Genomic DNA, 54,997 nt, shown 5'->3' with positions numbered 1-54,997 from the left:
AAGTTCGGCACCGAATTCATCGTGCTGCCCAACCCGATGTACGGCGATTGGGAAAGCGGGCTGGCCCGCGATTACAACAAGCTGACGCCGCAGCAGAAGCTGCAGGTGCGCCAACAGGCGATCAAAGCCTGGCGCGGGCGCTAAGCCTCACAGCAGTTTGTACATATAGCAGGTGGCTTCCAACGCCCCGCCGTCGCTGGCGCGGGCGTATTGTGGGATGTCACCTGCCGCTTCGAACCCCAATTGGCAGTACAACCCCTGCGCCGCGCTGCCGCTCAGGGTATCCAGCACCAACAGGCTGCGGCGATGACGCGCCGCCAGCGCCTGCACTTCCTGCATCAACAGCCGCGCGACGCCCTGCCGCCGCGCCTGCGGGTGTACCATCAGCTTGACCACTTCCGCCCGGTGGCGGCCATTGTCCGGCATCGCCAACAGCAGCTGCACGGTGCCGACCGGCCGCCCGTTCGCGAGCGCCACCAGCATCGCGCGCTCGCCCCGCGCCAGGGCCGGCAGCAACCCCTGCCAAAACGCCCGCGCCTGTTCCAGCGTAAAAGGCATGACAAAACCGATGCTGGCGCCGTGCGCCACGCTGGCGTGCAGCATTTCGGCCAGGTCGGCTATGGCGTTGTGCGCTGCGTCGGCGTCCCACTGTTGTAATTCAATCATGGCTATGGCCTGCAGATAACGAGCGTGTAATGGGCCGGCTCATCGCCGGGGACATGGAAACGGGAAGCGCCGAACAGGCGGTAGCGCAGACAATCGCCGGGCGACAGCCGGAAAACGCGCCCTTCCAGCGTCAGCTCCAGCTGCCCGGACAGCAGCCAGAGGTGATGCTCCAGCGCCGGAATCGACGGCAGGTCGTAATCGATCTGCGCGCCGGCATCGAGCCGGGCTTCGATAAATTCGGCCTTATACAGCGCGGCAGGCGGGGAAACGGAGCGACGGTGAAAACCGCTGGCGCGATCGACCCATACCGGCTGTTGCGGCGGCCGCAGCAGCTCCGGCGGTTCGTCTTCGATTTCGCTCAGCAGGCGCGACATGGTCAACCCGTAGGCGGCGCACAGCCGGTTCAGCAGCGACGCCGTCGGGCTGGTTTCGGTGCGCTCCACCCGCGAGAGCGTCGCCCGGCTAAGGCCGGTGCGTTGCGCCAGCTCCTCCAGCGACCACCCCTGCTGCTGGCGCAAATCCGCCAACCGCTGCGCCAACTTCAGGTCGGCCGTCTCCAAACCGTTATCCATCGCTCACACTCCGCCGCAAAATCCCATATAAGAGAAATAATCTCAAATTAGAGATATGGCAAGCGAATTTTAAAAAATGCCGCGCAGCGCGATAAATATCAGCAGGCTCAGCAACACCACCGCCAGCATGTTGCGCAGAAAGAACGCCAATATCACCGCAAACACCGCCCCCCACAGGTAAGGGTTATCCGGCGCGGCGCGCAGCTGGTCGCCGCTGAAGGCGATAATCGGCCCGCAAATGGCCGTCAGCACCGCCGGCACGGAAAAGCTCAGCAGGGTTTTGACGCGCGGCGATAACCGCAGCGGCAATCCCGGCGCCAAAAAGCAGTAACGGTTGAAGAACACCACCAGCCCCATCAAGACTATCGTCAGCCAGATCATCGGCGCCCCCCGCTGCACAGCAGCCCGACCAGCATCGCCGCCACGGTGGCGATAACCAATGCGCCCGGCGTCTGGAAATGGTGCAACACGATGGAAAGCAGCAGCGCGGTCAGCACGCAGGCCAACACCGGCAGGCTGCGCACCAGCGGCACCACGATGGCGATAAAGGTGGCGGCGATGGAAAAATCCAGCCCATAACCGTCCAGATCCCCGGCGCTGCCGGCGGCTACGATGCCGAGCAGCGTGGAGAGAAACCAGCACAGGTAAAAGGTCAGCCCGGCGCCCAGCGCATACCAGCGGTCGAAACGCGCCGGCGCCTGTTCGCCGGTCAGCGCAAACAGTTCATCGGTGAGCAAGAATCCCAGGGCCAGCCGCCAGCGTAACGGCAGCGGCGCAATGCGCTCCCGCAGCCGCAGCGCATAGAGAAAATGCTGGGCGGTGACGAAAAAGGTCGACAGCAGGATCGCCAGCAGCCCGGCGCCGCCCTTGATCATGCCCATCGCCACCAGCTGCGCCGCCCCGGCGAACACGATGGCCGACATGCCCAGCCCCTGCGCCGGCGTCAGGCCGTTTTGCAGGGCCATCGAGCCCGCCAGTATGCCCCACGGCACCACCGCCAGGCACAGCGGCAAGATCGCCACCCCACCCTGCAGCGCAGGGCGCAGGCGAGCAGACGGCGGCGTGATGAGGGGGATTGAATCAGTCATGGGCTTCTCCTTCGGTTGAAGAAGCCAGCTTACGGCGCAGGCGCACACGGGTATTGCACCCGATTGCCCGACTATTTCAGCGATTTGACGTAGTCGCCCGGCGTGATGCCCATCGACTTGCGAAAATGGCGGTGGAAATGGCTTTGATCGTGAAAACCGCAGCTCAGCGCGCTGTCCAGCACGCTGCTGCCGGCCTTCAGCATGCCGCGCGCTTTACGCAGCCGCGCCTGAATTTGATAGGCGTGCGGCGGCAGACCGGTGGCCTGCTGAAACTGCCGCAGCAGGTAATAAGGGCTGAGCGCCACTCGCTCCGCCAGCTCCAGCAGCGAAATGTCCGCCTCGGGGAAATCGTCGAGAAAGGCTTTCACCCGCGCCACCTGGCTTTGCGCCCGGCTCTGCGGCGTGGGATCGATGCGGCTTTTACCGTGCCGCAGCATCAGCCAGGTCAGCGCCGAGAACACCATGGTCTCTTTCATCAGCCGGTTCTCATCGCTGCGCAGCAGGCTGAACGCCATCCGCAGCTGGCCGGCCAGGCCGACGTCGTGCACCACCGGGTTGGGGAAATAAGGCGTCGCGCCAGCGCCGGTTTTCAGATCGCGCGACAAAAACGCCAGCAGCTCCGGCGTCGGGTACATCGCCTGATACGACCATCCCTCTTCGGTGGCGGAGCTGCCGGTGTGGATGTCGTCGGCGTTGACCAGAATGATGCTGCCCAGCGGCGCCACGTGTTCGCCACCGGTGCGGTAGAAACGCTGGGCGCCGTCGTCGATGACGCCCACGCAGAAGCCTTCATGGCTGTGGCGCGAGAAGGTTTGGCGGCGGTAGGTGGCCTGCAGCACTTCCAGCCCGCCGAGATCGTCGACGTGCATGAAATGGGCCTGTTCCCGGGATGCTTTGCGCGCTGCGCCTTCCACCTTCATCTTGCCTACCTCCGCTGAATGAGCGCCATTCTAGCACTCACGCGAGGGCGGGGTTTGTACAAAATTGCCCGTCTCGGCGCCCGGCGGCGCGATCGCCGCGCAGCGCCAGGCGCTGAACACCGCCAGCAGCGGCGCCAGCGCGAACGCCAGGAACAGCCAACGCGCCGCCGACGCCGCGCCCACCGCCCCGCCCGGATCGTTCAGCCCCGCCAGATTGGCCGTCATCCCGGCCAGCGCCGCCCCGAACGCGGTGGCGAACAGCTGCACCGTGGTAATGGAAGCGCCGGCGATGTCTTTGTCCGCCTCAGGCGCCACCTGCAAAATGCGCGTCAGCAGGTGCGGCCAGCCGAAACCGATGCCGAATCCCACCAGCAACAGCGCAATGACGATCGGCGCCAGCGCCTGCCAGTGGCCACCGGACGGCACCGGCATCAGGATCGCCAGCGCCAGCAGCCCCACCAGCACAAACAGCGGCCCGCTGACGATCGCCCGGCGAATACCCGCCCCGCGCCAGCCGGAGCTGAGGATCTCGGACAGCGTCCAGCCGGCGGCCATGGCAGCGGCGATATAGCCGGAGATCAGCGGCGACTGGCCGTGCAGCAGCTGCAGGAAATACGGCACGAAGATCTCGCTGGTCATGCCGATCACCAGCAACGCGGTCGTGATGTAGAGCGCCGCTAACGATGAACCGCGCCGCAGTGCGCCGTGCGGTAACAGACGGGCCCTCGAGTGCGCTTCACGCTTCAGCAGCCAAGCCATCAGCAGCAGCGAGAGCGCGATGCCCGCCAGGTTGATCCAGGCGCTGTGTGCCAGGCTGCCGGCGGACACCACCAGCACCGCCACGGTCAGCAGCAGCATCTGGGCGGCCGGCAACGGCGCGGCCGCCTGCTGCGCTTTGCCCTTGGGCAGGATCAGGAAGGTAAACGCGGCGTACAGCGCCATGATCGGCAGCAGAATGCCGAAGGCCCAACGCCAGGCGTGCAGCTCGGCGAAAATGCCGCCCACCGCCGGCCCCACCAGGGTGGCGATGCCCCACATCGCCGAGATGAGCGCCATGGCGCGCGGCCACAATCGCTGCTCGAACACCAGGTTGATCATCGCGTAGGAGAGCGCAAAGATCAGCCCGCCGCCGAAGCCCTGCACCGTGCGGCCGATCAGCATCACCGGCATGCTCGGCGCCAGCGCACACAGCGCCGCCCCGGCGATGAAGAACAGCGAAGCCACCAGATAGGCGCTGCGCGCGCCGTAGCCGCTGAGCAAGCGGGCCGACAGCGCGGAGCCGAGGATCGACGCCACCACGAACAGCGTGGTGTTCCAGGCGTAGAGATCCAGCCCGCCGATATCCTGCACTACCGAGGGCAGAATGGTGGTGGCGACCAGAATATTGATGGCATGCAGCGCTACGCCGAGCGAAAGCGCGATCGCACTGGCCGCATTTTTGCCGGAGAAGAGGTCGCTCCAGCGGCTATCGTCATGGGTTATCACGGTTGTCGTCCTGTTTTCAGAGGAATGGCATTGAGTTGGTCATGAGATTGCGTTAAATTTAACAAGAGTTATCTTGGAATAAGTTAGGGCGAGGCGGAGAAATATGTCAAGAATAAACTTGGAAAATAGCGGCAGCACCGCACAATCGGTCAGTGACCGCTTGCTGACGCTATTGAAAACCCGCGGCCCGCAGCAAGCTTCTGACGCAGGAAAGGTGCTCGGCACCACCGGTGAGGCGGCCCGCCAGCAGTTCGTCAAGCTGGCGAAAGAGGGGCTGGTCGAAGCGGTGGCGGAAACGCGCGGCGTGGGCCGCCCGGTGCAGCTGTGGCATTTGACCTCGGCCGGCAACGCACGCTTTCCCGACACCCATGCGGATCTGACGGTGCAGCTGCTGCGCACCGTGCGCGACAAGCTGGGCGAACAGGCGCTCGACGTGCTGATCGAGACCCGCGAGCAGGAAAACCGCATCAACTACAAGCAGGCGATGATCGGCGCCGCCGATCTGCAGGAGCGCGTGGCGCGCCTGACCGAGATCCGCTGCCGCGAAGGCTATATGGCCGAATGGCGCCAGGAAGAGGACGGTACCTATCTGCTGGTGGAAAATCACTGCCCGATCTGCGCCGCCGCCACCGTCTGCCAGGGCTTCTGCCGGGCGGAGTTGAGTATCTTCACCGAAGTGCTGCAGGCGCAGGTAGAGCGCGCCGAACACATTCTGGCCGGCTCGCGGCGCTGCGCCTACCGCATTTCGCTCCTGTAACACCGGTTTTTGCCCACGTTTTCAACCGGTACAGATTATTCTGCTTGTGCACCCCGCACCTTCCCTTCTAAGGTTGAATTAACGAACATTCAGGCAAACAGCGGGCTTCACGCCCGCCCTGAGAAATCCGTCGGCGCCTGGCGCGCTAGCGGCAGAGTAACCCCACGGGAGTTGAACGATGAAGAAGCCGCATGCCGGATTCTGGCTGGCGACGCTGGGACTGGGCGTCTGCTGGCTGCTGGCGCTGCTGACTCGCGATCGGCTCAACGGCATACTGCTGGCCGGCGCGGCGCTGGCGCTGATTTTTACCCCCGCCGCCCGCCGTAAAGGCGCGGCCCTGGCCGCCTTGGGCGGTATCGGCATGGATGGGCTTTGGAGCTACAGCGGCGTGCTGCACTACAGCGGGCAACACGGCCTGCCGCTCTGGGCCATCGCTCTTTGGATCGGTTTCGGCTGCTGGTGGTATTGGCTGCTGGACGTGGTCAGAGCGGCCCCCTGGCCGCTGGCGGTGCTGGGCGCCGCCGTCGGCCCCTTCGCCTACGCCGTATCCTGGAAGCTGGATGCCTTGCTGCCCGGCGTGCCGCCGGAGTTCATGCTGCTGCTGCTGGCCGTCGGCTGGTCGATTTATCTGCCGGCCGTCAGCTGGCTGCAGTGGAAACGACGGGACAGCTGAACGGCGGGCAGCGGCCGGGAAAAATAATGCCGAAGGCCATTGCTTATCGGTTGCCCGATCGGGTTTACTGAGCGTTCTAATAATAATCATCCCTGCAAAATACAATCCTATGCTTAGCCAACCAAGCCGTAGCGTCCTGCCGTTGATCGGGGCGTTGTTCACGTTATATATCGTTTGGGGTTCCACCTATTTCGTCATTCGCCTCGGCGTCGCGCAGTGGCCGCCGCTGATGATGGCCGGCATTCGCTTTCTGACCGCCGGCATCGTGCTGTTCAGCTTCCTGGCCTGGCGCGGCCACGCGCTGCCGACGCCGAAGCAGTGGCTGGCCGCCGGCGTCATCGGCATTCTGCTGCTGGCGGTGGGCAACGGCCTGGTGACGGTAGCGGAGCACCAACACGTACCGTCCGGCATCGCCGCGGTGATGGTGGCGACGGTGCCGCTGTTCACCCTCTGCTTCAGCCTGCTGTGGGGCATGCGCAACACCAAACTGGAATGGGCCGGCATCGCGCTCGGGCTGGTGGGCATCGTGCTGCTCAACACCGGCAACAACCTGGTGGGCAACCCGACCGGCGCGCTGCTCATTTTGCTGGCGTCGGCCAGCTGGGCCTTCGGCTCGGTATTGGGATCGCGCATCTCGCTGCCGGCCGGGCCGATGGCCGGCGCGGCGGAGATGCTGGTCGCCGGCGTGGTGTTATTGGTCGCCAGCCAGCTGAGCGGCGAACACCTGACTCAGATGCCGAGCACCAGCGGCTTTCTGGCGCTGGGGTACCTGATCGTCTTCGGTTCGATGCTGGCGATCAGCGCCTATATGTTTTTGTTGAAGAACGTGCGCCCGGCGGTCGCCACCAGCTACGCCTACGTCAACCCGGTGGTGGCGGTGCTGCTCGGCATCGGCTTTGCCGGCGAATCGCTGGCGCCGCGCGAGTGGCTGGCGCTGGCGATCATCGTGGCGGCGGTGGTGCTGGTGACGCTGGGGAAATACCTGTTCGCCCGCCCGGCCCGCGTGCAGGCCATCGACAGCGAACGGTAGCGATCGCAAAAGGCGGTCTGTGGGCCGCCGTTAAAAACGATTCTTGTTTCACCCGGTGAAGGGGCTATAATTCCCGCTGTTCCAAGCAACCTGCGAAATTATTCCTATGCTGAAAAAAGCGTTCGTCATCGTCATCGCCCTGTGCGCCTTCGGTTCTTTGGGCGGCGTATTTCTCGCCGGGCTGAACATCTACACCCGTTCTACTACCCCGCACGAAGAAAGCGCGCCTGCCGGGGATGCCGCCGCCACGCCGGCGCAAACCGAAACCCTTCAGGCCAAGTGATCGTCCATCCAACGCTGGCAGCGCTGCTGTAAAAAGCGCTGCAGCTGCCTGACGCGTTCCGACACCTGCGAGCGATGCGGGCAGACCAGATTGATCGGCACCGCGTCGCTGCGCCATTCCGGCAGCAGTTGCACCAGCCGCCCGGCGCGAATATCCGCCGCCACGTCGATCGCCGACTTGCGCACCACCCCGTGGCCGGCCAGCGCCCAGCGCCGCGCTACCTCGCCGTCATCGGTAAAATAGCTGCCGTTCAGCGGCACTTCGACCAGCTCCTCACCGCGCCATAGCCGCCATTCCACCTGCCGTTTGCCGCTGGGCTGATACACCAGAATGCTGTGCCGGGCCAGATCGGCCGGCGTTTGCGGCACGCCATGCCGCCGCAGATAATCCGGGCTGGCGCAAATCAGCCGCCGGTGCTGCGGCAAAATAGGCAGCGCCACCAGCGAAGAGTCGGCCAGCGCCCCGAAACGCAACGCCACGTCCACCGGTTCGCGGAACAGATCGGCCTGCCGATCGTTGATCAGGAGCTGCAGCTGAATATGCGGATGCTGTTGCCGGAACTCGTCCAGCCAGCCTAACAGCAGATTACGGCCGAAATCCGACGGCGCTGAAATCTGCAGCACCCCAGACAGCCCCTGATGCTTTTCGCGGATCGCCTGCTCCCCTTCAGCCAACGCGCCCAGCGCCAGGCGCGCGCTGTCGAGATAGCGGGCGCCCTCCTCCGTCAACCGCAGGCTGCGGGTGGAACGCACCAGCAGCCGCGCGCCCAGCTGCTGCTCCAGCCTTTTCACCGCGATGCTGGCCGCCGCCGGCGTTATATCCAGCGCGCGCGCCGCGGCGGAAAAACTGCCGCCGTCCACCGTGCGGACAAACACCTCGAGATCGACAAATGAGGTCATGCGTTTCCCTTCTTGGAGAGCCGGTTTCACGGCGTAACGGGTTGACGATAAAACGCTCAATTGTTATGATTAGATCATAATAAATGGAGCTTTGATCAATGGATGAACACAATGGACTGGACTACATCCTTAGCCTGCACGGCACGCGGGTCAATCGTGAGGATGGCTATTGGTGGAAAATCGAGGCTTGGACGGTGACCCAAACGGCCTTTATCCCTCACGGCATCCATTACAATTTGACCTTGCATGATAATCACAATACCCGGGTTTTTGGCATAGATAACGCGCATGCCATTAAAACCCCTCGCAAAGGTAAATTTTCAGGCCGCGTCGTTTACGATCACCAACATGACATCCCCGACGGACAAAGGCTCACCCTACGAGTTTCATTCCGCCTATCAGTTGGTGGAAGATTTTTTTACCCGGATAGACGAAGTCATACGCAAGAGAGAAAACCGAGGTTGATGATGAAAGCACTGATTGGCGTGATGCCCGAAGAACTGATTCGCAAGCGCATACTGGCGATCGCGAAAGGGGAATACCAGCCGCAGGAACGTGAACCCAAAGTCTGGTTCACGTCGATGATCGCGCTGGCCCAGGTGCTCAGCAACGAGAATATCGCCCTGCTGCGTCTTATCGACACCGCCCGCCCCGAGACCATCAGCCAGCTGGCCGAATTGTCCGGTCGGCAGGTCAGCAACCTGTCAACCACGCTGAAAACGCTGAGCGGGCACGGCCTGGTGGCACTGGAAAAACAGGGGCGCTCGGTAAAGCCCCGAGCGCTGTTTACCGATTTCGAAATTATCGTGGATCAGAAGTTAAATGCCCGCTTTAGCGCTGCGTGATCTTTAAAAGATATTAATAAGTGTTTGTCAGCAAGGCCAATTGTTAGGTCATTTTCAATCAGGAAAGATAGATCCCGTTGAAACTTACCCTAAAAGAGGCCTTAACATGACGATTCCCGATTCCCCACTGAAACGACAAAAACTGGTGATCCTGGGCGGCACCAGCGGCATTGGCGCCGCGGTGGCCTACGCGGCGGCGGCGCGCGGCGCTGAAGTGGTGCTGGCTTCGCGCCGCCTGCCCCACGCCAGGGAGAAGAACGACGCGCTGCGCCTGATGCAGGCCGATCTGACCGATGAAGCGTCGCTGCACGCGCTGTTTGCCGCCGTCGGCGCTTTCGACCATTTGGTGATCACCGCCGGGCCGCTGGTGGAGGCCAAGCCGCTGGCGGAGACCACCCTGGAACGGGCGCAGGCCGACTTCAACGTCAAATTTTGGGGCAGTTTGCGCGCGGTGCAGGCGGCGCTGCCGACGCTGGCGCCACAGGGCTCCATCACCCTGACTTCCGGCCAGCTGTCGCGTAAATACCTCGGCGGTCAGCTGATCAAAACCGCCATCAACGCCGCGCTGGAAGCGGCCGGCAAGCAGCTGGCGAAGGAGCTGGCGCCGCGGCGGGTGAACGTGGTCAGCCCCGGCATCACCGCCACCGAAGCCTACGACGGCATGAGCGCCGCGCAGCGTCAGGCGCTGTTCGAACGGGTTGGCGGCAGCCTGCCGGTCGGCAGGGTCGGCCAGGCGGCCGACGTCGCGGCGGGTTACCTGCTGGCGATGGAGAACGGCTTCGTGACCGGCAGCGTGATCGACATCGACGGCGGCGGCCTGTTGTAACGGCGGCTAGAGCGCCGTCACGCCCTGCGCGGCGGCCTGCTGTTCCAGCACGGTGATAATCTGGTAGGCCGAACGCGGCACCAGGCTGAAATCGCCGATCAGCAGGCGGTCGCTGACCGCCTCATCCAGCATCGCCCGGGCGCCGGCACGCAGGGTTTCCACCTGTTCCGGCGGCGTACCCGCCGCGGTGATCAGCGGCAGGCCGGGCACCGCCGCCGTGCGGCCGATGATTTTCAGCCCCTCCAACGCCTGCGGCTGCGCGCGACGCAGCAGTTCCATGCTGATCGAATCGATGGCGGCGATATCCGCCTGCCCGCTGCGGATCAGCTTCAGCGACTGATAATGCGCGCCGGAGGCCATCGCCGCACCGAAGAATTTCCCATCCTGCGCCAACGGCGCGATCAGCGCGCGCAGGCCGTTGTAGCCGGACTGGGAATCGGTGCTGTTATAAGCCACCGTCCGGCCGCGAAAATCCGCCAGCCGTTCGCCGGGATCGCCCGCACGCACCACCAGCCAACTGCGGTAATTCGGCCCGTCGCACCCTTCAACCCGGTAATGGTAGGTGCCGATCAGCTGCACCTGCGACAGGGTGCTGACCAACGGATAACCGCAGGTTTGGCTGAGCAGCAGATCGTCGCGCCGCCAGTGCTGCGCCAGATCGTCCGGCCAGCTGAGCCGCTCCGGCGCCGCCGGCAGCCCCAGCCGCAGCAGCTTGTCGCGCAATACCTGCCAGAAAGATTCGGCCTGCTCCCGGCCAACGCCGTACATCGGTAGAGACACCTGCATCATTTCCCCCTTACCCCGCCGGAGTGGACGCCAGCGTCTGCTGACGCCAGGCGGTGAGATAACGCACCCAACGTTCGAACAGCATATCGGTGATAATAGCCAACAACGCCACCACCGCCGCGCCCTGGATCACATAGGCGGTGTTAAACCCGCTCAGACCGATGATGATCGGCGAGCCGAGGGTTTTGGTGCCGACGGTGGAAGCGATGGCCGCCGTGCCGATGTTGATGATCACCGACGTGCGGATCCCGGCGACGATCACCGGCGCCGCCAGCGGCAATTCGACCCGCCACAGAATTTGCCAGGCGCTCATCCCCACGCCGCGGGCAATCTCGCGCGTGGCGGGCGGCACCGATTCGATGCCCGCCAGCGTGCCCTGCAGGATCGGCAGCAGGCCGTACAGCACCAGCGCAATGATCGCCGGCTGTTCGCTGAAGCCCATCACCGGCACCGCTACCGCCAGCACCGCCACCGGCGGGAAGGTCTGCCCCACCGCCACCACCGTTTCCACCAGCGAACGAAACTCCCGACCGCTGCGCCGGGTGACGGCCACGCCGGCCACCACGCCGAGAGCCACCGCGATCAGACTGGAGATCGCCACCAGCGACAGGTGCGCCCCCACCAGCGCGATAAAGCTGTCCTGCTGATAAATGGGCCGCTCCAGATCGGGGAACCAGGCGGCGAACAGGCCGCGCAGATGATCCATGCCGAACACCAGCGCCAACAGCAGCGCCAGCGTCCAGGGCAGCGGATCGCGCAACAGGCGCCAGACGCGCCCGCTCATGACAGCGCCTGCCCGGCGATCAGATCGTTAAAGTGCAACACCCCCAACGCTTCGCCCCGTTCATCCACCACCGGCAGGCAGTCGCTGCCGCGCGCCACAAACACCGACAGCGCCTCGCGCAGGCTCATGGCGGCGGCGATCGGTTCGCCCTCGGCGGCGCCGGGCCGCACCCGCTCCGCCACCGTTCCCAGCGACAGCAGCTTGATGCCGCGATCGCTGCGCCCGAAGAAATCCCGCACGAAGTCGTTGGCCGGCGCGGTCAGCAGCGCCAGCGGCGTGCCCTGTTGCACCACCCGCCCCTGATCGAGCAGCACCAGGCGATCCGCCAAGCCCAGCGCTTCATCGATGTCGTGCGTCACCAGCACGATGGTGCGGCCGGAGAGCTGATGGATGCGCGCGATCTCCGCCTGCAGCGCCGCACGGGTGACCGGATCCAGCGCGCCGAACGGTTCGTCCATCAGCAACACCTCGGGATCGGCGGCCAGCGCGCGCGCTACCCCCACCCGCTGCTGCTGCCCGCCGGACAGCTGATGCGGGTAGCGGCGGCGAAACAGATCCGGCTCCAGATGCAACAGCTCCAGCAGTTCGGTCACCCGATCGCGAATGCGCGCGCGCGGCCATTTCAGCAGCTGCGGCACGGTGGCGATGTTCTCCTCCACCGTCCAGTGCGGGAACAGGCCGATCGACTGGATCGCATAGCCCATGCGCCGCCGCAGATCCTGCGGTTTGAACGACTGGATCTCTTCGCCGGCAAAGAGAATCTTGCCCCGATCGTGTTCGATCAGGCGATTGATCATTTTTAACGTCGTGGACTTGCCGGAACCCGAGGTGCCGATCAACACGGTGAATTCGCCCTCGGCGATGTGCAGCGTGAGATCGTCCACCGCCGGCTTGCCCTGAAAAATTTTGCTGACTTGCTCAAAGTGAATCATCGGCGCGATACGTCCAGGATTGAAACCCAAAATTTAAACAGCGAATCGACGATGACCGCCATCATGACCACCGGGATCACCCCCAGCAAAACCAGATCCAGCGCGCTGCTGAGCAGCCCCTGGAACACGATGGCGCCAAAGCCGCCGGCACCGATCAACGCCGCCACCACCGCCATGCCGACGGTTTGCACCGCCAGGATGCGCACGCCGGTCAGGAACAGCGGCAGCGCCAACGGCAGCTGCACGCGCAGGAAGATCTGCCCGCGCGTCAGCCCCATGCCGGTGGCGGATTCGATCACCCCGGCCGGCACGCTTTGCAGCCCCGCCACCACGCTGCGCACCAGCGGCAACAGCGCGTACAGCACCAGCGCCACGATCGCCGGCGCCATGCCGATGCCGCTGACGCCGTGCTCCGCCAGCCAGGGCACCGCCGTCGCCAGCCCCGCCAATGGCGCGATCAGCAGGCCGAACAGCGCGATGGACGGCACGGTCTGGATAATGTTCAGCGCGGAGAAAATCGGCCGCTGCCAGCGTTCGGAGCGAAAACACAGCACCCCGAGCGGCACGCCGATCGCCAGCGCCGGCGCCATCGTCGCCAGCAGAATCGTCAGGTGCTGCAGCAGCGCGGCGTCAAACACCTCCTGGCGATTGTGGTACTCCTTCAGCAGCGACAGCTGATCGAGCTGATGCCCGAACAGCAGCAGCGCCGGCGGCACCAGCACCAGCGCGTTGCCCAGCATGCGCCACAGGTGCGACGCGGTGAGGCGCGCCAGGGCGTCGGCGGCGATCAGCAGGCTCAGCGCCATCGTCAGCCAGCATCCGCTGCCCCAGGAGGTGCGCGCCAGGCGCGATCCCTCCTGCGCCAGGCGTTCGGCGGCCTGTCCGCTGATCCAGAAGGCCAGCGTCAGCACCCCGCAGGCGGCCAGCGCCGCCAGCAGCACCCGCCCCCGCGTCGGCGGCAACAGGCTGAGGATCGCCAATGCCGCCAGCGGCAACAGCAGCCACAGCGCCGGGCCGTGCAGCAGGGAGAACAAGGAGAGGCTTTTGCCCGACAACAGACGATTGGGGGCATAACTGAGGAACGGCAGACCGAAAGCGGCCAGCAGCAACAGCATGAACAGCGTCAACAAGACGCGATGTTTTACGGCAATAGTCAAAGAAACGCTCCGGCTCCCTCGGTTTACCCCCTCTCCCGACGGCAGAGGGGGCACCTCGGCATTATCCCTTAACAAACCCTTTCTCTTTCAGGTAAGCGGCCGCCACCTGTTTGGCGTCTTGGCCTTCCACGGCGATCTGCGCGTTGAGTTTTTGCAGCGTCGGCCCGTCCAGAGAGGCGAACACCGGCTTGAGCAGCTCAGGCAGATTGGCGTGCGCCTTCAGCGCCGCTTCGCGCACGATCGGCGCCGGTGCGTAGATCGGCTGTACGCCTTTCGGGTCCGCCAGCGTCTGCAGCCCCAGCGCCGCCACCGGGCCATCGGTGCCGTAGGCCATCGCCGCGTTGACGCCGGAGGTCTGCTCCGCCGCCGCCTTGATGGTCACCGCCGTGTCACCGCCGGCCAGGGACAGCAGCTGATCCTGATTCAGTTTGAAACCGTAGGCGTTCTGGAACGCCGGCAGCGCATCCGGCCGCTCGATAAATTCCGCCGAGGCCGCCAGCTTGAACTTGCCGCCGCCGTTGATCCACTTGCCGAGATCCGACAGCGTCTTCAGATGGTTGGCCTCCGCCACGTCCTGACGAATGGCGATGGTCCAGGTGTTGTTGGCCGGCGCCGCGTCCAGCCAGACGATTTTGTTTTTGTCGTAGTCGAGCTGCTTCACCTTCTCGAAGCCGGCCTGGGCGTTCTTCCACGCCGGATCTTTCTCATCGGAGAAGAAAAACGCGCCGTTGCCGGTGTATTCCGGATAGATGTCGATCTCGCCGGAGGTGATGGCGCCGCGCAGCACCTTGGTGGTGCCGAGCTGCAGCTTGTTGGTGGTCTTGATGCCGTTGGCTTCCAGCACCTGCACGATGAGGTTGCCGAGCAGCGAACCTTCGGTATCGATCTTGGAGCCGACGCGCACCGAGTCGGCCGCCTGCGCCAGACCGCCGGTGGCCAGCAGGGCCAGCGCGACGGCAAAGGAACGTCCGCGTGATAAGGTGATTGCCATACTTTTCCTCTGGTTATATGTTTTCCGGCTCATGGGCCGGTTAGGTTGGAAAATCCTGAGAAACACGCTTCCAGCGCGCAATAAATTTTTCCGTCGGCAGGGCATCGCCTTCTCCCTGCGGTTCATCGGCGCGCAACGGATGCACGCCAACGTCGATCGGCGTCAGGGCGTAATCGCGCAGCCACTCGCCGTAGCCTTGCGCGACAAATCCCTGGCTGCGCCGCTGATACGCCTCACGCTCCGCCAGATAGACTTCGCGCAAACCGTACCAGGGCAGGCCGGGCAGATCGTGATGCACTAAATGGTAGTTCAGATTGAGAAACAGCAGCCGCCACGGCCAGCCCGCCTCATTAATAATAGAACGTGCCTGCGGTGCGTCCACGGCGCGATGCTCAAAAAACGATCTTACCTTGGTCAGCGCCAGCGCCGGGTAGCTGATGGCCAGCAGGTAAAACGCCGCACCGATACCCTGCGCCTGCAGCCAGTTCAGCAATATCACCAACAGCGACAGGTGCACTCCCCACATCATCCAGGTACGCCACTCCCCAGAGGCAAGCGCTTTCACCGCCCCGGCCAGGGTCGCGGCGATATCCAACGCCGGGCCGAGGAGCACCCGGCCGATCAGCGTATTGCGCACGGCGGTCAGCAGCGGCAACAGGCGGGGATAGCGCCGCCACTGCGCGGCGCTGAAGTAATAGCTTTCGGGATCTTCGTGCGGATCGGTCAGGTGGTCGTTGCGGTGGTGGCGCAGATGCGAATCGCGATACAGCCCATAGGGATACCACACCGCCAGCGGCAACAGGCCGAACAGCTGATTGACGCGCGGCCAGCGCGTCGGATGGCCGTGGATCAGCTCGTGTTGCAACGACAGGTACCAGGTGGTCAGGAGAATCAACAGCGGCGCGCCAAGCCACGGGCCCAGCGTTTGCCATCCCAGCGCCACGCCGAACCAGCCGCCGTACACCGCCGCCATGATCCCCCAGGTGGGCAATTCCATTCGCCAATAGCGGCGCCGATAAAGCTGCCTGATTCGTTCGCGCTGTTCGGGGTGCAAATAGTGGGCATGGGACATGCTGCGGCTCGCGGTGAGAGATTTTCTCCCAGTATCCGCGAGCCGTAGCGGCGTTCAAAATAACGAAAATGGCAAAGCTAAGTGAAAATTCAGCGGGTTGCGTACGCGGCCTGCGGTTCGCAGGCCACCGGGAAATTCACCGAGTTGGCGATAAAGCACAGGTGATGCGCCTTCTCGTGCAGCTGTTGCGCCAGTTGCAGATCGTCGCCGTCGCGCACCGTGACCTGCGGCCGCAGCGTCACCGAGGTGAAAAAGCCGCCGCGCGCCGCGTCTTCACGCATCACCCCGACGGCGTTGTCCTGATAGGCCAGTACGGAAATGTCCGAGGTGGCGCACAGATGCAGATACCATAATTTGTGACAGGCGCTGAGCGAAGCCACCAGCAAATCTTCCGGGTTCCAGCGCGTTGCGTCGCCGCGGAAGGCCGGATCGGCGGAGCCGGCGATGTCTGCCTTGCCCGCGGCGCCGATCAGGTGATCGCGCCCGTAGGCGCGGTAATCCTCGGTACCTGCGCCCAAATTCCCCTGCCAGGTGACCGCCACCTGATAATGATGTTCGCCTTTCATGCCTTTTTCTCCCGTTGGCCAGCCAATGCAACCTCGTCTTGAGACGTGCCCGGAAAACACTATTGGTGGAAAAGCGTGAATACGCAAACGGCGAAACGAGAAAAAACGGGCCGCGCAGGCGGCCCGTCGGTCACATCCCTTCAGGGAACGAAATCGAGCACCACGGCGTTGAACAGCGCGTACTCGGTGGCGGTGGCCATCGGCGGAAACTGCGCGTGCTGCACCGCCGCACTCGCCGCTGAGCACAGAGGCGCGTCGCCTCTTACGATCTTGCTGCTCGCCAGCTTGCCGTCCGGCCGCAGCCGAATGCTGATGGTGCAGCGTTGGCCGCGCGCGCGTTCAGGCAAACGCAGCTCGCGGCTCACCGCGTTATGCACCCGCACCGGATAGCTGAGCGGCACCGTGGCCTGCGCCTCGGCCTGCGGCTCCGGCAACGGGATGCCGGCCTGACGCCCGGCGCCGCAGCCGCTCAGCAGCAACAGCGCCAACAGGCTTAGTGTCTTTTTCATTCCCTATGTCCTTATTGGGGGGATTTATCCTTATCGCGTGGCCCTCACTGCGCCGCCGGGTAAGCCTCGCCGTCATCCGCGTAACGCTGCAGCCGTTCGCGCCACCACTTGGCCGCCAGACCGCTGGCGCTTTCCCGCCAGCCGAAATAGGCAACGTCGCTGCAGCGCTCAGATTCTACGCGTTTCGCCACCAGTTCGCCGCTGTTCAGGTAAGGTTCCGCCAGAGAACGCGGCAGATAGCCGCAGCCCAACCCGGCCAACTGCGCCTGCAGCTTGGCGTCGAAGCCGAAGACCGTCAGCGTATCCTGCTCTTCGAGCAGGTTCAGGCTCTGCGGCGCATTGACCCGCGAGGTATCGCGCACCACCACCGCCCGGTGCTGACGGATTTCGTCCTTCGGCAACGGTTCCGGCAGCGTCGCCAGCGGATGCTGCGGCGCGACGGCGAACACGTAATCCAGCTGCCCCAGCCGGCTGAACGCATAGCCCACCCGCGACGGCGGCTCGCAGATGGCGCCGATGATAATGTCGGCGCAGCCATAAACCAGCGATTCCCAGGAGCCGGCCAGCACCTCGTGGCTGAAACGCAGCCGGGTATGATGATGTTGCCGATAGAACTCGTCGATCAGTGGCAACAGGCGGGCGAACGGGAATGAGGCGTCGATCCCGAGCGTGATCTCGCTTTCCCAGCCGTTCTCCACGTAGCGCGCCTGCTGCTCCAGATCCTGCGCCGCCCGCAGCAACACCCGGCCTTTTTCCAGCATCAGCTTGCCGGTATCGGTGAACTTCGCCCGATGGCCGGAGCGGTCCAGCAGGGTGATGTCGAGATCGTTCTCCAGCTTTTGCACCATATAGCTAAGTGCCGAAGGGGTTTTAAACAGTGCGGCGGCCGCGGCGGCGAAAGATCCGTGCCGGTCCAGCGCGTCCAAAATCAGCAGCGCTTCCAGGTTTAATCTCATGCTTTCTCCCGTGTATAAAAAAACTCAACAAGTCGGCAAAAATTCTGCGGTATCTTTGAAATCGCCCTCTGCCTACCATGCGTTTTATCGGCGTTACACTCATCAGATGTTCAACCGAAATATCACTGGGAAGGTAAATTATGTCCAAGTTTCAACTGCTTGATAAAGACAACTCCGCACTGATTTTTATCGATCATCAACCGCAAATGGCCTTCGGCGTGGCTAATATTGATCGTCAGCAACTGAAAAACAACGTTGTTGGCTTGGCGAAGGCGGGCAAGATTTTCAACGTGCCAACCCTTTTCACCTCGGTAGAAACCGAAAGCTTCAGCGGCTATATCTGGCCGGAACTGCTGGCGGTACACCCTGAAATCACCCCGATTGAACGCACCTCGATGAACTCCTGGGAAGACGCGGCCTTCGTTAAAGCCGTGGAAGCCACCGGCCGCAAAAAGCTGGTGATCTCCGCGCTGTGGACCGAAGTGTGTCTGACCTTCCCGGCACTGATGGCGCTGGAAGCCGGCTATGAAGTGTATGTGGTGACCGACACCTCCGGCGGCACCTCCGTCGATGCGCACGAGCGTTCGATCGACCGCATGGTGCAGGCCGGCGCCGTGCCGGTGACCTGGCAGCAGGTGCTGCTGGAGTACCAGCGCGACTGGGCGCGCAAAGATACCTACGACGCGGTGATGGCGCTGGTGCGCGAACACAGCGGCGCGTACGGCATGGGCGTCGACTACGCTTACACCATGGTGCACCACGCACCGGCTCGCACGGTGAAATAATCCCCTTGCCCCGGCCCTGCGCCGGGGTATTTTCAGGAGTCGGTTTTATGGCCCATCCGCAGCATGTCACGCTGGTGATCACCCACCGTTTGGCGCCGGGGAACGAGCAGGCCTATGAGGCCTGGCTGAACCGCATCATGCCCGACGCCGCGGGCTTCCCCGGCCATTTGGGCGTCAACGTGATTCGCCCTTCCGGCGACGAACAGGCCTATACGGTGTTGGTCCGCTTCGACAACCTCGACAACCTGTACCGCTGGATCCACTCGCCGCTGCGCAAGCAATACATCGAAGAAGTCACCCCGCTGCTGCTGGAGAGCGACCATATCGAGATCCGCCCCGGCGCGGAGTTCTGGTTTACCCCGCCCAACCCCGGCGTGCGCCAGCCGCCCCAGTGGAAGCAGTTCATCATCACCCTGCTGGTGATTTTCCCTTCCACCAATCTGGTGCCCTGGTTTTGGGGGTTGGTGCTGCCGCAGCTGGACGGCTCGCTGCTCGGCCATTTTCTCAATGACGCCACCGTGGTCGCCCTGGTGGTGTACCTGTGGATGCCTATCGTGACTCGCGTTTTTCATCAATGGCTGACCCGCCGCTAGGCGGTTCGCCGGGAGAATGTTATGAACCACCACGCTTCATTGATCATCACCAACGGCAAGTTTCACACCGTCGATCGCCAAAATCCCACCGCACAGGCGGTCGCCATCCGCGACGGCAAGTTTCTGGCGGTCGGTAGCGAAAGCGAAGTCATGCAGCACGCCGGGCCGGAAACCCAGGTGATCGACCTGCATGGCCATACCGCTATTCCAGGCCTGAACGACTCGCACCTGCACCTGATCCGCGGCGGCCTGAACTATAACCTGGAGCTGCGCTGGGAAGGCGTGCCTTCGCTGGCCGACGCCCTGCGCATGTTGAAAGAACAGGCGCTGCGCACGCCGAACCCGCAGTGGGTACGGGTGGTCGGCGGCTGGACCGAATTCCAGTTCGCCGAGCGCCGCATGCCGACGCTGGACGAGATCAACCAGGCGGCGCCGGACACGCCGGTGTTCATACTGCACCTCTACGATCGCGCGCTGCTCAACCGCGCGGCGCTGAAGGTGGTCGGCTACACCAAAGACACGCCGAACCCGCCGGGCGGCGAGATCCAGCGCGACGCCAACGGCAACCCGACCGGCATGCTGATCGCCAAGCCCAACGCCATGATCCTGTACGCCACGCTGGCGAAAGGGCCGAAGCTGCCACTGGAACAGCAGGTTAATTCCACCCGCCAGTTTATGCGCGAGCTGAACCGTCTGGGCCTCACCAGCGCCATCGACGCCGGCGGCGGCTTCCAGAACTACCCGGAGGATTATCAGGTGATCGCCGAGCTGCACGAGAAAAAGCAGCTGACCATCCGCATCGCCTATAACCTGTTCACCCAGCGGCCGAAGCAGGAGCTGGAAGACTTCGAGCTGTGGACCGACATGCTCAAGCCGGGTCAGGGTACCGACTTCTATCGCCACAACGGCGCCGGCGAGATGCTGGTGTTCTCCGCCGCCGACTTCGAAGACTTCCTGCAGCCGCGCCCGGATCTGCCGCCGGGCACCGAAGACGAGCTGGAGCGGGTGGTGCGTCATCTGGTCGAGCACCGCTGGCCGTTCCGCCTGCACGCCACCTATGACGAGTCCATCAGCCGCATGCTGGACGTGTTCGAGAAGGTGAACCGCGACATTCCGTTCAACGGGCTGCACTGGCTGTTCGACCACGCCGAAACCATTACCGAGCGCAATATCGAGCGGGTCAAGGCATTGGGCGGCGGCATTGCGGTGCAGCACCGCATGGCGTTCCAGGGCGAGTATTTCGCTGACCGCTACGGCATCGAAGCCACCAAACATACGCCGCCGGTGGCGAAAATGCTGACGGCCGAGCTGCCGGTCGGACTGGGCACCGACGCCACCCGCGTCGCCAGCTACAACCCGTGGACGGCGCTGTACTGGCTGGTTTCCGGCCGCACCGTCGGCGGCATGGCGATGTACGACGACAGCGCCCGGCTGGATCGCGAAACGGCGCTGATGCTGTGGACGCAAGGCAGCGCCTGGTTCTCCACCGAACAGGGCAAGAAAGGCCAGATCAAGGTCGGCCAGCTGGCGGATGTGGCGGTGCTGTCGCAGGACTATTTCAGCGTGCCGGAAGAGCAGATCAAAGGCATAGAGTCGGTGATGACGGTGGTGGATGGCAAGGTGGTCTACGCCGCCGGCAGCTTCTCGCCGCTGGCGCCGCCGCCGCTGCCGGTGCTGCCGGAGTGGTCGCCGGTTACCCAGGTGCCGGGTCATTACCGCTCCGCGCCGCCGTCGGCGGTAGCCAAAGTCGGCGTGCTGAGCCAGGCGCACCAATGCTGTGGCCCGTGCGGCGTACACGCACATCAGCATGACATTGCGCGCCGCTCCAGCATCCCGGTGTCGGATGAAAATGCCTTCTGGGGCGCGTTCGGCTGTTCGTGCTTCTCGTTCTAAGTTGCCAGGTCAGCAACTTATTATGTAACTAGCTTAATAAGATATTAAGTTAGCAACATAACAAATTAATGGCGCTGTCCACGAGAGAGCGCCATTTCATTTTCAATCGCGGTTGATCTCCAGCCAGCGCCGCTGCTCGGCGGAGGCGGCTATCGCATCCAGCACGCAAGACACCTTCCAGCCTTCTTCAAAGTCCGGCCACATGCGATCGCCCGCGGCGATGCCGTTGACCAGATCGCGGATCTCCACCGTCTTCTGATCGTTAAAGCCGATGCCGTGCCCGGCGCTGATGCAGAACGCCGCGTAGTCCGGGTGCTTCGGCCCTACCAACAGCGTTTTGAACCCCTGCCGCTCCGCCGGCTCATCGTGCCGATACAGTTTCAGCTCCGCCATCCGTTCCTGGGTATAGCTCAGCGTGCCTTTAGTGCCGGTGACCACATAGGTCAGCCCCATCTTGCGCCCGCAGGCGATGCGCGAGGTTTCGAGAGTGCCCATCGCCCCGCCGGCGAAGCGCAGCAGCGCGCTGGCCTGATCTTCGTTTTCCACCGGCAGCAGGCGCGCCGGGTCTTGCGGATCCGGGCGCTGTTTGATCACGGTCTGCATATCGCCGGAGACCGCCACGATATCGCCCACCAGGTAGTGCGCCATGTTGACGATATGCGCCGCCAGATCCCCCAACGCACCCAGCCCAGCGCTGGCGCGGCGGCAGTGCCAGTCAATCGGCGTGCGCGGGTCGGCCAGATAATCCTCATTGTGGGTGCCGTAAAAATGCACCACCTCACCGATTTCGCCGTTGGCGATGATCTCGCGCGCCAGCTGGCTGGTCGGGTTCTTCATGTAGTTGAAACCGACCAGCGTTTTCACGCCTTTGGCGCGGGCGGCCTGCACCATCTCCGCCGCGTCGGCGGCGTCCAGCGCCAGCGGCTTTTCCGAATACACGTGCTTGCCGTGGCGGATCGCCTCCAGCGCCATCTCTTTGTGCAAGAAGTTGGGCGCGCAGATGTCCACCACGTCGATCGCCGGATCGGCCACCAGCTGCCGCCAATCGCCGGTCGAACGCGCAAAACCGAACTCGCCGGCACGCTGCGCCGCCAGCTCGGGCGTCACTTCCGCCAGCATCTCCAGCACCAGCTCCCCTTTCAGAGGAAAGACCGTGGGGGCCTGCGCATAAGCGATAGCGTGACAACGCCCGATATAACCGGTGCCGATTAACCCAACGCGTACCTGTTTCATCATTTTCTCCCGTGATCGAAATCCTGCGTAGAACCAGGCGCCGTTCAATGAAACGCGCCGTCTGATAACGGGTTTATATGGAATATAAATTTCAATAACAAGCGCGCGGGAAAATAAAGTTCATATTCGTGATGCCGTTCATGAAACGTTGACGGGATGATGCAACGCAGAAAGCCCAGACACGGCTTGCCGTATCCGGGTGAGATAAAATGAACCGTTTATTTCATATCACGGTAAACCGTTGGCGCCGTGCTGCACGTAGCCGGGGCGTTGCAGCAGGCGCTGCTGATAGGCCGCCAGCGCCGCATAATCCGGCCGCTCGAACGGCGTCATCAGCCAGCGATTCAGCGACAGCCCCAGCACCACGTCCGCCAGCGTGAAGGCGGCGCCGGCGGCATAAGGGCCGTGCTGCGCCAAATGCCTGTCCAGCAGCCCCATCAGCCGGTTCCACTCACGCTCGGCGGCGGCCAGGCTGGCGGCATCCTGATAATCTGCATGCCCTCGCACCCGCGACATGAACACATAGCGCCAGGCGCTGTTCAGATCGGTGGCCTGCCAGTCCATCCACATCTCCACCGCCGCGCGCGCACCGGGTTCCTGCGGCAGCAGATCGCGGCGCCCTTCCCGCCCCGCCAGATAGCGGCAAATGGTGTTCGACTCCCACAGCACCCGCTCGCCGTCGATCAGCACCGGCACCAGGCCGTTCGGGTTCAGCGCCTGAAACGCCGGCTCCTGCGTGGAGCGGAAGCCGCTGCCCCAGTCCTCCCGCGCCAGCGGCAGCCCCAGCTCCTGGCAGGTCCACAGCACCTTGCGCACGTTGATCGATGAAGCCTTGCCCAAGACTCTCAGCATCGGTTTTCCTTATTCTTTCCAGAACGGTTTATAGCCTTCACGCCGGGCTTCCACCTGCGTCAGGCCGATGTCCGCCAGCTGCCTGTCGTTCAACAGTAACAGCTCCTTTCTCGTTCTGTGCCGCAGCAGATACAGATGCCAGCGTGACCAACCGACCGAGCGCCGCAGCGGCGTACCAGAAAACAGAGCCATGTTGTTATTCTCCCTGATGTTTTCACGTTGCAGTCATCATGCTCGCCGGGAGAAAAACAATACAGATTCACACTGGCGCTATTTTTTTCATACAGCTGTGCCAAAAAAACCGCTGAATGGTTTACTTTGAAAGCATCTGTACCGGTTTTTTAATTCTTCATCCCGATAAGAGGCCTCTGTATGACACGCTACGCCACCCTGGCCGCCATTCTCAGCCAACGTATTCAGCAAGGGCTGTATCCGGCCGGCCACCGCCTGCCTTCGGTGCGCACGCTGAGCCAGGAGCACGGCGTCAGCATCAGTACGGTACAGCAAGCCTACCGACTGCTCGAGGAACAGCGCCTGGTGGAAGCGCGGCCGAAGTCGGGCTACTTCGTGCATACGCAGCGCGCGCAGGCCGAGCTGCCCGCCATGACGGCGCCGGTGCAGCGGCCGGTAGACATTTCGCAATGGGAGCAGGTGCTGGAGCTGGTGCGCAGCCGGCCGCGCGAGGGCCTGATCCAGCTGGGGCGCGGCATGCCGGATATCGCCGAACCGACGATGAAACCGCTGATTGTCGCCCTGCGCAACGCCGCCCGCCACGGCGACCTGCGCAGCCTGTACTACGACAGCATTCAGGGCGTGGCCGCGCTGCGCGAGCAGGTTGCCCGCCTGCTGCTGGATTCCGGCTGCCAAATCGGCCCCGATCAGTTGCTGATCACCACCGGCTGCCAGGAAGCGATCTCCGCCGGGCTGCGCGCCGTTTGCCAACCCGGCGACATCGTGGCGGTCGACTCGCCCTGCTTCCACGGCACCATGCAGACGCTGAAGGGCCTGGGTATCAAGGCGCTGGAAATCCCCACCGATCCGCTCACCGGCGTCAGCCTGGCGGCGCTGGAGATGGCGCTGGAACAGTGGCCGGTCAAGGCCATCCTGCTGACGCCCAACTGCAATAACCCGCTGGGCTACATCATGCCCGACGCCCACAAACAGCGGCTGCTGACGCTGGCGCAGCGCCACGACGCGGCGATCATCGAGGACGACGTCTACGGCGACATCGCCTATCACTACCCGCGGCCGCGCACCATCAAGTCGTTCGACGAAGACGGCCGCGTGCTGCTGTGCAGCTCGTTTTCCAAAACGCTGGCGCCGGGGCTGCGGGTGGGCTGGATCGCGCCCGGCCGCTACCTGGAGCGGGTGCTGCACATGAAGTTCATCGGCTCCGGCGCCACCGCCACCCAGCCGCAGCTGGCGATCGCCGAATTTATCCGCGGCGGGCACTATCTGCAGCACCTGCGGCGCATGCGTGCCCGCTACCAGCAGAACCGCGACCGCATGACCGACCTTATCCTGAAGCACTTCCCGGCCGGCACCCGCGTCAGCCGGCCGCGCGGCGGCTTTATGCTGTGGATCGAACTGGACGAGGCGTTCGACACCCTGCGGCTGAACCGCCATCTCGAGCCGCAGGGCGTGCAGATCGCCGTCGGCAGCATCTTTTCCGCCGCCGGCAAATACCGCAACTGCCTGCGCATCAACTATGCACCTAAGCTGACGGCGGAGATCGAACAAGCGGTGCAGCGGGTCGGCGCCACCATCCACCAGCTGATGCCGAGCGGCGTGCTGCAACCTCAGACGGACTGAAGCAAAAACTCCGCCACCCGGCGGCGCAGATGTTCGATGCCCTGCGGATGGTGAATAAACTGCGCCACCGGCATCATCTGCCAGCGCTGGCCTTCATCGCCGAAGCGAATGGCGGCGATCTGCGCCGGGGCGATGTCGCCGGCCATAAACCAGGTCGGCGGGGAGCCGGGCAGGATGCCGTCGTAGCGCCGCCGCCAGGTCACCTGGCATTCGGCGATCGCCACGCCGAATTCTTCCTGCGTCTCCCGCTGCACGCACTGCAGCGGCGTTTCGCCGTTTTCCCGCCCGCCGCCGGGCAGATCCCACTGGCCGGGCCACGGAATGCCCGGTTTGTCGTCCCGCTGGTAAACCAGCAAGCGATCGTCGCACAGCAGCGCGATCTTGGCCCCGCCAAACGCCTGATCCGTCATGTTTTCTCCGCTCCCCGCCCATCCTCTTTGACTGAACATCATACTTCATCCCCGCGCGGCCTGGTGTATAGTGAAAATCCGTTTTCACAACAGGCGAACAATGACGATGAACTCTCCGTTTCTGGTGACTCCCCAATGGCTTGCGCAGCATATCAACGATGAAAATCTGGTGGTGATCGACGTCCGGATGTCGCCGGTCGGGCTGACGCCGAAGAAAGACATGCTTGCCGAGTTCGAACGCGGCCATATCCCTGGCGCGGTCTATTTCGATATCGACGAGGTGGCGGACAAAAACACCGCGCTGCCGCACATGCTGCCGACGGCGGCGGAGTTTGGCGCGGCGGTGGGCAAGCTGGGCATCAGCGAGCGCGATACCCTGGTGATTTACGATGAGGGCAACCAGTTCTCCGCGCCGCGCGGCTGGTGGACCTTCCGCAATTTCGGCGCCCGGCATGTTTACGTGCTGGACGAAGGGCTGAACGGCTGGACCGCGCTGGGCCAAGCGCTGGAGACCGGCCCGGCGCAGCCTGAGCCGCAGACGTTCAACGCCCGGTTCAACGCCGACGCGGTGGTGGATATGCGGCAAGTGGAACAGGCGTTAGGCACGCCGGTGCAAATTCTCGACGCGCGCGCCGCGCCGCGCTTTTATGCCGAAGCGCCGGAGCCGCGCCCCGGCCTGCACCGCGGCCATATTCCCGGCAGCATCAACATTCCGTACGGCGAGCTGCTGGAGAACGGCCGCTTCAAATCGCTGGAGGCGCTGCGCCAAACCTTCAGCGACAAGGGCGTGGACATCAACGGGCCGATCATCACCAGCTGCGGCTCCGGCGTGACGGCAGCCGTGCTGGCGTTCGGCCTGCTGTCGCTCGGCGCGCCGCAGGTCAAGCTGTATGACGGCGCCTGGAGCGAATGGGGCCAGCTGAGCGGCAAGCAGCCCATCGCTAAAGATTAAGTGCCGATCCGCTCGACCACGATCTGCGCCAGCCGCTGCACGGCGGCGGAAGGCTGATCCTCGGCGCGGTGCAGCACCACGCCGAGCTGACCGAGAGCGGGCAGCAGTTCGGGCGCCAGCGGCGCCAGGCCAGGCGGCAAACCCGCCGCGGCCCGCACCGTAACGCCCAACCCGGCATTCACCGCCGCCCAAATGCCGTTCAGGCTGCGGCTGGTAAAGGCAATGCGCCAGGGAATGCCGGCGCGATCCAGCGCCTGCGTCGCCGCGCTGCGCATCAGGCAAGGCGCGTCGAACATCACCAGCGAAAGCGGCTCATCCCCTTCCCGCCAGGGCGCCAGCGCGAAGCCGGGCGAGGCGATCCAGTGCAGCTGCCGCTGCCCCAGCGCCTGATGAAACGGCGTGCTCAAACCGCCATCCCACGCCAGCGACAGATCCAGCTGGCCTTTCAGCACCCAGTCGATCAGCTCGGCATTGCGGGCGATGCGCGCCTCGATGCGCACCTTCGGATTGGCGCGCGCGAAGCTGCCCAATACCTGCGGCAGAAACGTTTCGCCGAAATCCTCCTGCAGCCCCAGCCGCACCGTGCCCTGCAGATCCAACCCGCGCACCGCGGCGGCGGCTTCGTCATTGAGCTCCAGCAGACGGCGCGCGTAGCCGAGCAGGGTTTCCCCCGCCTCGGTCATCACCATGCCGCGCCCGGACTTGCGCAGGATCGGCGCGCCGACCTGTTGTTCCAGCTTTTTCAGGTGGGCGCTGACCGCTGAAGTCGAGCGCCCTAACCGTTCAGCGGCCTTGGCAAAGCTGCCCAGTTCGACGCCGGTAACGAAGCTGCGCAAATCCTCGAGATCGAACGTTATTCGCCCCATGCTGACCATCCTGATTTTCTGAATCATCAATCAAAATAATACCGATTTTACTGATAAAGATGGCGTGTCACGCTCTCCCGGTCAATGTCTTTCCGGAGAATCCTTATGCTCGCGATGCAATACCGTTTCACCCTGCCCGCCGATTACGACATGGCGATCGTCCGCCGCCGCATCGCCGATTTCGGCCACCGGCTCGACGCCTGCCCGCAGCTGATCGTCAAAGCCTATCTGTACGCGCAGCGCAGCGAAGGCAGCGCCGAGAACCTCTACGCCCCCTTCTACCTGTGGAACAGCAGCGCCGGCATGAGCGACTTCCTGACCGGCGAAGGTTTCAGGGGGCTCAGCCAGGCATTCGGCTGGCCACGCGTCAATCATTGGCTGCCGTGGCTGGCGCATTTCGATCGTCCTCATCTGACCGAGGCCGCCTGGGCGACCTGTCAGGAGCAGATTATCGCCCCCTACAGCGATCTGCCTGCGCTGCGTCAGCAACAGCAGGCGGCCCCCGGCGCGCTGGCCTCCATCGTGGCATTCGACCCCGCCGACTGGCGATTAGTGCGGCTGGATTTATGGCGTGAACCGCCGCAGTCCCCTGTGCAAAACGGCCAGCTGTTCCGCGTCGGCCATCTGTCCGCCCCCTTTGACCACACTGCGCCGCGGGTTGACAGCTAAACTTGATATTGATAATCATTATCAACACTAAACATTCATTTGCGGTTCGCGGGATGCGGGCCGCTCTCCGGGGTCAACCGCCATGCCGTCATCACCGATCACACCTTACGCCACCACCTGCTGCATCGTGGGGGGCGGCCCCGCCGGGCTGATGCTCGGCTATCTGCTGGCGCGGGCGGGGATCGACGTGACGGTGCTGGAGAAGCACGCCGACTTCCTGCGCGATTTTCGCGGTGACACCATTCACCCGTCGACGCTGGAAGTCATGCACCAGCTGGGCCTGCTCGACGAACTGCTGACGCTGCCACACCAGCGCGCCGAATCCCTGCACGCCGAAGTCGCCGGGCGCGACATTAAGCTGGCGGATTTCACTCGCCTGCCGACGCGCTGCAAATTTATCGCCTTTATGCCGCAGTGGGAGTTCCTCAGCTTTTTGGCACAGCAGGCCGCCGCATTCCCCCATTTCAGGCTGCTCACCTCGACGCAGGTTCATCAGCTGCTCTACGACCGCGGCCAGGTATGCGGCGTGCTGGCCAACACGCCGGAAGGCCCGATCCGCGTGCGCAGCCAGCTGGTGATCGGCACCGACGGCCGCAACTCGGTGGTGCGCGAACAGGCGGCGCTCAGCAGCCGCTCCTTCGGCGCCCCGCGCGACGTATTGTGGATGAAGCTCAGCAAGCAGCCGGGCGATCCGGCCTGGTCGATGGGCCATACCGGGCCGAAGCAGAACTTCATCATGATCGACCGCGGCGACTACTGGCAGTGCGGCTACTCGATCGATAAAGGCAGCTTCGACGCGATCCGCCGCAGCGGCCTGGAGAAATTTTTGCTGCACCTCGCCGAGGTGGCGCCATTCCAGGACGATCGCCTGCAGGAGATCGTCGAGTGGGATCAGGTGAAGCTGCTGAGCATCCGCATCGATCGTCTGGATCGCTGGGCCAAACCGGGGGTGCTGTGCATCGGCGACGCCGCGCACGCCATGTCGCCGATCGGCGGCGTGGGCGTCAACCTGGCGATTCAGGACGCGGTGGCCGCCGCCAACGCCCTGATCCCGCCGCTGCGCCAGCATCGGCTGCAGCTGAAGCATCTGCTGAGCGTGCAGCGCCGGCGCGAATTCCCCACCCGTGCCATCCAGTTTTTGCAGATCAAAATGAGCCAGCGCAAGCCGGGCGAACGCCGCGCGGCGGGCGGTTCGCGCCTGATCGCCCGCGTCGGCAACAGCCGCTGGCTGCCGCGCCTGTTCGGCCGCATCATCGGCCTGGGTTTTCGCCGTGAAACGCCGCGACATCTGTCCAACGAAACCTGCCCGCCGGAATAATATTGGTTGTTTTTCCATCGCACCGTATAATGGTTAAATCGAATGATTTAATTAACTGGAGCGATTAAATGTACGCACTCAGCGCGAACGAGGCCAAAACCCAATTCGGCGATTTGCTGCTCAAGGCGCAGCGTGAGCCGGTGCAAATCAATCGCAACGGCAAACCGGTCGCCGTCGTCATGTCGGTAGAAGACTACCAGGCGCTGGAAGATCTCAAATTACGCGCGCTGCAGCAAAAAATCGCGCAGGCTACCGCCGAGGAAGACGCCGGTAAGGCGGTAGACGGCGATGCCTTCTTCAACCGTCTGCTCACCGACGAAACCGACTGATATGCCCGCGTTTCGCCTCACCCCGCAAGCCCAACAAGATCTGTTGGCTATTCGTCATTTCACCGTCGAGCACTGGGGCAAAGCGCAATCTCACCGCTATCTTGAGCAGTTGAGAGAGGTCATGCATCATCTGGCGGATATGCCGGAAGCGGGTAAGGCACACTTTCACGATCTGGGCGAAGAGATACGCAGTTTTCCTTACGCCAGCCATAGGATCTACTACCGCAGCCGCCCTGCCGGCATCACCGTTCTTGCCATTCTGCACCAGGCGATGGTGCCCCACCGGCATCTGGAACAACGGCTGTAATTTTTCTTACTCAAAGGGGCACAGATGTTCACCGTCCGTCAGGCATTGCTGGAAGATTTAACGCAGGTGCGCGATATCGGCATCCGCACCTATCGCGCGCACTTCGGTGAGCTGTGGCGCTACCCGCACGAGCTGGAGGCCTTTCTGGCCGAGGATTTTTCCATTTCCGCGCTGGAGCGGACACTGCGCAATCCCGACGTGTGCTGGCTGTTGGCCTATGAGGATGACGCCCTGGTCGGCTATGCGCGCGTGAACTTCGACAGCCTGTTGGCCGCCACCCAACGGCGCGGCGCCGAACTGCAAAAGATCTACTTCCTGCCGGATTACGCCGGGCGCGGTTTCGGCCGACAATTTTTCGAACAGGTGCAGCGGCAGGCCGTCGAACGCCGGCAGCCCCTGCTGTGGCTGGAAGTGCTGAAACAGAACGCCGACGCCCAGCGCTTTTATCAGCGGCAGGGCCTGGCCGTATGTGGCGAGGCCCAATACACCAGCGAACAGGGTGCCATCGAACTTTGGACGATGAGCAAGGCGCTGTAACCGCGCCCCGCTCCGCCGTCGTTTAGCGCGGCTCCCGCTGCAGCATCAGGAACAGCAAGGCAAACGCATTGGGCGCCAGGTAGATCAGCGCCCCCAGCTGCACCGCCAGCGGATCCTTCTTGGCCTGCCAGGCCATAAACCAGTCGCCGGCGACCACCATAAAGCCGACGCCCCACACCGCAATTGCGCAAATCGCCCCCAGCATCGCCCAGGCTTTACCCTTGGCGAAGGCGGCGTAAGAGCCTTTCAATCGCCCGATCATCAGCACCACGCCTGCGGCCGCGAATAGGCCGGCCAGCGTTTCCAGCGTGGTGATGACAGCCAACCCCAACATGCAGGCCCAGTCGGCGCTGATCGCGCGCCACATCAACCCCGGCGTCTGATAGGTATCCTGCATGGCGAGCAGCGGGCCCACCGCATTGCGCGCGGTGCCGGCGAAATCCGCCGTATTGTTCAACAGGCTGAACAGCCCCCACAGGGCCGGAAACAGGGACAGGACGATGCAACCGAGGCGTGACACAGTGATTTCGTTCATGGTTATCCTTAATGAATAAACGGGTGACTCCCGCCCTCATGACGGGACCGCTATTGAGATCCTGAGAGTTTGACGTGCACAATGTAAGAACTAATCTTACAATGACGCAGCATAGCCGAAAGTGAGGAGGAACAATGGGCAGAACATTAACGGTAGATCTGGGTGACGAACTGCGTAGCTTCGTCGAAGACCTGGTGGCCAGCGGCGATTACCGCACGCCCAGTGAAGTCATCCGCGAATCGGTGCGCACCTTGCGCGAACGTACCGCCACCTCAAAACTGGAAGAGCTTAGGCGCTTGATCGCCGAAGGAGAAAACAGCGGTGAGGCCGTCGAATGGGATCGTGATGTGTTCATGGAAAGAATACGGAGCAAAGCAAAAGGATGCGCAGAAAAGTAACCATTCGTCCAAAAGCGTTGGACGATATGGAAGAGATCTATTTTTACGGGTTGGCGCGCTTTGGCTTACAGGTGGCCGAAGATTATCTGCGCCGCCTGCATCAGGCTTTCGATAACCTTAGCCACCACCAACTCGGCAGAAACCTCGATGAAATCGGCCCCGGCCTATGGGTATTGCCCGTCGCCAACCACCTGATTTATTTTCGACAGCACAGGTGGGAGGTGAATATCATCAGAGTGCTGCATCATTCCCGCGATCCGCTCAGCCGATCCTTTTTCAGCTGATCCAACGTCAAATCGCCACCAGCCCGCGTACGCCGTCCTGTTCCATATTGCTGCCGGCGCCGCGCTGCACGATGCTGCCGCGCGACATCACCAGATAGCTGTCCGCCAGATCGGCGGCAAAGTCATAGAACTGTTCCACCAGCAGGATCGCCATATCGCCCTTCGCCGCCAGCTGCTTGATCACCGCGCCGATCTCCTTGATCACCGAAGGCTGGATCCCTTCCGTCGGCTCGTCGAGGATCAGCAGCTGCGGCCGGCAGGCCAGCGCCCGGCCGATCGCCAGCTGCTGCTGCTGCCCACCGGAGAGATCGCCGCCGCGCCGATCCTTCATTTGCCGCAGCACCGGAAACAAGTCATAGATCGGATCCGGCACCGTGCGTGCGGCGGCGCCGGAAAAACGCGCCAGCCCCATCAGCAGATTTTCCTCCACCGTCAGACGCGGGAAAATCTCCCGCCCCTGCGGCACATAGGCGATGCCCGCCTGCACCCGCTGATGCGGTTTTTTACCGGTGATGGTTTCGCCCTGCCAGCGGACGCTGCCGCTGCGCGCCGGGACCAGCCCCATCAGGCATTTCAGCAGCGTGGTCTTGCCCACGCCGTTGCGCCCCAGCAGGCAGGTCACCTCGCCGATGCGCGCCTCGAACGACAGGCCGCGCAGAATGTGGCTGCCGCCGTAATACTGATTCAATTCCTCTACCTGCAGCATCGTTACGCCTCCTCAGCGCCCCAGATATACCTCAATCACCCGTTCATCGGCCTGCACCTGGGCCAGCGATCCTTCCGCCAGCACCTGCCCCTGGTGCAGCACCGTCACGCGATCGGCGATGGTTTCCACAAACCCCATATCGTGTTCCACCACCATCAGCGAATGCTTGCCCGCCAGCTCGCGGAACAGTTCGGCGGTGTAGTCGGTTTCGGCGTCGGTCATGCCGGCCGCCGGTTCGTCGAGCAGCAGCAGGTGCGGTTCTTGCACCAGCAACATGCCGATCTCGAGAAACTGTTTCTGCCCGTGGGACAGCAGCCCGGCGGGCCGGTGGCGTTCATGCCCCAGCCGCAGGGTCTTCAACATCTCGTCGATGCGGTCGCGCTGTTCGCTGCTCAGGCGAGCGCGCAGGCAGGCCCACACCGATTTGCGGGTTTTCTGCGCGATCTCCAGATTTTCGAACACCGTCAGCGCCTCGAACACCGTCGGTTTTTGAAACTTGCGGCCGATGCCGGCGTGGGCGATCTGCATCGGCGCCAGCCGGGTCAGATCGACGGTCTGATCGTAAAACACCCTGCCGCTGTCCGGCCGGGTCTTGCCGGTGATCACATCCATCAGCGTGGTCTTACCGGCACCGTTGGGGCCGATCACGCAGCGCAGTTCGCCGACGCCAATGCGCAGCGACAGATCGGTCAGCGCGCGAAAACCGTCGAAGCTGACGTTGACGTTGTCGAGCTGCAGCACCGGATCGGTTTGCTGCCGGTATTTATCCGCCGGCAGCGGGTGGGTAAACAGCTCGTCGGTCACTTGCATCGCTTTCATGAGGTTTTCCTCCGGCGCAGCAGGCCGATCACCCCTTTGGGCAGAAACAGCGTGACGACGATAAACATCAGGCCGAGGAAGAACTGCCAGTATTCGGGAATGGCCATGGTGAACCAGCTCTTGGCGCCGTTGACGATGCCGGCGCCGAGCAGCGGCCCCACCAGCGTGCCGCGCCCGCCGAGCGCCACCCAGATGGCGGCCTCGATCGAGTTGGTCGGCGACATTTCGCCGGGGTTGATGATGCCGACCTGCGGCACATAGAGCGCGCCGGCCAGCCCGCACAGCACCGCCGACAGCGTCCAGACGAACAGCTTGAAGCCCTTCGGATCGTAGCCGCAGAAGGTCAGCCGGTTTTCCGCATCGCGCACCGCGGTCAGCACCCGGCCGAACTTGCTGCGCGCCAGCGCAAAGCCGATGGCCAGGCTGGCGGCCAGCAGCAGCACCGTCGCCAGAAACAGCGCCACCCGCGTGCCGGCGGCGGTGATGGGAAAGCCGAGCAGCGTGGTGAAACCGGTAAAGCCGTTATTGCCGCCGAAACCGGTTTCGTTGCGAAAGAACAGCAGCATGCCGGCATAGGTCAGCGCCTGGGTCATGATCGAGAAATACACCCCTTTGATTTTCGAGCGGAAGGCGAAGTAGCCGAACAGGAAGGCCAGCAGGCCCGGCACCAGCACGATCAGGCACAGCGCCCAGGCGAAATGCTGGGTGCCGCTCCAGAACCACGGCAGCTCATTCCAGGAGAGGAACGCCATAAACGCCGGCAGCCCGTCGCCCGCCGCCTGCCGCATCAGGTACATGCCCATGGCGTAGCCGCCGAGCGCGAAGAACAGCCCGTGGCCGAGCGACAGCAGCCCGGCATAGCCCCATACCAGATCGAGCGCCACCGCCACCACCGCGTAGCACAGGATCTTGCCCGCCAGCGTCAGGGTATAGGTGGACACCGCCAGCGGATGATCCGCCGGCAACAGCGTCATGAACGGCATCACCAGCAGCGCCAACAACGCCAGCCCGCCGATGCTCAACGCCAGCCGGGGCGCTTTCTGCACGCCGGTTACGGTCAATGGTTGGCTCATCAGTCAATCACCCTGCCCTTGAGGGCGAACAGCCCCTGCGGACGCTTTTGAATAAACAGAACGATCAGCACCAGGATCAGGATCTTGCCCAACACGGCGCCGATCTGCGGCTCGAGGATCTTGTTGACGATGCCGAGGCCGAAAGCCGCCGCCACCGTCCCCGCCAGCTGGCCGACGCCGCCGAGCACCACCACCAGGAACGAATCGATGATGTAGCCTTGCCCCAGCTCCGGCCCGACGTTGCCCAACTGCGACAGCGCCACCCCGCCGAGCCCGGCGATGCCGGATCCCAACCCGAAGGCCAGCATGTCCACCCGCCCGGTGGGCACGCCGCAGCAGGCCGCCATCGCGCGGTTTTGCGTCACCGCGCGCACGTTCATGCCGAGCCGGGTCTTGTTCAGCAGCAGCCAGGTCATCGCCAGCACCAAGAGCACGAACGCGATCACCGCGATGCGGTTCCACGGCAGCACCAGGTTCGGCAGCAGCTGCACGCCGCCCGACAGCCACGCCGGGTTGGCGACCTCCACGTTCTGCGCCCCGAACAGCACCCGCACCAGCTGGATCAACACCAGGCTGATGCCCCAGGTGGCCAGCAGGGTCTCCAGCGGCCGGCCGTACAGGTGGCGGATCACCGTGCGCTCAAGCAGCATGCCGATCCCGGCGGTGATGGCGAACGCCACCGGCAGCGCCACCAGCGGGTAGAGCGCCAGCCACTGCGGCGCAAACTGCTGAAACAGCCCCTGCACCAGGTAGGCGGAATAGGCGCCGAGCATCAGCATTTCGCCGTGCGCCATATTGATGACGCCGAGCAGGCCGTAGGTGATCGCCAGCCCGAGCGCCGCCAGCAGCAGGATCGAACCGAGCGACAGGCCGCTGAACGCCTGGCCGAGCAGATCGCCGATCATCAGGCGATGCTGCACCTGCTGCAGGCTGCGTTGCGCCTCGGCGCGCACCGCGGCGTCCGGCTCGTGGGCGGCGTCGGTCAACGCTTGCAGCCGCGCGCGGGTTTCCGGCTTGCCCGATTCGCCCAACAGCCGCACCGCATTGAAACGCACCTGCGGATTGCCGTCGGCCAGCTGCAGGTTAGCCAGCGCCAGGCTCAGCGCCTGATGCACCTGCGGGTCTGTTTCCCGCGCCAGCTGCCGGGCCAACAGCGGCAGCTGCTCGCCATTCGCTTCGCGCTGCAGTGCGCTCGCCGCCTGCAGCCGCACCGCCGCGTCCGCGCTAACCAGCCGCTGCGCCGACAATGCGTTAGCGATCAGAATGCGCAGCCGGTTGTTCAGCCACACCTTCTTCGGTTCGCCAACCGGGGCCGCCTCGCCCTCGAGCGGCAGATAGCGATCGCCCTGGCGGATAAAGGCGCGCTTCGCCCCGTCGATCGCCACGGTTTCCTGCTGCAGCCCCTGCAGCAGCGGCAGGCGCGCGGCGTCCGGCTCGGCCGCCCAGGCCTGCAGCAGTTTGGCCTGCTGCGCACGGTTGGCCGCCGCAAACTCATCGGCCGGCCCGGCCTGCGCCAGCAGGGGCCAGGCGCACAGCAGCCACAGCCCGACGCGCAGAGAAGATAAAAACGGAGATTGCATCAGCTGCCTCTTCTGTTGGGCCGGCGGGCGTTGGGCCGCGCCGGCGCTGAGTGACGTTACTTGCCGCCCTTCACCGGGTAATCCGGCTTCTTGTCGTTGCCGGCGATATACGGGCTCCACGGCTGTGCGCGCACCGGCGCTTCGGTCTGCCACACCACGTTGAACTGGCCGTTGCCCTCGATCTCGCCGATCATCACCGGCTTGTGCAGATGGTGGTTGGTCTGGTCCATGGTCAACGTGAAGCCCGACGGCGCGGCGAAGGTTTGCCCGGCCATCGCCGCGCGCACCTTATCGACGTCGGTGGTGCCGGCCTTTTCCACCGCCTGCGCCCACATGTGCAGGCCGACGTAGGTGGCCTCCATCGGATCGTTGGTGACCGCGGTGGCGTAATTCGGCAGGTTGTGCGCCTTGGCGTAGGCTTTCCACTGGCTGACAAACTGCTTGTTGGTCGGGTTATCCAGCGATTCGAAGTAGTTCCAGGCCGCCAGGTTGCCCACCAGCGGTTGGGTATCGATGCCGCGCAGCTCTTCCTCGCCGACCGAGAAGGCGATCACCGGCACGTCGGTGGCCTTGACGCCCTGGTTGGCCAGCTCTTTGTAGAACGGTACGTTGGAGTCGCCGTTGATGGTGGAGATCACCGCCGTGTTGCCGCCGGCGGCAAACTTCTTGATGTTGGCGACGATGGTCTGGTAATCGCTGTAACCGAACGGCGTGTAGACCTCTTCAATATCCTTGTCCTGCACGCCTTTGCTGTGCAGGAAGGCGCGCAGGATCTTGTTGGTGGTGCGCGGATAGACGTAATCGGTGCCCAGCAGGAAGAAGCGCTTGGCGCCGCCGCCGTCCTCGCTCAGCAGGTATTCCACCGCCGGGATCGCCTGCTGGTTCGGCGCCGCGCCGGTATAGAACACGTTCGGCGACATCTCTTCGCCTTCGTATTGCACCGGGTAGAACAGCAGCCCGTTCAGCTCCTCAAACACCGGCAGCACCGACTTGCGCGACACCGAGGTCCAGCAGCCGAACACCGCCGCCACCTTGTCCTGGCTCAGCAGCTGGCGCGCCTTCTCGGCGAACAGCGGCCAGTTGGAGGCCGGATCCACCACCACCGGCTCCAGCTTTTTACCGAGCACCCCGCCTTTGGCGTTGATCTCGTCAATGGTCATCAGCGCCACATCCTTCAGCGGCGTCTCGGAAATCGCCATGGTGCCGGAGAGCGAACTCAGAATGCCGACCTTGATGGTGTCGGCGGCCTGCGCGCTCCAGGCCAGGCCCAGGCCGATCGCGGCGGCGGACAGCGAAAAAGCTTTGATAAAACGACGACGTTGCATAGTTCAAACTCCTGATGTGTGTGAAATCAAAATCGTTGCGCCGAGCGCGCGGGCTGCTGGGCCCGCGCCTGATGCAACATGTGCAGCGTTATTTTTCGTACCTCTGCCTTGCTGACGGCGATATGCTCGCCGAGCAGCGCTTGCGCCGCCTCGCTTTGCCGCTGCAGGATCGCCTGCAAAATGGCGGCGTGTTCGCGGTAGGTGGCGTCCACCCGCGCCTGCTGGGTGAAATCCAGCCGGCGAATGATGCGGATCTTTTCGGTCAGCTCGCGGTGAATGCGCGCCATCTCGCCGTTGCCCGCCGCGGCCACCAACGCCTGATGAAACTGCTCATCGTGCTGCGACACCGCCTGGCCGTCCGCCAGACGCGGCGCTTCGGTCCAAAAACGGTTCAGCGCCGCCAGCGCGGCCGGCGTTTCCCCGGCCGGCCATTCGCACAGCCGTTTCACCGCCTCTTGTTCCAGCACGATGCGCAGGTCGTACAGCTCTTCGAAGTAGGCGAAGTCGAACGGCCGCACCTGCCAGCCGCTGCGAAACAGCACCTCGACATAGCCTTCGCGCTCGAGCCGAAACAGCGCCTGACGCACCGGCGTGCGGCTGGCCGCCATGCGCTGCGCCACGTCGCTTTCGCTGAAGCGATCGCCCGGCAGCAGGCGAAACTCGAAGATGTCGGCCTTGAGCTGCAGATAAATGCGCTCCGCCAGCCCCTCCGGCCGCGCCTTGTGCTCCCCGTTGGTGATTTGCATCATCGCCCCTCCGTTCAGACCGCTTTTTCCAGCCACAGCAGGGCGTCGCCCGGCCCGACCGGCCGCCCCTGCCGGCAGCTGATGCGTTTGACGATCCCGGCGCGCGGCGCGGTGACCGCCAGCTCCATCTTCATCGCCTCGACCACGATCAGCGGCTGACCGGCCGCCACCGCCTGCCCCGGCTCCACCAGGATCTTCCACACGCTGCCGTTCAGATCGGCGCTGACCAGATCGCCGTCGATGGCGTCTTCTTCCTCCGGCGGCAACAGCTGCGCCTCGGCCTCGTCGTCATCGCTGCGCCAGCGCGCCACTTCGGCGCTGAACGCCTGCTGCTGGCGATGCTGGAAGTCGGCGATCGCCTCGGCGTTGTCGGCCAGGAAATCGGTGTAGGCGGCGAAGTCGAATTCGCTCTCTTCGATGCGCACCTGCATGCGCCCTTCGCGGAACGCTTCGCGCTGCTCGTCCAGTTCTTGCTCGCTGACCGGGTAGAAGCGCACCTGATCGAAGAAGCGCAGCAGCCAGGGCTCACCGGCGGTGAACTGCGGGTTTTTGAGGAATTTGTTCCAGATCGGCAGCGTGCGCCCCACCAGCTGGTAGCCGCCCGGCGAATCCATGCCGTAGATGCACATGTACATGCCGCCGATGCCGACCGTCCCTTCGGCGGTGTGGGTGCGCGCCGGGTTATATTTGGAGCTCAGCAGGCGATGGCGCGGATCGAGCGGCACCGCGCAGGGCGCGCCGAGGTAAACGTCTCCCAGACCGAGGATCAGGTAGCTGGCGTCGAACAGAATGTCGCGCACCTGCTCGCGTTGGCTCAGGCCGTTGATGCGCTGGATAAAATCGACGTTGTTCGGCAGCCAGGGCGCCGAAGCGCGCACCGTCTGCTGATAGCGATCCACCGCGCCCAGCGTGGCCGAATCCTCGAACGCCATCGGCAGCCAGACGGTGCGCGTCGGCACCTTCAGGCGGCTGACGTCCCCCAGCGCCCGTTCGCGCGCCAGCAGGCGCTGCAGCAGGTCGACCTGGCTAATCTGTCGGCTGTCGTAGCGGATCTGCAGCGAACGCACGCCCGGCGCCAGCTCTGCCACGCCCGGTATCGCCTCCTCTCGCAGCGACTGCATCAGCAGATGGATGCGCAGCCGCAGCGCCAGATCGAGCACGTTGTCGCCGTACTCCATCAGAATGTAACCGTCCCCCGCCTGGCGATACGCCACCGCCGGGCGCCCTTCCGCCGCCGGCAGCGCCGCCAGCACCGCGGCGGAAACGGTCTCCGCCGGGGCCAGATCCGGCGGCGGCAGGGTGATGGCCTTCACCGCCGCCAGCGCTTCGATGCTGCCAAGCTGCGCCTGCTCCAGCGACTGCGCCTGGCGAAAGCCGATCGGATGGAACCGGATGCGGTCGCCCGGCTTCACCTGCCCCACTTTCCACAGCTCGGCCTTGGCGATGGTCACCGGGCAGACGAAGCCGCCGAGGCTGGGCCCGTCGCGGGTCAGGATCACCGGGAAATCGCCGGTGAAGTTGATTGCACCGATGGCGTACTCGCAGTCGTGCACGTTGGAAGGATGCAAACCGGCTTCGCCGCCGTCCTCCCGCGCCCATTCGGGCTTCGGCCCCGCCAGGCGCACGCCGAGGCGGTTGGAGTTGTAATGCACCTGCCAGTCGGTGGCGAAGAAGGCCTCTATTGATTCGGCAGTGAAAAAGTCCGGCGCGCCGTGCGGACCGTACAGCACGCCGATGTGCCACTGGTCGCCGTAGTACGGGATCAGGCTGTCGTCCATCGCCTGCGGCGCGGCGATCGGCGCCGGCGTGGTGCTGGCAGCCAGCGCCGGTTGAGCGATCGCCAGCATGTCCGCCACGCGCAGGGTGCGCCCGGCATGCCCGCCGAACTGGCCCAGCGCAAAGGTGGAACGGCTGCCGAGATACACCGGCACGTCAAAGCCGTTGCGTACCGCCAGATAGGTGCGGCAGCCGTGCGTGGCGCGCCCCAGCGTCAGCACCTGCCCGGCCCGCACCGCGATCGGCCGCCAGTAAGCGACCGCTTCGCCGTCCAAATCGGCCGGGCAGCTGGCACCCGTCAGCGCGATGGTGGCGTCGCAGTGAAAGCGCAACGTCGGCCCCTGCAGGGTAAACTCGAGCCCGGCGGCCGCCGGGTGGTTGCCGACGATGCGGTTGGCCAGCCGGAACGCGAAGTCGTCCATCGGGCCGGACGGCGGCACGCCGATGTCCCAATAGCCGAGGCGGCCGGGATAATCCTGCACGCTGCTGTAGGTGCCGGGTTGCAGCACTTCGAGGCAGTGCGGCTGGAAACGCACATCGTCCAGCAGACGCGTCCAAACGTCGCCGCGCTGAAATTGCGGCGTGGCGATCACCTGCCGCAGATAATCGAGGTTGGTGGCGATGCCGTGCAAACGGGTCGCCGCCAGCGCCACGCGCAGTTTTTCCAGCGCCTGCGCCCGATCCGCGCCGTGCACGATCAGCTTGGCGATCATCGGGTCGTAAAACGCCGAGACTTCGCTGCCGGTCGCCACCCAACCGTCGAGGCGCACGTCGGTGGGGAAATGCACCTCGGTCAGCACACCGGGGCTGGGCTGGAAGTTTTTCAGCGGATCTTCGGCGTAGAGGCGCACTTCGATCGCCACGCCCTGCGGCGCGCGTTGCAGCGCCGCCCAATCCAGCGCGTCGCCCGCCGCCACCTGCAGCATGCCTTCGATCAGATCCAGGCCGGTGACCATCTCGGTGATCGGGTGCTCGACCTGTAAGCGGGTGTTCACTTCCAGGAAGTAAAACTCGTCGCGCGCGGCGTCGTAAATGAATTCCACGGTGCCGGCGCTGCGGTAATTCACCGACTCGCCCAGCGCCACCGCCGCCCGATGCAGCGCCTGGCGGGTCGCCGCCGGCAAGTGTGGCGCCGGGGTTTCTTCCACCACCTTTTGGTTGCGGCGCTGCAGCGAGCAATCGCGCTCGCCGAGCGCTACCACCCGCCCCTGGCCGTCGCCGAAAATCTGTACCTCGACGTGGCGCGCGCGATCGACGAAGCGTTCGATAAAGGCGCCGGCGTCGCGGAAGAACTGTTCTCCCAGCCGTTTGACGCTGTCGTACGCGTCGCGCAGCGCCGCCTCGTCGTCACAGCGCGTCAGGCCGATGCCGCCACCGCCGGCGGTGCTTTTCAGCATCACCGGGTAGCCGATGCGCGCGGCGGCGGTAACCGCCTGCTCAACGCTCTCCAGCAAGCCGGTGCCCGGCGTCATCGGCACCCCGGCCAACGCCGCCAGCTCGCGCGCCCGGTGCTTGAGGCCGAACTCGCGGATCTGCGCCGCCGTCGGGCCGATAAAGGCGATGCCCGCCGCCTCGCAGGCTTCGGCAAACTCGGCGCTCTCGGACAAAAAGCCGTAACCGGGGTAGATCGCCTGCGCGCCGGTGGCGGTGGCGGCCACAAGGATCTTGTCGATGCGCAGGTAGCTGTCGGCGGCCTTGTCGCCGCCGAGCGCCACTGCCTTGTCGGCTTCGGTGACGTGCGGCGCATTGCGGTCGGCGTCGGAATAAACCGCCACGCTGGTGACGCCCAGGCGTTTCAGGGTGCGAATGGCGCGGCAGGCGATTTCGCCGCGGTTAGCGATCAGTACGGTATTAAACATGTTCGTGCCCCTTAAGGCTGGCGAGATAGTCGCGCCAGCCGCCAAACTCAGTGATATCCGTGGCGCCTTCCAGCGCCCAGGCTTCGCAGATAAACCCCTTCACCCGCCGGCCGTCCGCCAGCAGCAGCGTGCCGATGCCCAAGGGCGCCGGGATTTCCGCCACAAACTCGCCGAAACGGGCCAGCGGGATGTCCCACAGCTCAAGACGGATCGCCGCTCCCTGCGCCACGCGCGCCAGCCCCGGCTTCGGCGGCTCGGTATCGGCCAGCGCGTAGAGGCGGTAACAGGGGGCGGTGACGGTTTGCTCCACCCGCACCGCGTCGCGCTGCGTCAGCTGGACGTTGAGCGGCATACCGCTGAGGTGAGCGCCCACTACCGCCAGACGCACATGTCCCGCAGACGGGGCCGGCACGGGCTGCGGCGGCAATGCCCGGCCGGTAGCCCCGAGCGGTAAGGCGCTTTGCCGTTGCCAGCGCAGGCCAAACGCCGCCAGCGCCCGGTCATGCCAGGCGGGCGCAATCAGGGTGATGCCCGCCGGCAGCCCGTCTTCGCGCAGCGGCCCCGGCAGCGCCAGCGCGCTCAGATCGGCCAGGTTGGTGAAATTGGTGTAAGTGCCGAACTGCGAATTGAACAGCACCGGCTCCTGCGCCATCTCCGCCAGGGTGCGGATAGTGGGCGCGGTCGGCACCACCAGCGCGTCGAACGGCGCCAGCCGCTGGGCAATTTGCCGCGCCAGCTCGGCGCGCAGGTATTCCGCCTTGTAGGCGTCGCAGGCGCTGTAGCTCAGGCCGTTGCCGACGATGCCGCGCACCACCGGGTCGATAGCCTGTGGGCTCGCTTCCAGCACCTGCTCAATCGCCACCGTGCGCTCCGCCACCCAGGGGCCGTAATACAGCTGTTCCGCCAGGGTGCGAAACGGCGCGAAATCGAGGGGTTCCAGCGTGGCGCCGCCCGCCTGCAGCTGCGCCAGCGCGCGGTGAAACGCCCGCTCGGCCTGAACGTCACCGAAAAACTCCAGTTGGGCGGGGATGGCGAAACGCGGCGCGGCGGGAATATCCGCCGGCGCGGTATGCGGATCGGGGCGGGAATACGGATCTGCCGCGTCAAAGCCGCTCGCCAGTTCCGCCACCTGCGCCGCATCGGCCACCGTCAGCGCGAAGACCGACACCGTATCGTTCAACCGGCAGGCCGGCACCACGCCGCGGTTGGACAACCGGCCCTTGGTCGGCTTCAGCCCGACGATGTTGTTGAACCCGGCGGGCACGCGCCCCGAACCGGCGGTGTCGGTGCCCAGCGCGAACGGCACCAGGCCGCGCGCCACCACCGAGGCGGAGCCGGAACTGGAACCGCCGCTGACGTAGCGGCTGTCGAAGCTGTTGACCACCGCGCCATAAGGTGAGCGGGTGCCCACCAACCCGGTAGCGAACTGGTCGAGGTTGGTTTTACCGAGGGCGATCGCCCCGGCGGCGCGCAGGTTGGCGACCGCGGTAGCGTCCGCCGCAGCCTGATAGGTGAACGCCGGGCAGGCGGCGCTGGTTGGCCAGCCGCCGACGTCGATATTGTCTTTGATGGCGAAGGGCACGCCGAACAGCGGCAGGCGGCTGAGATCGCCGTCGACCGCCGCCAGCAACTGCGCCAGCTGCCGATACTGCTGCTCGCGCTGCGCCGGCGTGGCGAGATACAGCCAGGCGTTATCGTCCGGGTTCAACCCGGCGATCAGCGTTTCGATCGTCGCGCTGACGCAGGCGAGGCGCTCACCCGCCGGACGGGTTTGATAATGGTGCTGCCATTCACTGAGGGTAAAACCGCACGTTTCAACAGGGTCGCTCATCGGCTGAATTCCATCTGGTACACAAGATGGGATTCAACAGAGCAACCGGCGTGCCAATTTTTAATCTCATGATTTCAATGAATTATAATTAAAACTTATGACGGTGAGGGTGAACGGCCTGCACCAGCGGCGCGCAGCGGGAGAACAAAAAGAGTGCAATAAGGGGATGATGCAGAGGAAAATCGGGGCGACGACACTCGCCGCCCCGGGAGGCCTATGGGGATAGCTCAGCTATCGTCCGCAAGCCCAGTGCCTACCATGTGGTTAGCGCCACCCTTCTCCAGGTATTGGCCGCCGTGCAAACATAAAAGAACGCGGAGTCCGCCGACCACTGGCCTATTTTGCCGGGCGCAACGGCCGATGCGGGGACGGCAACTCTGACACCTACGGGATCTCCGTTCACGTTCGCTGAATCATAAATATTCAACACTTTTATGTGGCCAGAGGAGAATTGGTTATTCGGTCCACCAATAGGGTAAGCGCCGTTACCGGCCGGATAGATGCCATTATCCGCAACCGTTAACTGCTTAGTGTACAACCCGTTCCATTTGAATGAGGGTTGTCCTAAGGCGGTCGCGATATCCTTCTGCGGCGAAAAATCCGCAGGGGAGATGGATACGCCGCTGCTGGTCGTATTGTTATTAGCGCCCAGCGTAAACTTAGGTGCAAAACTAACTAAAGAAGCCCCGTCCTGAGCCAACCTGACGCCCGGTTCAAACCCCTGAAGGTTATTGCCAGGGGAAATGCCGCCAAAGTAATGGTAGTTGGTATTCCCCCCTCTGGCGGCATAGAACAGGTTATCGGATTCACCCTTGATGCCATGAAAAATGGCTGGATAAGCGCCATTGTTGGCCCTGTCCGCCAAGGACCACGGAAGCTGCCTCGGAGCCATATCGGCGATTGCCGCGTTGGCGAATCTTGTCGTATTGCTCATCATGTTATCAAATACAAATGCCGCCGCGATGCCGTTTACCGGCTCTGCCGCCACATTGTAAGTGGTATTATTCACATTATAGAAACCGCCTCGGCATTCAAAAGTGCTTCCATCACTCTGAAGAATAGTTTCACCTTCGCAAGTAAACTGCCCCAAGATGTTATCGGTGTCGGTTCGGGTGAGTTTAATAGCCGTAGCGCCGACGCCGCCGAACAGGTGGATATAGCAGAAACCGTTGTACCACCGCACCCTGTTGGCGTCTCCTCTCAGCTCCAGCCCTACGCCGGCATCCGTATTTGTGCCACCATCACCCGGATTGCCGGAGACTTTTATCTGACATTGAATTTCGTGGAACCCCACGCCGTGGAAGGAGCTATCCCCGCTATTACTCTCCATCAATATATTGGACAGGCCGCGGTGGAACCGGCAAGAGTGAAAACTGACGAACTCGGTAAACGCACCGGTATAGCCGTTCAACAGATGTAGGTTCACAAAAAACTTCATAATCAGCAGTCTTTCATGCCGCATGAAGCAGGAACCATTTATCCGATAGCCGGTGCCCGTATATAACGCGCCCTTGGCCGGCGTAATCGTCACGTCGCTGATATATCTGTTGGTATGGATCCCGGAACCACCTTTCGACTCAAAACACGCATGATCATTAGACGTCGGCTTAAAGAAGAATTTCGTGCTAATCCAATTTTCACCCTCTATCGCAATGCCTTTATCTCCGGTGTAGTTTTCCCCCCCTAAATTTAACGTATCCGTAATGTAATAGTTGCCGGCAGGAACATAGAGCTTCTTGTAGCCTTGATTAATCGCATAGGCGATAGCCTGTTTAAACGCCTGCGTATCATCCGTCCCAATGCCAGTTGTATCATTCCAATCGCCTTTCGCGCCGAACATCTGAGGGGTGATGTGGGCCACGCCTTCATTCGGGAAGGAATATTGAATAAGTCGATTGCCCGTTACTCCAGCAATCGTAGAGAGAATCGGTTTAAAAGCGCAATCCCAGACGTTCTTGCCAATGAGGGTCGTTTCGTCAAATGCCCCGCCTAACTCCAGTGCCCGAGCAGGCGCAGCAAGCTTAATCACATTCCCTTCGATAATAGCGTTTTTCCCATTCAAAAAGCGGATATAACCAAAATCAGAGTCCGTTACCCGATTGCCGGAAAACACCGTGCGGTCGCCATAGAGCTTGATCCACACCTGGCTACTGGTCCATCCGGAGTTGGTTATTTTGTTACCGGTCATCACGCAGCTATTGGCGAACAGGGCGACCTTACAGTTATTGATAATATTGCCTGAAAGGGTCGCCTCCGTTGCGGCAATGCCATTGAAGGCCGACGCTGTGGAGGTGCCACAGAAATTTAAAAAGTTATCTGCGATAACAGACTCCGCGACAGAAATATCGTTATTGCCGTGATAGTCGATGCCATTTTCAACGGTATCTTCAACGTGATTCCCAATGATTCGTGAATTATTCGTAGGAATTTTGGTGGGGTTATTTACTAAGGAATAGTCTATCTGAATGCCGAACCTTTCGATCCTTTTGATGTAATTATTAGAGATATTAATGTCACTGATTCCACCCAGTGCGATACCATAGCTGGTATTAACAATATGGTTATTGGCAACGGTCAGGTTAGTGAATGAATGAGGCGTGCCGGTCACCTCGTTATTGAGCGTCACCCCGCCCCCTCTTTGCGTGTGCCCTGCCCCTGCCGGTTTCGCAGGCTTGTGCCCATCGTGAATATGATTGTTCACGATTAAGATATCATAAGCCTCTCTGTTCACGCCCGTTTTCAGCAGGATCCCGTCGCCCTGGTGATTCGTCAGCTCGTTATTCTGGATCGTAATATGGCGGCCGCCACGAACCGCGATAGGTTCCTCTCCCAGATCTTTAAGTAAATTGTTCTCAAGGGTAACGGACGTACAGTCAGAAAGGCCCAAAGCATCAGTATGCATACTGATGACGCAATTTCTCACGGTGAAGTTTTCACAACGGGTGAAAGCCATGCCGGTACACGCGCGAGTGGCGTACCACCAAATAGGATCTGCATCTTTCTGAGTCGCCTTTCTCGTGATCCTCAGATCTTCTACGATAAAATTCGACTGCTCAATGGTATTAAAAATGTTGATTTGAGGCGTATCGTCATCCAGGTGAATTTCACCACCGCCATAAACATGGCAGTTGCTGGGGATCTGCAAAGGCTGCCAAGCCGTACCCAGCGTCAATCTATAAACATTCGCCATTCTGACCTGGCGTTTTTTTATCGATTTAGCAGCGTCAATAGCCACTTTAGCGAACATAGCGCTGACAGCCTCTCGATCATCAGCCAGGCCATCGCCTACGGCGCCAAACTGTTCAGGGGTATATTCAACCAATTCACCGCCATCATTGACCTCATCGGCGGCTTTTCCTGCGTTGAACTGCAGATCTTCTTTTAACATTTGAGCCATTGAATTACTCCTCTGGATTTACGTTTCAATCAACATTGAACGAACCCTAAAAAAGTAACCGGAGGGGCGGCCCGCCCTCCATCGATGGCGGATGGCTGAGGGCCTGTACAACAACGGCGGGCGGGAGAGCGGCAATAAAAAAGGCGCAACCTTGCGATTGCGCCTGAGGCTCGGTGAACGCTGCGCGTTACTCGCCGCGAACGCGCTGCGCCAACCCTTTGAGGAAGTAGCGCAGCATCTGATCGCCACATGGGCGGTAGTTCTTGGTGCCTTCTTTGCGGAACAGCGCGCTCAGCTCCGGCTTGGAGATGCGGAAGTCCACCGCGGTGAAGATCTGGTGCATGTCGGTGTCTTTCAGCTCGAACGCCACGCGCAGCTTTTTCAGCACCAGGTTATTGGTGATCGGCAGTTCAACCGCCGGCGCCGGGAACTTGTCATCCTTGCCGCGCTTGAAGAACACCAGGCCGTTGAGGAAGTGCGCCATCACTTCGTCCGGGCACTTCTCGTAGCCCGGCTCGCCTTCTTTGATCACGTAAGCGTCCATCGCCGACACCGCCACCTCGAAATCGTCCAGTTTGATAATCTCGACCATTTTGGCGTTGTTAATGCTCAGCATATAGCGCACGCTGCGCAGCACGTCGTTGTTCATCATGGGATTGCATTGCCTTTACTTGTCTAACGGGGACGTGCGCACATTGCGAAACGAAATGACTGCCACACACCTTGAATGTGCGGCAGTATAGGGATCGGCAAGGGGTTTCTCAATCGATTTGGCTTTTTTGCTGATACAGCGGGATGTCTTCGCCGATGATGTACTTGTTGCGCAGCATCGACGAGACCTTATCCATGATCATCACCACCACCACCAGGATCAGGGTGATGAACATCACCACGTCCCAGTTCCACAGCCGCATGTTTTCCGCGTACACCAGGCCGATGCCGCCGGCGCCGACGAAGCCCAGCACCGCCGCAGAGCGAGTGTTGGACTCGATCTGGTACAGGCTGAGCGCCAGGAAGGTGGGGAACGATTGGGTGAAGATGCCGTAGCGGTGCTTCTGCAACCCGTTGGCGCCCACCGCCGTCAGGCCGCGGCTGGGGGACTTGTCCACCGCCTCGTGTCCTTCGGCGTACAGTTTGCCCAGCAGCCCGACGTCCTGCATCACGATCGCCAACACCCCGGCCAGCGGCCCCATGCCGACAGCGCGCACGAAGATCAGCCCCCAGATCGCCATGTCGATACCGCGCAGCACGTCCAGCAAGCGGCGCACCAGCACGGAGATCGGCCGCAGCAGCGGCGTCGACATCACGTTGCGCGCGGCGAAGAACGACAGCGGCAGCGCGATCAGCGATGCGGTGATGGTGCCGGCGAACACGATGGCGATGGTGATGCCGATCTGCTGGAAGTAGTACATGAACGGCCAGTTGACGAAGTCGTGCCAGACGAACATGCGCAGGAAATAGCGCCCCAGCTGCTGGCAGCCGTTGATAAACTGCGGCCAGGTAATGCCGAAGACCAGGAAGAAGAACACATAGTACAGCACGATCGCCAGCGCGATCAGGCCGACGGTGCGCAGGTAGCGCCCCTGCTGCGCGAAGATCGCCGGATGCTGTTGTTTCAACTGGCGCAGCGTTTCCGCCGACGCCGGAGTGCCCGCTATCATTTTGCCCCCTCCACCACGCGCTTACGCAGCTCGCCCGACACGTAGTCGAGCACGGAAACCACCACGATGATCAACAGCAGCGTCATGCTGACCTGATCGTAGCGGTCGAGTTTAATGTTGGTCATCAGCTCCTGGCCGATGCCGCCCGCGCCCACCAGCCCCAAAATGGTCGACTGACGGAAGTTGATCTCCAGCCGCATGAAGCTGTAGGAGAGAAACACCGGCTTCACCTGCGGCCACAGGCCGAAGCGCATGCGCTGCAGCGGCGTGGCGCCGCAGGCCGCCAGCCCGCGCACCGGTTTGTTGGAGGCGGTTTCTATCGATTCGTAGAACAGCTTGGTCAGGCTGCCGATGGTGTGCAGCGCCAGCGCCAGGAAGCCGGGAATGGCGCCGATGCCGAACGCCATCACGAACATCACCGCCCACGCCAGCTCCGGCATGGTGCGCAAAAACGCCACCAGCGTGCGGATCGCCAGCCGCACCGAGGCCGGGGTATAGGTGTTGCCGGCCGCCAGAAACGCCAGCACGGTCGCCACCAGCACCGAGAAAATGGTCGCCGCCAGCGCCAACTGCAGGGTCTCCCAGATCAGCGGCAGCTGGATATTCAGGCGGTAACCCCAGTAGGCCAGCGAGCCCTCGGTGCGCCCGTCGGCGAACAGTAAATGCCAATGCAGCGTCGGAATGGTTTCGGCCAGGTAGTCGAAGAAGTGCGGAATAGACACCCAGACTGTGTGCAGGTTGAACTCGGCGAGGTTGCCGGCGCCCAGGTACAGCACCACCAGCCCGAGCGACCACAGCAGCGCTTCGCGCTTTTGCTTGCTGCGGATCCGTTGGTAATAGTGTGCGAAATCGGTATTCAAAAGAGGTCTTCCATCTTTATGGAACAAGGGGTTCAGCACGCTGAACCCCTTCATTCGGACGGCCGAGGCAGCCGGGAATTAACGGTCGCCTTTGGTCAGCTCGCGCTTCATATCGATGATGTTCTGGTATTCCGCCAGGGTGGTGTCGCCGATGTGCTGTTTGCCGCCCATCGCTTTGATAAAGCACTGGTGATCGTCTTTATCCAGCTTCTTGATCGCGGTGACCACTTTGGCCTTGAAGTCGGCCGGCAGCGAGTTGCTCACCAGGATCGGGCCGTTCGGGATCAGCGGCGACTGCCAGATGATGCGGATCTGTTTCATCAGGTCCGGGTGATCCATGCGGATCATGCGGGTGAACGCGCCGCTGGTGTAGCCGGTGTTGTAGTCGCCGATCATCGACGCCCAGGTCACCGCGCCTTCGAACTGGCCGTTCAACACGCCGAGAATGTCCTGCTCGTGGCCGCCGGAGAAGGTGACGCTGGAGAAGGTGTTGTTGTATTTGTTGTCGACCGTGCCGCCGAACAGCTTTTTAAACGCCTGGTTCGGGATCAGGAAGCCGGAGGTGGAATCCGGATCGGCGAAGCCGATGGCCTTGCCTTTCAGGTCTTCCAGTTTCTGGTACGGGCTGCCGGCCTTCACCACCACCACCGAGTGGTAGCCGCGCGACTGGTCGACGTCGTCGACCGCGATGCCGACGATGTCCACCGCTTTCGGATCCTTGATGTAGACCGAAGCGAACGACGACGGCGACATGCTCAGCACCAGGTCAATCTTGCCGCCCAGCAGGCCCTGGATCACGCCGGAATAGTCGGACGAGTTGCGCAGCTTGGTATCGACGTTCAGCTCTTTATCCAGAAACTGCTTCACGCACTGGTTATCGCCGATCTGCTGGGTGGCGTTCTGGCCGCCGAGAATGCCCAGGTTCAGCTCTTTCGGCGCATCCGCTGCGGCAGCATTAAATACCATCATCGCGCCGGCCATCAGGGTGGTCAGACTCAATACTTTTTTCATTAGGTGTGCCTTGTGTGTAAAGGGTAAAGGTCAAAAGTGCTTCAATGGATCTGATTGGCTTCTTCGCCATACAGCTGGTGCAGGATCCGTTCGTTCAGTTGCGAAGGATGCCCGTCAAACACGATCTTCCCGTGGGCGATGCCGATCACCCGCGAGCAATACTCTTTCACCAGTTCGACCGAGTGCAGGTTCACCATCACCGCGATGCCGTCTTCGCTGATTTTCTGCAGCGCGTCCATGATGCGGCGGGTGTTTTTCGGATCGAGCGACGCGACCGGCTCATCGGCCAGCAGGATTTGCGGGTTTTGCATCAGCGCGCGGCAGATGGCGACGCGCTGCATTTGGCCGCCGGAGAGGTTCTCGGCGCGCTGCAGCGCGTGCGGCAGCATGTTGAGCCACTGCAACAGCTCGATGGCGCGAGCGCGGTCGGCGTCATCGAACAGTTTGAAGAAGGATTTCAATGTGGACGTATGGCTCAGACGGCCCAGCAGCACGTTGGTCATCACGTCCAGCCGCGGCACCAGGCAGAAGTCCTGGAAGATCATGCCGCAGCGCGCGCGCCACTGGCGCATCTGGCGGCCGGCCAGCTGAGCGATATCCTGCGCCGCACCATCGTCTTCGAAGTGCAGCATCTCGCCGCAGCTGGAAGGAATGGTGCCGTTCAGGGTGTGCAGCAGCGTGGACTTGCCCGCGCCGGAACGGCCGATCACTGCCACGAATTCGCCGGCGTGCAGATCGAAATTGATGTCATCCAGCACGCGCTGCTGCGCTTTGTAGGCCTTGCCGAGTCCCTTTACCGATAAAACTTTGCGGGATGCGGCGGCGTGCTGCCCTGGAAAGTCGTGCTGTGCCAATTTTAACAGTGCCTGAGCCATATGATTTCTCTGGTTTCAGTGGCTAATCATTATGGGCACCTATTAACGGATAAGTTTATGACAGTGGGATGATCGTTTTATGGCCGGGGCGTGACGCGTGCCGCCCCGGCGTTCGCCTCACGCCAGGGTGAAGAAGTCCAGCCCCAGCGCCGTCTTGACCTGCTGCAGCGTCTGCTGGCTGACCTGATGCGCGCGGCGGGTGCCGTGCTGCAGGATGCGCGTCAGCTCGCCTTTATCGGCGATGAACTCGGCGCGGCGGGTGCGGATCGGCTCAAGCAGGCTCTGCAGGCAATCCTCCAGCAGCCGTTTGATTTTCACGTCCCCCAACCCGCCGCGCCGATAGTGCGCCTTCAGATCCGCCACCAGCGCGGCGTCTTCGCAGAAGGCGTCCAGGTAGGTGAACACCATGTTGCCTTCCACCCGGCCGGGATCGCTGACGTTGAGGTGGCCGGGATCGGTGAACATACTCATCACCGCCTTATGCACCTCGTCGGCGCCGGCGCCAAGCTGGATGGCGTTGCCGCGCGATTTCGACATCTTGCCCTGCCCGTCCAGCCCCGGCAGACGCCCGACGTTGCTCAACAACGGCTGGCACTCCGTTAATATCGGTTGGCCGACGATGTGGTTGAAACGCCGCACGATCTCATTGGTTTGCTCCAGCATCGGCAGCTGATCCTCGCCGACCGGCACGTGGGTGGCGCCAAAGGCGGTGATGTCCGCCGCCTGGCTGACCGGATAAATCAAAAAACCGGCCGGCAGGCTGCGGGCGAAATCCTTCTCGGCGATTTCGTTTTTCACCGTCGGGTTGCGCTCCAGCCGCGCCACGCTGACCAGATTGAGGTAGTACATCGTCAGCTCGGCCAACGCCGGCAGCGCCGACTGCAGGCAGATCGTGGTCTTGTGCGGATCAATGCCCACCGCCAGATAGTCGGCCACGACGTTGAGCACGTTGGCGCTGATTTTTTGCGGGTTGTTGCCGTTGTCGGTCAGGCCCTGCAGATCCGCCACCATCACCGTTTGGTTATGCTGGTGCTGCAGTTCGACGCGCTGGCGCAGCGAGCCGACGAAGTGGCCTAAATGCAGTGGGCCGGTGGCGCGATCGCCGGTAAGAATGGTGTAGCTCATGACAGTGCTCCTGAAGGTCTGTAGACCGCCGGATCAACGCCACAAAAAATAATGCCGCCAAACCGGCGGCATTAAAAAGAGATGTGAATACTCGTGCCGCCTCAGAAGAGGCGCCACCATGACTGATTGTGGGTGGAGTGCATCGATATATTCATGCCATCAAGGTATACCCGCAGCGGCAGCGCGTCAATAGCCCGCCGCCGGCGCGTAAGACGGCGTTACACTCCGGCATTTGCGTTCCTGGCCTGGCGCGCTAGGGTAAAACCTTCAACCTGAAAAAGGAGCGCATGATGAAGATCGGATTTGCCGGACTGGGTGGGATGGGCAGCGCCATGGCGGCCAACCTGTTGCAGGCGGGCTTCGCCTTAACGGTATGGAACCGCTCGCCGCAGGCGGCACAGCCGCTGGTGAGCGCCGGCGCGCAGCAGGCCGAACGGCCGGAGCAGCTGGCCGATGCCGACGTGCTGATCACCATGCTGGCCGACGATGCCGCCACGCAACAGGTGGTGGTCGACAGCGGGTTGCTGCAACGGATGAAACCGGGCGCGCTGCATATCAACATGGCGACCATCTCGGTCGAACTCGCCCAGCGTTTGACGGCGCTGCATGCGGAACACGGCATCGGCTATCTCGCCGCGCCGGTGCTGGGACGGGTCGACGTGGCCGCTGCCGGCAAGCTGAATATTCTGGCGGCCGGCGATAGCGAGCTACTGAAGCAAGCGCAGCCGCTGTTCGATGCCCTCGGCCAGAAAACCTGGCACTTCGGCGCCGATCCGGCGCAGGCCAACGTCGTCAAGATCGCCACCAACTTTACGCTGGCCAGCGCCATTGAAGCGATGGCGGAAGGCAGCGCGCTGGTGCGCAACTGCGGCGTGTCCGGCGCCGACTACCTGCAGATGCTGAGTAGCACCGTCTTCGCCGCCCCGGCCTATCAGGGCTATGGCGCGCTGATCGCCGCCGAGAAGTATTCCCCCGCCGGATTCCGGCTGGCGCTGGGGCTGAAGGACGTCGGGCTGGCGCTGGCCGCCGGGGCCGACAGCCATACGCCGATGCCGTTCGCCGGGGTGCTGAAAGACAACTTCCTCGACGCGATGGCGCAGGGGGATGCGGATCTGGACTGGGCCGCGCTGGCCAAGGTAGCGGCGCGGCGGGCGGGCCTGAAATAACGAACGGGGGCCTCGGCCCCCGTTTTTCCGTTCTCAGAACACGATGTCCGCCGCGGGAACGGCGCGGATCGGCACGCCGAAGCTTTCGATATTCGACAGCGTCTCGTTATGGTGGGTGCGGATCAGCAAACCGTCGGCATAGGGTTTGTCGTGGCAGGTGTGGGCATCCGCCGCCAGCGTCACCGGATAACCGTGCGCCGCCGCGCTGCGCACCGTGGTGTCGATGCAAAACGGCGTGGAGTAGCCACAAACCACCAGCTGCGATACACCGTTGGCGATCAGTAACGCGCCCAGTGAGGTGCGCAGGAACGAGTCCGGCGTGGTTTTATCCACCCGGTGATCGCCCGGCGCCACCTTCAGCGCCGCGAGCACTTGCCAGGCGGCGCTGCCGTGCCGCAACTCGTCGTCCGGCGTGTGGTGCTGAATGACGACAACCGGCACGCCCACCCGGCGGGCGCGCTCGCTCAGCTGATTGATGCGCGCAACGGTGCCCGCGGCATCCGCCGGCGGCGGCGTAAACAATCCTTCCTGCACATCGATAATCAACAGCGCGGTGGTCATGGCGGCTCCCGAAGAGAAGATAAGTGGCGTCAGCACACCGGCTGGCGCGGGCGGAAAATATGGTCGACGCCCTGCTCCCGTAGCCGATTCACCAGATCGTGCCCGCCGTTCGGCGTGGCGTGCGCCAGCTGCCGCTCGGCGGTAAACACCGGGCTGGCCCAGAACAGGTTCACCGGATCGCCGTACTGCTGCGGCAGAGCCAGGTGCGCACTATGCGGATAGAAGGACGACGATAAAATATAACCCTCGTAGCCCAGCGGCGCCACGTCCGACTCCAGCGTATGCCCTTCGCCGATCCAGGTCAGCCGCGCCCACGGCGCGTGCGCGAAACCGGCCAGCGCACTGGCCATCTGCACCGCGTTGTCTTCGGTCATGTATTGACTGTCGATGGCGATCGCCATCTCCATGCGGCGATAGCGCGAAGCCTCGTCGTTGAACAGGATCTCCACCCACGGCATCGGCCGGATGCTCACCCCCATGGTGAGGAAGTAATAGATGCCGTCGCGCTCGTGCTGGGTGATGGCCATCGGTGGCCACTTGCCCTGATCGATGGCGTAGTACTTCACCGAAGGGCCAAAATGCGGCTCATAGCGCGCCTGAAAATCGCGCTGCATCTTCGGCCACGGATTGCCCTCTTCACGCTGCCAGCTGCGCCAGAACTGGCGGGTGCTCTCCGCCTGCGCATACTGGGTGTTGGTCGAGGCCGAGCCGAGCGGATAAGCCAACGGGCTCTCCTTGATGCAGCTGGCGGAATAGCACACCGAATGGTCGATATACAGACTCCAGCCGGGGATCACCGCCAGCAGTTGGCCGTAATACCACAGGGCCGCACCGTCGTCGCTTTCGCTCCACACCACCATCAGCCCTTCCGGGTTCAGCGGCGCTTCGCCTTCCAGGTTGCGGCAATACTCCGCCGCCAGCATCGGCGGCTGCCCTTGTTCCAGCGCGGCGCGATCTTCCTGCAGCGGCGCGGCGGCCAGGTTGCGCAGCCAGCAGGCGCGCACCTGATAGCGATCGCTGTAGGCTTCGGCGGGATAGATATAAAAATAGGCTGCC

The 54,997-nt window shown here is 63.0% G+C and carries 59 protein-coding genes (2 of these 59 running past the window's edge); 20 read left to right on the top strand and 39 right to left on the bottom strand.

Features of this window, described 5'->3' with window-relative positions; genetic code table 11:
• A protein-coding gene (locus V8N38_RS07075; RefSeq protein ID WP_147839570.1) for a 5'-nucleotidase, lipoprotein e(P4) family crosses the window boundary here: on the top strand, positions 1-144 show its 3' portion. Its footprint begins 687 nt before the window's first position; 144 of the gene's 831 nt are visible here — the last part of the coding sequence; the start codon falls outside the window, past its left edge; it ends in the stop codon at positions 142-144.
• Positions 145-147: 3 nt separating this feature from the next.
• On the opposite strand, the gene V8N38_RS07070 is transcribed toward V8N38_RS07075, so the two are convergent.
• From V8N38_RS07070 to V8N38_RS07045, 6 genes are all read right to left on the bottom strand, one after another.
• The gene (locus V8N38_RS07070) at positions 148-666 is read right to left on the bottom strand and encodes a GNAT family N-acetyltransferase (RefSeq protein ID WP_060440418.1); all 519 of its coding nucleotides are present in this window, start codon (positions 664-666) and stop codon (positions 148-150) included.
• 2 nt (positions 667-668) lie between these two features.
• The gene (locus V8N38_RS07065; protein WP_049200951.1) at positions 669-1,238 is read right to left on the bottom strand and encodes a helix-turn-helix domain-containing protein; all 570 of its coding nucleotides are present in this window, start codon (positions 1,236-1,238) and stop codon (positions 669-671) included.
• A gap of 69 nt (positions 1,239-1,307) precedes the next feature.
• Positions 1,308-1,619 carry an AzlD domain-containing protein gene (locus V8N38_RS07060; protein WP_049200952.1) on the bottom strand — a complete coding sequence of 104 codons (312 nt, stop codon included), beginning with the start codon at positions 1,617-1,619 and terminating at the stop codon, positions 1,308-1,310.
• Positions 1,616-2,326, bottom strand: a complete 711-nt coding sequence (locus V8N38_RS07055; RefSeq protein ID WP_064290268.1) for an AzlC family ABC transporter permease — start codon at positions 2,324-2,326, stop codon at positions 1,616-1,618. The genes V8N38_RS07060 and V8N38_RS07055 overlap by 4 nt, the downstream gene beginning before the upstream one ends.
• A 71-nt stretch (positions 2,327-2,397) precedes the next feature.
• Entirely contained in the window at positions 2,398-3,246 is an 849-nt protein-coding gene (locus V8N38_RS07050) for an AraC family transcriptional regulator (protein WP_049200955.1), read from the bottom strand.
• A 30-nt stretch (positions 3,247-3,276) separates the two neighbouring features.
• Complete coding sequence (locus tag V8N38_RS07045) at positions 3,277-4,731, bottom strand: MFS transporter (protein WP_147839571.1); 1,455 nt, start codon at positions 4,729-4,731, stop codon at positions 3,277-3,279.
• A gap of 103 nt (positions 4,732-4,834) precedes the next feature.
• Here V8N38_RS07045 and V8N38_RS07040 point away from each other — a divergent pair, with 103 nt between their 5' ends.
• From V8N38_RS07040 to V8N38_RS07025, 4 genes are all read left to right on the top strand, one after another.
• Positions 4,835-5,488: a helix-turn-helix transcriptional regulator gene (locus V8N38_RS07040; protein ID WP_060421189.1), complete on the top strand. Its 654-nt coding sequence runs from the start codon at positions 4,835-4,837 to the stop codon at positions 5,486-5,488.
• A gap of 178 nt (positions 5,489-5,666) precedes the next feature.
• A complete protein-coding gene (locus tag V8N38_RS07035) occupies positions 5,667-6,161 on the top strand; it encodes a DUF2878 domain-containing protein (RefSeq protein WP_049200960.1) in 495 nt (164 codons plus the stop codon).
• Positions 6,162-6,270: 109 nt separating this feature from the next.
• Positions 6,271-7,191, top strand: a complete 921-nt coding sequence (gene yedA, locus V8N38_RS07030; protein WP_070914023.1) for a drug/metabolite exporter YedA — start codon at positions 6,271-6,273, stop codon at positions 7,189-7,191.
• A 106-nt stretch (positions 7,192-7,297) separates the two neighbouring features.
• The gene (locus V8N38_RS07025; protein WP_016928550.1) at positions 7,298-7,474 is read left to right on the top strand and encodes a hypothetical protein; all 177 of its coding nucleotides are present in this window, start codon (positions 7,298-7,300) and stop codon (positions 7,472-7,474) included.
• Here V8N38_RS07025 and V8N38_RS07020 read toward each other — a convergent pair.
• Complete coding sequence (locus V8N38_RS07020) at positions 7,462-8,373, bottom strand: LysR family transcriptional regulator (protein WP_141958466.1); 912 nt, start codon at positions 8,371-8,373, stop codon at positions 7,462-7,464. The genes V8N38_RS07025 and V8N38_RS07020 overlap by 13 nt on opposite strands.
• A gap of 98 nt (positions 8,374-8,471) precedes the next feature.
• On the opposite strand from V8N38_RS07020, the gene V8N38_RS07015 reads away from it, so the two are divergent.
• Together V8N38_RS07015 and V8N38_RS07010 are read left to right on the top strand one after the other, a co-directional pair.
• The gene (locus tag V8N38_RS07015; protein ID WP_244951296.1) at positions 8,472-9,218 is read left to right on the top strand and encodes a hypothetical protein; all 747 of its coding nucleotides are present in this window, start codon (positions 8,472-8,474) and stop codon (positions 9,216-9,218) included.
• Positions 9,219-9,324: 106 nt separating this feature from the next.
• Positions 9,325-10,044: an SDR family oxidoreductase gene (locus V8N38_RS07010; protein ID WP_147839572.1), complete on the top strand. Its 720-nt coding sequence runs from the start codon at positions 9,325-9,327 to the stop codon at positions 10,042-10,044.
• A 6-nt stretch (positions 10,045-10,050) separates the two neighbouring features.
• On the opposite strand, the gene V8N38_RS07005 is transcribed toward V8N38_RS07010, so the two are convergent.
• The 9 genes from V8N38_RS07005 to V8N38_RS06965 form a co-directional block, all read right to left on the bottom strand.
• Complete coding sequence (locus tag V8N38_RS07005) at positions 10,051-10,812, bottom strand: phosphate/phosphite/phosphonate ABC transporter substrate-binding protein (RefSeq protein ID WP_147839638.1); 762 nt, start codon at positions 10,810-10,812, stop codon at positions 10,051-10,053.
• Between the two features lie 28 nt (positions 10,813-10,840).
• The gene (locus V8N38_RS07000) at positions 10,841-11,614 is read right to left on the bottom strand and encodes an ABC transporter permease (protein ID WP_147839573.1); all 774 of its coding nucleotides are present in this window, start codon (positions 11,612-11,614) and stop codon (positions 10,841-10,843) included.
• On the bottom strand, positions 11,611-12,546 hold the full coding sequence (locus V8N38_RS06995; protein ID WP_033637623.1) for an ABC transporter ATP-binding protein: 936 nt from the start codon (positions 12,544-12,546) through the stop codon (positions 11,611-11,613). Before V8N38_RS06995 ends, V8N38_RS07000 begins: the two co-directional genes overlap by 4 nt.
• Positions 12,543-13,703 (bottom strand): ABC transporter permease, encoded by a 1,161-nt coding sequence (locus V8N38_RS06990; protein WP_147839574.1) that lies wholly within the window; start codon positions 13,701-13,703, stop codon positions 12,543-12,545. The genes V8N38_RS06995 and V8N38_RS06990 overlap by 4 nt, the downstream gene beginning before the upstream one ends.
• Positions 13,704-13,764: 61 nt before the next feature.
• On the bottom strand, positions 13,765-14,694 hold the full coding sequence (locus V8N38_RS06985; RefSeq protein ID WP_047728273.1) for an ABC transporter substrate-binding protein: 930 nt from the start codon (positions 14,692-14,694) through the stop codon (positions 13,765-13,767).
• 40 nt (positions 14,695-14,734) lie between these two features.
• On the bottom strand, positions 14,735-15,766 hold the full coding sequence (locus tag V8N38_RS06980) for a fatty acid desaturase (RefSeq protein ID WP_084826597.1): 1,032 nt from the start codon (positions 15,764-15,766) through the stop codon (positions 14,735-14,737).
• An 89-nt stretch (positions 15,767-15,855) separates the two neighbouring features.
• Positions 15,856-16,332 (bottom strand): OsmC family protein, encoded by a 477-nt coding sequence (locus V8N38_RS06975; protein WP_147839575.1) that lies wholly within the window; start codon positions 16,330-16,332, stop codon positions 15,856-15,858.
• A gap of 140 nt (positions 16,333-16,472) precedes the next feature.
• Positions 16,473-16,841, bottom strand: a complete 369-nt coding sequence (locus tag V8N38_RS06970) for a cell envelope integrity TolA C-terminal domain-containing protein (protein WP_100396113.1) — start codon at positions 16,839-16,841, stop codon at positions 16,473-16,475.
• A 44-nt stretch (positions 16,842-16,885) separates the two neighbouring features.
• Positions 16,886-17,797 (bottom strand): LysR substrate-binding domain-containing protein, encoded by a 912-nt coding sequence (locus tag V8N38_RS06965; RefSeq protein WP_049200980.1) that lies wholly within the window; start codon positions 17,795-17,797, stop codon positions 16,886-16,888.
• A gap of 140 nt (positions 17,798-17,937) precedes the next feature.
• Here V8N38_RS06965 and V8N38_RS06960 point away from each other — a divergent pair, with 140 nt between their 5' ends.
• The 3 genes from V8N38_RS06960 to V8N38_RS06950 are packed head-to-tail and all read left to right on the top strand — an operon-like array spanning position 17,938 to position 21,068.
• The gene (locus V8N38_RS06960) at positions 17,938-18,582 is read left to right on the top strand and encodes a hydrolase (protein WP_004939390.1); all 645 of its coding nucleotides are present in this window, start codon (positions 17,938-17,940) and stop codon (positions 18,580-18,582) included.
• Between the two features lie 47 nt (positions 18,583-18,629).
• Positions 18,630-19,175, top strand: a complete 546-nt coding sequence (locus tag V8N38_RS06955; RefSeq protein WP_147839576.1) for an antibiotic biosynthesis monooxygenase — start codon at positions 18,630-18,632, stop codon at positions 19,173-19,175.
• Positions 19,176-19,196: 21 nt separating this feature from the next.
• Positions 19,197-21,068, top strand: coding sequence for an amidohydrolase (locus tag V8N38_RS06950; RefSeq protein ID WP_087762157.1), 1,872 nt, complete (start codon positions 19,197-19,199; stop codon positions 21,066-21,068).
• 102 nt (positions 21,069-21,170) lie between these two features.
• Here the strand turns inward: V8N38_RS06950 and V8N38_RS06945 are convergent, their stop codons facing one another.
• The 3 genes from V8N38_RS06945 to V8N38_RS06935 all read right to left on the bottom strand — a co-directional run bounded on the left by V8N38_RS06945 (position 21,171) and on the right by V8N38_RS06935 (position 23,345).
• A complete protein-coding gene (locus tag V8N38_RS06945) occupies positions 21,171-22,301 on the bottom strand; it encodes a Gfo/Idh/MocA family protein (RefSeq protein ID WP_049200982.1) in 1,131 nt (376 codons plus the stop codon).
• Positions 22,302-22,529: 228 nt separating this feature from the next.
• Entirely contained in the window at positions 22,530-23,153 is a 624-nt protein-coding gene (locus tag V8N38_RS06940) for a glutathione S-transferase family protein (RefSeq protein WP_147839577.1), read from the bottom strand.
• Between the two features lie 9 nt (positions 23,154-23,162).
• A complete protein-coding gene (locus V8N38_RS06935) occupies positions 23,163-23,345 on the bottom strand; it encodes a DUF1127 domain-containing protein (protein ID WP_060440430.1) in 183 nt (60 codons plus the stop codon).
• Positions 23,346-23,525: 180 nt separating this feature from the next.
• Between V8N38_RS06935 and V8N38_RS06930 the strand changes: the two genes are divergently transcribed.
• Positions 23,526-24,965, top strand: coding sequence for a PLP-dependent aminotransferase family protein (locus V8N38_RS06930; RefSeq protein WP_147839578.1), 1,440 nt, complete (start codon positions 23,526-23,528; stop codon positions 24,963-24,965).
• On the opposite strand, the gene V8N38_RS06925 is transcribed toward V8N38_RS06930, so the two are convergent.
• Positions 24,953-25,375 carry an NUDIX hydrolase gene (locus tag V8N38_RS06925; protein ID WP_060421150.1) on the bottom strand — a complete coding sequence of 141 codons (423 nt, stop codon included), beginning with the start codon at positions 25,373-25,375 and terminating at the stop codon, positions 24,953-24,955. The genes V8N38_RS06930 and V8N38_RS06925 overlap by 13 nt on opposite strands.
• Positions 25,376-25,481: 106 nt before the next feature.
• On the opposite strand from V8N38_RS06925, the gene sseA reads away from it, so the two are divergent.
• A complete protein-coding gene (sseA, locus tag V8N38_RS06920) occupies positions 25,482-26,327 on the top strand; it encodes a 3-mercaptopyruvate sulfurtransferase (RefSeq protein ID WP_089185679.1) in 846 nt (281 codons plus the stop codon).
• Here sseA and V8N38_RS06915 read toward each other — a convergent pair.
• The gene (locus V8N38_RS06915; protein WP_147839579.1) at positions 26,324-27,193 is read right to left on the bottom strand and encodes a LysR substrate-binding domain-containing protein; all 870 of its coding nucleotides are present in this window, start codon (positions 27,191-27,193) and stop codon (positions 26,324-26,326) included. The genes sseA and V8N38_RS06915 overlap by 4 nt on opposite strands.
• A 105-nt stretch (positions 27,194-27,298) precedes the next feature.
• Between V8N38_RS06915 and V8N38_RS06910 the strand changes: the two genes are divergently transcribed.
• From V8N38_RS06910 to V8N38_RS06890, 5 genes are all read left to right on the top strand, one after another.
• Positions 27,299-27,862, top strand: a complete 564-nt coding sequence (locus V8N38_RS06910; protein WP_060421144.1) for a DUF4865 family protein — start codon at positions 27,299-27,301, stop codon at positions 27,860-27,862.
• A gap of 82 nt (positions 27,863-27,944) precedes the next feature.
• The gene (locus V8N38_RS06905) at positions 27,945-29,180 is read left to right on the top strand and encodes an FAD-dependent oxidoreductase (protein WP_147839580.1); all 1,236 of its coding nucleotides are present in this window, start codon (positions 27,945-27,947) and stop codon (positions 29,178-29,180) included.
• 68 nt (positions 29,181-29,248) lie between these two features.
• A complete protein-coding gene (locus V8N38_RS06900; RefSeq protein ID WP_033637606.1) occupies positions 29,249-29,509 on the top strand; it encodes a type II toxin-antitoxin system Phd/YefM family antitoxin in 261 nt (86 codons plus the stop codon).
• A 1-nt stretch (position 29,510) separates the two neighbouring features.
• Positions 29,511-29,816 (top strand): type II toxin-antitoxin system RelE/ParE family toxin, encoded by a 306-nt coding sequence (locus V8N38_RS06895; protein WP_047568680.1) that lies wholly within the window; start codon positions 29,511-29,513, stop codon positions 29,814-29,816.
• A 24-nt stretch (positions 29,817-29,840) separates the two neighbouring features.
• The gene (locus V8N38_RS06890) at positions 29,841-30,353 is read left to right on the top strand and encodes a GNAT family N-acetyltransferase (RefSeq protein ID WP_147839581.1); all 513 of its coding nucleotides are present in this window, start codon (positions 29,841-29,843) and stop codon (positions 30,351-30,353) included.
• A 22-nt stretch (positions 30,354-30,375) separates the two neighbouring features.
• On the opposite strand, the gene V8N38_RS06885 is transcribed toward V8N38_RS06890, so the two are convergent.
• Positions 30,376-30,888, bottom strand: a complete 513-nt coding sequence (locus tag V8N38_RS06885; protein WP_147839582.1) for a DUF2165 family protein — start codon at positions 30,886-30,888, stop codon at positions 30,376-30,378.
• Between the two features lie 134 nt (positions 30,889-31,022).
• Here V8N38_RS06885 and V8N38_RS06880 point away from each other — a divergent pair, with 134 nt between their 5' ends.
• Both V8N38_RS06880 and V8N38_RS06875 read left to right on the top strand, forming a co-directional pair.
• On the top strand, positions 31,023-31,286 hold the full coding sequence (locus V8N38_RS06880; RefSeq protein ID WP_123894195.1) for a type II toxin-antitoxin system ParD family antitoxin: 264 nt from the start codon (positions 31,023-31,025) through the stop codon (positions 31,284-31,286).
• Positions 31,271-31,570, top strand: a complete 300-nt coding sequence (locus V8N38_RS06875) for a type II toxin-antitoxin system RelE/ParE family toxin (RefSeq protein ID WP_147839583.1) — start codon at positions 31,271-31,273, stop codon at positions 31,568-31,570. The genes V8N38_RS06880 and V8N38_RS06875 overlap by 16 nt, the downstream gene beginning before the upstream one ends.
• 7 nt (positions 31,571-31,577) lie before the next feature.
• On the opposite strand, the gene urtE is transcribed toward V8N38_RS06875, so the two are convergent.
• The 15 genes from urtE to trpS all read right to left on the bottom strand — a co-directional run bounded on the left by urtE (position 31,578) and on the right by trpS (position 52,214).
• On the bottom strand, positions 31,578-32,276 hold the full coding sequence (gene urtE, locus V8N38_RS06870; protein WP_049201010.1) for an urea ABC transporter ATP-binding subunit UrtE: 699 nt from the start codon (positions 32,274-32,276) through the stop codon (positions 31,578-31,580).
• Positions 32,277-32,288: 12 nt separating this feature from the next.
• On the bottom strand, positions 32,289-33,095 hold the full coding sequence (gene urtD, locus V8N38_RS06865; RefSeq protein WP_015377102.1) for an urea ABC transporter ATP-binding protein UrtD: 807 nt from the start codon (positions 33,093-33,095) through the stop codon (positions 32,289-32,291).
• Positions 33,092-34,168 (bottom strand): urea ABC transporter permease subunit UrtC, encoded by a 1,077-nt coding sequence (urtC, locus tag V8N38_RS06860; protein ID WP_016928582.1) that lies wholly within the window; start codon positions 34,166-34,168, stop codon positions 33,092-33,094. The genes urtD and urtC overlap by 4 nt, the downstream gene beginning before the upstream one ends.
• Positions 34,168-35,748, bottom strand: a complete 1,581-nt coding sequence (urtB, locus tag V8N38_RS06855; protein WP_147839584.1) for an urea ABC transporter permease subunit UrtB — start codon at positions 35,746-35,748, stop codon at positions 34,168-34,170. Before urtB ends, urtC begins: the two co-directional genes overlap by 1 nt.
• 56 nt (positions 35,749-35,804) lie before the next feature.
• Complete coding sequence (urtA, locus tag V8N38_RS06850) at positions 35,805-37,073, bottom strand: urea ABC transporter substrate-binding protein (RefSeq protein ID WP_102984085.1); 1,269 nt, start codon at positions 37,071-37,073, stop codon at positions 35,805-35,807.
• Positions 37,074-37,099: 26 nt separating this feature from the next.
• Positions 37,100-37,819 carry a GntR family transcriptional regulator gene (locus V8N38_RS06845; RefSeq protein WP_084827869.1) on the bottom strand — a complete coding sequence of 240 codons (720 nt, stop codon included), beginning with the start codon at positions 37,817-37,819 and terminating at the stop codon, positions 37,100-37,102.
• 14 nt (positions 37,820-37,833) lie between these two features.
• Positions 37,834-41,454 (bottom strand): urea carboxylase, encoded by a 3,621-nt coding sequence (uca, locus tag V8N38_RS06840; protein WP_147839585.1) that lies wholly within the window; start codon positions 41,452-41,454, stop codon positions 37,834-37,836.
• Positions 41,447-43,285, bottom strand: a complete 1,839-nt coding sequence (gene atzF / locus V8N38_RS06835) for an allophanate hydrolase (RefSeq protein ID WP_147839586.1) — start codon at positions 43,283-43,285, stop codon at positions 41,447-41,449. The genes uca and atzF overlap by 8 nt, the downstream gene beginning before the upstream one ends.
• 253 nt (positions 43,286-43,538) lie before the next feature.
• Positions 43,539-46,682: a right-handed parallel beta-helix repeat-containing protein gene (locus V8N38_RS06830; RefSeq protein ID WP_147839587.1), complete on the bottom strand. Its 3,144-nt coding sequence runs from the start codon at positions 46,680-46,682 to the stop codon at positions 43,539-43,541.
• A 187-nt stretch (positions 46,683-46,869) separates the two neighbouring features.
• Positions 46,870-47,334 carry a DUF1456 family protein gene (locus V8N38_RS06825; protein ID WP_004939471.1) on the bottom strand — a complete coding sequence of 155 codons (465 nt, stop codon included), beginning with the start codon at positions 47,332-47,334 and terminating at the stop codon, positions 46,870-46,872.
• 109 nt (positions 47,335-47,443) lie between these two features.
• Positions 47,444-48,343, bottom strand: a complete 900-nt coding sequence (phnE, locus tag V8N38_RS06820) for a phosphonate ABC transporter, permease protein PhnE (RefSeq protein ID WP_033637591.1) — start codon at positions 48,341-48,343, stop codon at positions 47,444-47,446.
• Complete coding sequence (gene phnE / locus V8N38_RS06815; RefSeq protein ID WP_019454695.1) at positions 48,340-49,203, bottom strand: phosphonate ABC transporter, permease protein PhnE; 864 nt, start codon at positions 49,201-49,203, stop codon at positions 48,340-48,342. Before phnE (V8N38_RS06815) ends, phnE (V8N38_RS06820) begins: the two co-directional genes overlap by 4 nt.
• A 78-nt stretch (positions 49,204-49,281) precedes the next feature.
• The gene (gene phnD / locus V8N38_RS06810; RefSeq protein WP_019454696.1) at positions 49,282-50,214 is read right to left on the bottom strand and encodes a phosphonate ABC transporter substrate-binding protein; all 933 of its coding nucleotides are present in this window, start codon (positions 50,212-50,214) and stop codon (positions 49,282-49,284) included.
• 41 nt (positions 50,215-50,255) lie between these two features.
• Complete coding sequence (gene phnC / locus V8N38_RS06805) at positions 50,256-51,089, bottom strand: phosphonate ABC transporter ATP-binding protein (protein WP_038880081.1); 834 nt, start codon at positions 51,087-51,089, stop codon at positions 50,256-50,258.
• 117 nt (positions 51,090-51,206) lie between these two features.
• Positions 51,207-52,214, bottom strand: coding sequence for a tryptophan--tRNA ligase (gene trpS, locus V8N38_RS06800; protein ID WP_046686640.1), 1,008 nt, complete (start codon positions 52,212-52,214; stop codon positions 51,207-51,209).
• A gap of 290 nt (positions 52,215-52,504) precedes the next feature.
• Here trpS and V8N38_RS06795 point away from each other — a divergent pair, with 290 nt between their 5' ends.
• Positions 52,505-53,380 (top strand): NAD(P)-dependent oxidoreductase, encoded by an 876-nt coding sequence (locus tag V8N38_RS06795; protein WP_147839639.1) that lies wholly within the window; start codon positions 52,505-52,507, stop codon positions 53,378-53,380.
• A gap of 33 nt (positions 53,381-53,413) precedes the next feature.
• Here the strand turns inward: V8N38_RS06795 and V8N38_RS06790 are convergent, their stop codons facing one another.
• Together V8N38_RS06790 and V8N38_RS06785 are read right to left on the bottom strand one after the other, a co-directional pair.
• Positions 53,414-53,941 carry a cysteine hydrolase family protein gene (locus tag V8N38_RS06790; RefSeq protein WP_060421112.1) on the bottom strand — a complete coding sequence of 176 codons (528 nt, stop codon included), beginning with the start codon at positions 53,939-53,941 and terminating at the stop codon, positions 53,414-53,416.
• Between the two features lie 29 nt (positions 53,942-53,970).
• Positions 53,971-54,997: the 3' portion of a suppressor of fused domain protein gene (locus V8N38_RS06785; protein ID WP_038880072.1), read on the bottom strand. 77 nt of this gene lie beyond the right edge of the window; only the last 1,027 of its 1,104 coding nucleotides appear in the window; its start codon lies off the right edge, out of view — the gene reads right to left on this strand; the stop codon is at positions 53,971-53,973.

Origin of the sequence: Serratia nevei (assembly GCF_037948395.1) — a bacterium.
Taxonomy (GTDB): Bacteria; Pseudomonadota; Gammaproteobacteria; order Enterobacterales; family Enterobacteriaceae; genus Serratia; species Serratia nevei.
Note: the sequence above shows the minus strand (reverse complement) of the source record. Positions and strands in the feature narration are given on the sequence as shown.

Coding starts and splice junctions, on each gene's coding strand:
- V8N38_RS06975 (WP_147839575.1), bottom strand. CDS start 16,332: ATGAAAGGCGAACATCATTATCAGGTGGCGGTCACCTGGCAGGGGAAT.
- V8N38_RS07010 (WP_147839572.1), top strand. CDS start 9,325: ATGACGATTCCCGATTCCCCACTGAAACGACAAAAACTGGTGATCCTG.
- V8N38_RS06915 (WP_147839579.1), bottom strand. CDS start 27,193: ATGGGGCGAATAACGTTCGATCTCGAGGATTTGCGCAGCTTCGTTACC.
- V8N38_RS07050 (WP_049200955.1), bottom strand. CDS start 3,246: ATGAAGGTGGAAGGCGCAGCGCGCAAAGCATCCCGGGAACAGGCCCAT.
- V8N38_RS07065 (WP_049200951.1), bottom strand. CDS start 1,238: ATGGATAACGGTTTGGAGACGGCCGACCTGAAGTTGGCGCAGCGGTTG.
- atzF (WP_147839586.1), bottom strand. CDS start 43,285: ATGAGCGACCCTGTTGAAACGTGCGGTTTTACCCTCAGTGAATGGCAG.
- V8N38_RS06825 (WP_004939471.1), bottom strand. CDS start 47,334: ATGATGAACAACGACGTGCTGCGCAGCGTGCGCTATATGCTGAGCATT.
- V8N38_RS06985 (WP_047728273.1), bottom strand. CDS start 14,694: ATGGCAATCACCTTATCACGCGGACGTTCCTTTGCCGTCGCGCTGGCC.
- V8N38_RS06880 (WP_123894195.1), top strand. CDS start 31,023: ATGGGCAGAACATTAACGGTAGATCTGGGTGACGAACTGCGTAGCTTC.
- V8N38_RS07070 (WP_060440418.1), bottom strand. CDS start 666: ATGATTGAATTACAACAGTGGGACGCCGACGCAGCGCACAACGCCATA.
- urtC (WP_016928582.1), bottom strand. CDS start 34,168: ATGAGCCAACCATTGACCGTAACCGGCGTGCAGAAAGCGCCCCGGCTG.
- V8N38_RS07040 (WP_060421189.1), top strand. CDS start 4,835: ATGTCAAGAATAAACTTGGAAAATAGCGGCAGCACCGCACAATCGGTC.
- V8N38_RS06910 (WP_060421144.1), top strand. CDS start 27,299: ATGCTCGCGATGCAATACCGTTTCACCCTGCCCGCCGATTACGACATG.
- phnD (WP_019454696.1), bottom strand. CDS start 50,214: ATGAAAAAAGTATTGAGTCTGACCACCCTGATGGCCGGCGCGATGATG.
- V8N38_RS06845 (WP_084827869.1), bottom strand. CDS start 37,819: ATGCAAATCACCAACGGGGAGCACAAGGCGCGGCCGGAGGGGCTGGCG.
- uca (WP_147839585.1), bottom strand. CDS start 41,454: ATGTTTAATACCGTACTGATCGCTAACCGCGGCGAAATCGCCTGCCGC.
- V8N38_RS06895 (WP_047568680.1), top strand. CDS start 29,511: ATGCCCGCGTTTCGCCTCACCCCGCAAGCCCAACAAGATCTGTTGGCT.
- urtD (WP_015377102.1), bottom strand. CDS start 33,095: ATGAAAGCGATGCAAGTGACCGACGAGCTGTTTACCCACCCGCTGCCG.
- V8N38_RS07035 (WP_049200960.1), top strand. CDS start 5,667: ATGAAGAAGCCGCATGCCGGATTCTGGCTGGCGACGCTGGGACTGGGC.
- phnE (WP_033637591.1), bottom strand. CDS start 48,343: ATGATAGCGGGCACTCCGGCGTCGGCGGAAACGCTGCGCCAGTTGAAA.
- V8N38_RS06925 (WP_060421150.1), bottom strand. CDS start 25,375: ATGACGGATCAGGCGTTTGGCGGGGCCAAGATCGCGCTGCTGTGCGAC.
- trpS (WP_046686640.1), bottom strand. CDS start 52,214: ATGAGCTACACCATTCTTACCGGCGATCGCGCCACCGGCCCACTGCAT.
- phnC (WP_038880081.1), bottom strand. CDS start 51,089: ATGGCTCAGGCACTGTTAAAATTGGCACAGCACGACTTTCCAGGGCAG.
- V8N38_RS06930 (WP_147839578.1), top strand. CDS start 23,526: ATGACACGCTACGCCACCCTGGCCGCCATTCTCAGCCAACGTATTCAG.
- V8N38_RS07015 (WP_244951296.1), top strand. CDS start 8,472: ATGGATGAACACAATGGACTGGACTACATCCTTAGCCTGCACGGCACG.
- yedA (WP_070914023.1), top strand. CDS start 6,271: ATGCTTAGCCAACCAAGCCGTAGCGTCCTGCCGTTGATCGGGGCGTTG.
- V8N38_RS06935 (WP_060440430.1), bottom strand. CDS start 23,345: ATGGCTCTGTTTTCTGGTACGCCGCTGCGGCGCTCGGTCGGTTGGTCA.
- V8N38_RS06995 (WP_033637623.1), bottom strand. CDS start 12,546: ATGATTCACTTTGAGCAAGTCAGCAAAATTTTTCAGGGCAAGCCGGCG.
- V8N38_RS07025 (WP_016928550.1), top strand. CDS start 7,298: ATGCTGAAAAAAGCGTTCGTCATCGTCATCGCCCTGTGCGCCTTCGGT.
- V8N38_RS06965 (WP_049200980.1), bottom strand. CDS start 17,797: ATGAGATTAAACCTGGAAGCGCTGCTGATTTTGGACGCGCTGGACCGG.
- V8N38_RS06875 (WP_147839583.1), top strand. CDS start 31,271: ATGCGCAGAAAAGTAACCATTCGTCCAAAAGCGTTGGACGATATGGAA.
- V8N38_RS06955 (WP_147839576.1), top strand. CDS start 18,630: ATGGCCCATCCGCAGCATGTCACGCTGGTGATCACCCACCGTTTGGCG.
- V8N38_RS07000 (WP_147839573.1), bottom strand. CDS start 11,614: ATGAGCGGGCGCGTCTGGCGCCTGTTGCGCGATCCGCTGCCCTGGACG.
- sseA (WP_089185679.1), top strand. CDS start 25,482: ATGAACTCTCCGTTTCTGGTGACTCCCCAATGGCTTGCGCAGCATATC.
- V8N38_RS06940 (WP_147839577.1), bottom strand. CDS start 23,153: ATGCTGAGAGTCTTGGGCAAGGCTTCATCGATCAACGTGCGCAAGGTG.
- V8N38_RS06885 (WP_147839582.1), bottom strand. CDS start 30,888: ATGAACGAAATCACTGTGTCACGCCTCGGTTGCATCGTCCTGTCCCTG.
- V8N38_RS07055 (WP_064290268.1), bottom strand. CDS start 2,326: ATGACTGATTCAATCCCCCTCATCACGCCGCCGTCTGCTCGCCTGCGC.
- urtA (WP_102984085.1), bottom strand. CDS start 37,073: ATGCAACGTCGTCGTTTTATCAAAGCTTTTTCGCTGTCCGCCGCCGCG.
- V8N38_RS06905 (WP_147839580.1), top strand. CDS start 27,945: ATGCCGTCATCACCGATCACACCTTACGCCACCACCTGCTGCATCGTG.
- V8N38_RS06960 (WP_004939390.1), top strand. CDS start 17,938: ATGTCCAAGTTTCAACTGCTTGATAAAGACAACTCCGCACTGATTTTT.
- V8N38_RS06945 (WP_049200982.1), bottom strand. CDS start 22,301: ATGAAACAGGTACGCGTTGGGTTAATCGGCACCGGTTATATCGGGCGT.
- V8N38_RS06980 (WP_084826597.1), bottom strand. CDS start 15,766: ATGTCCCATGCCCACTATTTGCACCCCGAACAGCGCGAACGAATCAGG.
- V8N38_RS06790 (WP_060421112.1), bottom strand. CDS start 53,941: ATGACCACCGCGCTGTTGATTATCGATGTGCAGGAAGGATTGTTTACG.
- V8N38_RS06900 (WP_033637606.1), top strand. CDS start 29,249: ATGTACGCACTCAGCGCGAACGAGGCCAAAACCCAATTCGGCGATTTG.
- V8N38_RS06795 (WP_147839639.1), top strand. CDS start 52,505: ATGAAGATCGGATTTGCCGGACTGGGTGGGATGGGCAGCGCCATGGCG.
- V8N38_RS06830 (WP_147839587.1), bottom strand. CDS start 46,682: ATGGCTCAAATGTTAAAAGAAGATCTGCAGTTCAACGCAGGAAAAGCC.
- urtB (WP_147839584.1), bottom strand. CDS start 35,748: ATGCAATCTCCGTTTTTATCTTCTCTGCGCGTCGGGCTGTGGCTGCTG.
- V8N38_RS06890 (WP_147839581.1), top strand. CDS start 29,841: ATGTTCACCGTCCGTCAGGCATTGCTGGAAGATTTAACGCAGGTGCGC.
- V8N38_RS06970 (WP_100396113.1), bottom strand. CDS start 16,841: ATGAAAAAGACACTAAGCCTGTTGGCGCTGTTGCTGCTGAGCGGCTGC.
- V8N38_RS07060 (WP_049200952.1), bottom strand. CDS start 1,619: ATGATCTGGCTGACGATAGTCTTGATGGGGCTGGTGGTGTTCTTCAAC.
- urtE (WP_049201010.1), bottom strand. CDS start 32,276: ATGCTGCAGGTAGAGGAATTGAATCAGTATTACGGCGGCAGCCACATT.
- V8N38_RS07005 (WP_147839638.1), bottom strand. CDS start 10,812: ATGTACGGCGTTGGCCGGGAGCAGGCCGAATCTTTCTGGCAGGTATTG.
- V8N38_RS07020 (WP_141958466.1), bottom strand. CDS start 8,373: ATGACCTCATTTGTCGATCTCGAGGTGTTTGTCCGCACGGTGGACGGC.
- V8N38_RS06950 (WP_087762157.1), top strand. CDS start 19,197: ATGAACCACCACGCTTCATTGATCATCACCAACGGCAAGTTTCACACC.